This is a genomic window from Pseudomonas viridiflava (assembly GCF_003702045.1).
In the GTDB taxonomy this organism is placed as follows: Bacteria; Pseudomonadota; Gammaproteobacteria; order Pseudomonadales; family Pseudomonadaceae; genus Aquipseudomonas; species Aquipseudomonas viridiflava_C.
In genome coordinates, this window is sequence record NZ_RBTP01000033.1 from 1 (window position 1) to 57444 (window position 57444).

Below are 57444 nucleotides of genomic sequence, written 5' to 3' on the forward strand. Positions count from 1 at the left end.
AGCCGGTGTTCTCGTTCAAGATTCGCGGCGCGTACAACAAGCTGGCGCAACTGACGGCAGAAGAAGCGGCACGGGGCGTGGTGACGGCTTCGGCAGGCAACCATGCGCAAGGGCTGGCGCTGGCGGCGCGGGAGCTGGGCATCAAGGCGACCATCGTGATGCCGCGCACCACGCCTGAAATCAAGGTCGAAGGCGTGCGCTCACGCGGCGCGACGGTGGTGCTGCATGGCGACTCGTTTCCCGAAGCGCTGGCGTACTCGCTGAAGCTGGTCGACGAGCAGGGTTTTGTTTATATCCATCCGTACGACGACCCCGACACCATCGCCGGGCAAGGCACGGTAGCAATGGAGATCCTGCGCCAGCAGCCGGGCCGGCTGGACGCGATCTTCGTGCCGGTGGGCGGCGGCGGGCTGATCGCGGGCATTGCGGCGTATGTGAAGTACCTGCGACCGGACATCAAGGTGATCGGCGTCGAACCCGACGACTCCAACTGCCTGCAAGTCGCGATGGCGGCAGGCGAGCGCGTGGTGCTCAGTCAGGTCGGGTTGTTCGCTGACGGCGTGGCAGTGGCGCAGATCGGCTATCACACGTTCGAGGTCTGTCGGCATTACGTCGATGAGGTGATCACGGTCAGCACCGACGAGATCTGCGCGGCCATTAAGGACATTTACGACGACACCCGCTCCATCACCGAACCCTCGGGCGCGCTGGCCGTGGCGGGCATCAAGAAGTATGTCGAGCAGCGCGGCGTCAGTGGTCAGACGCTGGTGGCCATCGACTCCGGGGCCAACGTCAACTTCGACCGCCTGCGCCACGTGGCCGAACGCGCCGAACTGGGTGAGGGCCGCGAAGCGATCATCGCCGTGACCATCCCTGAGAAGCCGGGCAGCTTCAAGGCGTTCTGCGAGGCCATTGGCAAGAGGCAGATCACCGAATTCAACTACCGCTACCACACCGACCGCGAAGCGCACATCTTCGTCGGCGTGCAGACCCATCCTGACAACGATCCGCGCAGCGCCCTGATCGCCAGCCTGACCGAACAGGGCTTTCCGGTGCTGGACCTGACCGACAACGAACTGGCCAAGCTGCATATCCGCCACATGGTCGGCGGGCACTCCGAGCGGGTCAGTGATGAAGTGGTGCTGCGCTTCGAATTCCCCGAACGCCCCGGTGCGCTCTTCAACTTTCTCAACCGCCTGGGCGGACGCTGGACCATTTCGATGTTCCACTACCGCAACCACGGCGCAGCGGATGGGCGGGTCGTGGCGGGGCTGGTGGTGCCTGAGGATGAGCGGCACCTGGTCAGCCAGGCCCTGACCGAGATTGGCTATCCGTATTGGGATGAGAGCGATAACCCGGCGTACCGATTGTTTCTGGGCTAACGCCCCGGGACGCTCTGCCTCCCATTGGTCTGCTTATGCGTACACCCGCAAGGACGATCAGTACCGAGAAACTACTGTACTGGCGGAGTCTCGACCGGCGCAGGCGCAGTTGTTTCGACCGGCTGATCCTGCGGCGGAGTCACGGGCTCGGCTTTGAATGAAGCCGGCTCGTCCGGTGCAGGCACAGGCTCGCTGGCCGCAGGCGCAATGGACTCGGCCTTGGGTTCAGCAACCGGTTCAGCCTTGGGCGCATCTGCGGCCGCTTTCGGTGCCACTTTTGCAGGCTCAGCAGCTTTAGGCGCAACAGCAGCAGGCGCTGCGTCAGGGACACCCAGATCCGCCTTGGGCTTCTCTACGATATGTGCTGCCTGCTTCACGTCCGGGGGCAGGAAGTTCTCCACCAGCCCGAAGAAGCGCTCATAGAACTTGGCCGAGGCAACCGTCTCGCTGGCGACCTTGACCATAGAATCATCGGTGGAGCCAATCGGCATCGACAACGACCCCAATACCCCTACCCCAAGGCTCGCCGAGTTGTTGGTTTTCTTCAGCGCGTAACGATCCTGCAGAGCGTTGGCGAACATGGTCGAACTGCCCGCCTTCACATCAGCGGCGCAGACCAGGTTGAAGCTGATCTCGATGTGGGTTTCGCCCGTTTGCTGGAAGCTCTTGCGCCCCGCAATCATTTTGGGGTCGCTGCTGGTGATGATGTAGCCCTGACTCAGCAAAGCGCGTCGTCCGGCTTCACAGGACGACAGATCGGTTGCCGGGTAGCTGCGCGAAAACGTCCCGGCATCGTCGAAGTGCTCATGGTCATAGACCGCTTGCTTGGGCGAAGAACAGCCAGCAGCCAGAAGCAACATGGACACACCGCACGCGGTACGAACATTCAATAACTTAAACATCAGAAATCCTGAGGAAGGAAATAACTGCCAGCAAGACTGCAGACTGGAAAGGGCAGTAAGTCTGCAACAAGGCTGCCGCAGGATCAATGTGGCGTTCGAAAGGATTCGATACACGTCACATCACGCTGACTGCTTCAGCCAAATCGCAGACAACAAAAAAGCGACCCTGAGGTCGCTTTTCTGTCGCTTCGAGGAGTTCAAGGGCCTCAAAGCTTTGTATGGCGCAGCGGACGGGACTCGAACCCGCGACCCCCGGCGTGACAGGCCGGTATTCTAACCGACTGAACTACCGCTGCGTATCGCTTGTAAACCTGTTTGAAACAAACTTTCGATAGCTCGTTTCCTGTACTTCGGATTGAACGACTCTAGCCTTTCAACCTCAGACACGGCGAACCGAGTCTGTACAAATATGGCGCAGCGGACGGGACTCGAACCCGCGACCCCCGGCGTGACAGGCCGGTATTCTAACCGACTGAACTACCGCTGCGCAGTGTGGACTTGCGTCCGATTTCAACCTTGAAAGCCCTCGTACTTCAGCTTTCAAACTCAACGATGGTGGGTGATGACGGGATCGAACCGCCGACCCGCTGCTTGTAAGGCAGCTGCTCTCCCAGCTGAGCTAATCACCCTTTGCTTCGTTGAGGCCGCGAAATTTACGCACCTAACGAACCTAAGTCAATAGCCTGATTGAAGTTTTTTTGAAAACGCTCCAATCGCATCCCACGCAACCCACCGCCAAAAAATAACGACTCGCCATGTTGAGCAAGCCGCTACTCGGCGTACACCATCTTGCGGGTCATGCCGCCATCGATCACGAATTCCTGCCCGGTGACAAAACCGGCATTGCGGGAAAGCAGCCACGCGACCATTGCCGCAACGTCCTCCACTGTCCCTACCCTGCCCGCAGGATGTTGCGCATGATCAGCCTCCGACAACGGCTCGGCGCGTCGCAATGCGGGATCACGAGCGTCGATCCAGCCGGGACTGACAGCATTGACGCGTATCTCGGGGCCCATACTGATTGCCAAGGCATGCGTCAGCGCCATCAAGCCCCCCTTGCTGGCCGCATAAGCCTCGGTATCGGGCTCAGACTGACTCGCGCGGGTCGAGGTCAGGTTGACGATGCTGCCGCAATGCGCACGCAGATAAGGCGCGCAGTGCTTGGCCAATAGCATCGGCCCGCCCAGGTTGACGCCCAGCACGCGATTCCAGTGGGACAATTCAAGGCTTTCCAGCGTGGTGTTATGCGGATCGGCAATCGCCGCATTGCATACCAGCGCATCCAGCCGACCGAAGCGCCTGAGCACTTCAGCCACGCCTGCAGCGACCTGCTCTTCGTTCGCCACGTCCATCGTAATGAACAGCGCGTTTTCGCCCAACGCACCGGCCACTTTGGAACCACGCCTGCGATCCAGATCGGTCAGTACCACTTGCCAGCCCTCGGCAATCAGCCAGGCTGCAATGCCCAGGCCGATGCCGCGTGCTGCACCGGTGACCAAGGCCACGCGGCCGTTGTGGGTACTGAACTTCATTGCCCAGTCGTCGCTCATGCTTTCACTCGCGTCGCTGCTCACATCACCCGTCACAACGCCGCCAGCCCGAGCGCCAGATCGGCCTGCAGGTCTGCGACATCTTCAAGCCCCACTGCGACTCGGATCAGGCTGTCGCGAATGCCGGCGGCCTCACGCTCTTGAGGCGCCAGACGCCCATGAGACGTAGTGCCTGGGTGAGTGATGGTGGTTTTGGTGTCGCCCAGATTGGCGGTGATCGAGATCAGTCGCGTTGCATCGATGAAGCGCCATGCGCCTTCTTTGCCACCCTTGACCTCGAAACTCACGACCGCACCGAAGCCCTTCTGCTGACGCTGAGCCAGTTCATGCTGCGGATGGCTCTTGAGACCGGCGTAATGAACCTTCTCGATGCCATCCTGCTGTTCCAGCCACTCGGCCAGCGCCTGAGCGTTGGCGCAATGAGCCCGCATGCGCAGGTTCAGGGTTTCGAGCCCCTTGAGGAAGATCCAGGCATTGAACGGGCTGAGGGTCGGCCCGGCCGTACGCAGGAACCCGACCACTTCTTTCATCTGCTCGCTGCGCCCGGCAACCACACCGCCCATGCAACGACCCTGGCCGTCAATGAACTTGGTCGCCGAATGCACGACAATATCAGCGCCCAGTTTCAGCGGTTGCTGCAACGCTGGCGTGCAGAAGCAGTTATCGACGATCAGCATCGCACCCTTGGCATGGGCGACTTGCGACAGCGCGGCGATATCCACCAACTCGGCCAACGGATTGGAGGGCGACTCGACAAACAGCATTTTGGTGTTGGCCTTGATGGCCGCATCCCACCCACTCAGGTCCGCCAGCGGCACGTAGTCCACTTCGATACCGAAACGCTTGAAGTACTTGTCGAACAGGCTGATGGTCGAACCGAACACACTGCGGGACACCAGAACGTGGTCACCGGCGCTGCACAGACTCATGACGACCGCCAGGGTCGCAGCCATGCCGGTCGCCGTGGCGACCGCCTGTTCTGCACCTTCAAGCGCCGCCATGCGCTCTTCGAAGGAACGCACGGTAGGGTTGGTGTAACGCGAGTACACGTTGCCAGGGACTTCACCGGCAAACCGCGCAGCCGCGTCGGCGGCCGTGCGGAACACGTAGCTGGAGGTGAAGAACATCGGATCGCCATGCTCGCCTTCCGGCGTGCGATGTTGCCCGGCACGTACGGCGAGGGTGTCGAACCCCACACCTTCAAGGTCGCTGTCGAGACGACCTGCATCCCATTCCTGAGTCATGCCGCTACTCCTGAAACCAATTAGTTGTTGTACAGATCGATGATCGCGCTCACTGCTTGGGTCTTGACCTTGGAGGCATCGTTACGCGCCTGTTCGATCTTGTTCAGATAATGCTCGTCGATGTCACCGGTCACGTACTTGCCGTCGAAGACCGAGCAATCGAAGTTATCGATCTTGATCTTCTTACTCCCGCTGACCGCTTCGATCAGGTCAGTCAAGTCCTGATAGACCAGCCAGTCGGCACCGATGAGGTCGGCAACGTCCTGGGTGGAACGGTTATGGGCGATCAGCTCGTGAGCACTCGGCATGTCGATGCCGTAGACGTTGGGGTAACGCACCGCCGGAGCGGCAGAACAGAAATAAACGTTCTTGGCACCGGCTTCGCGGGCCATCTGAATGATCTGCTTGCAGGTCGTGCCACGAACGATGGAATCGTCCACCAGCATGACGTTCTTGCCGCGGAATTCCAGTTCGATGGCGTTGAGCTTCTGGCGCACGGACTTCTTGCGTGCAGCCTGACCCGGCATGATGAACGTGCGGCCGATGTAACGGTTCTTGACGAAGCCTTCGCGAAACTTGACGCCCAGGTGGTTCGCCAGCTCCAGCGCAGCGGTACGGCTGGTGTCCGGAATCGGGATGACCACGTCGATGTCGTGATCCGGACGCTCGCGCAGGATCTTGTCGGCGAGCTTCTCGCCCATGCGCAGGCGCGCCTTGTAGACCGAGATGCCGTCGATGATCGAATCCGGACGCGCCAGGTAGACGTGTTCGAAAATGCACGGCGCGTACTTCGGGTTGGCCGCGCATTGACGAGTGTGCAGCTTGCCGTCTTCGGTGATGTAGACCGCTTCGCCCGGTGCCAGGTCGCGAATCAGCGTAAAGCCCAGTACATCGAGGGAAACGCTTTCGGAAGCGATCATGTACTCGACGCCTTCGTCGGTATGACGCTGGCCGAACACGATAGGACGAATGGCGTCCGGGTCACGGAAACCGACGATGCCGTAGCCGGTAATCATCGCCACCACTGCATAACCGCCACGGCAACGATTATGCACGTCGGTCACGGCCGCGAAGATGTCTTCTTCGGTCGGCTGCAGCTTGCCGCGAACGGCCAGCTCGTGAGCGAACACGTTGAGCAGCACTTCCGAGTCGGAATTGGTGTTGACGTGGCGCAGGTCAGATTCGTAGATCTCCTTGGCCAACTGCTCAACGTTGGTCAGGTTACCGTTATGCGCCAACGTGATGCCATAAGGCGAGTTGACGTAGAACGGCTGTGCCTCGGCCGAGGTCGAACTGCCCGCCGTGGGGTAACGCACATGACCGATGCCCATGTGCCCGACCAGACGCTGCATATGGCGCTGGTGGAACACATCACGCACCAGTCCGTTGTCCTTGCGCAGGAATAACCGGCCGTCGTGGCTGGTCACAATACCGGCAGCATCCTGGCCGCGGTGCTGGAGGACGGTGAGCGCGTCATACAGCGCCTGATTGACGTTCGACTTACCGACGATACCGACGATGCCACACATGCGACACAACCCCTACTTAGTGGAACTGGATTTACCAAGCACATCCTGCGGTATTGTAGACGGCAGGATCTGCTCCTTGAACGGCAGATCAGCAGGTACGCTGATGCCGCTGGCGAGCCACTTGCTGGACATCCCGAGAATCAGGTTTTTCGACCAGTCAGCGACCATGAGAAACTGCGGCACCAGCCTTGACTGCTGCCACCATTGATCCTGTTGCACCGGCCCGAGGCTCAACAGCCCGACCGCCACAACCACAAGCAGGCCTCCGCGCGCAGCGCCGAAGACCATACCCAGAAAACGATCGGTCCCGGAAAGCCCGGTGACGCGAATCAGTTCGCCTATCAGAAAGTTGACCATGGCGCCGACCAGCAAGGTGGCGACAAATAGAATGGTGCAGCTCGCGATCACGCGGGCAGAGGGTGTTTCTATGTAGTTGACCAGATACTGCGACAGCCCTGCGCCGAACATCCAGGCCACTACACCTGCAATGATCCATGTCGTCAACGACAGTGCTTCTTTTACGAAGCCGCGTTTCAGACTGATCAGGGCGGAGATGGCGACAATTCCCAGAATTGCCCAGTCAACCGGAGTAAATGGCACGTTGCAGCCTGCAGACAGATAAGGCGGCGCATTTTAGCAGAGCGCCCGCCCGCCGGTAAGCAGCGATTATCGGCAGGAGGCATTTTCCGTAGAAACAGGGCTAGGAGTGGCCAAACGCATTGGGCATAACGGTAGGAAGATCAGCCTTTTTCAGGCTGAAACCGCACCACGATACCTTTTAGCTTCTGCTGCTTGTCCAGTTGGTCACGCAGACGATCGGCTTCGGCGCGCTCGATCAGCGGTCCGACGAACACGCGATTCACGCCATCGGCTGTGCGGATGTAAGCGTTATAGCCCTGGGTACGCAGGGTTTTTTGCAGATTATCGGCGTTCGCGCGATTGGACATGCTGGCAAGCTGCACCGACCAACTGATTGACAGGCCATTGGCATCCACACCGCTTGGCGCCGCTTTTGCGACCGCAGGGGCTGAAGGCGCAGCAGGCGTCGCGGGTGCTGCTGGCGCCGGCGCCGGCGCAGGCGTCGGCTGCTTGGCGGCAGGCTTGGGTGCAGGTGCAGCGGCAGGGGTATTAGCAGGAGTCTGGACCGTAGGCGCTGGCGCTATCGGCATGGACGGCGGCTGACCGTTCGCGGCGACCTGGTCATCGCCGGGGACCGGTTCCTGTGGAATCACCTGAGGCTCGGGAACGGACACCGGTTCGACCTGCACCTGCTGGCTCGCGGGTGCCTGGGGCGCTGCGGGCGCATCTACCCGGACCGGATGACTCTCGTCCTGACGCGTGAACAACATGGGGAGGAAGATCACCGCGACGGCGATCAGCACCAGCGCGCCCACCATCCGCTGCTTGAATACGTTATCCAGCAAAGCCATTTGCAGCGTCCTCGCGGGTGTGCCCGGCCAACCATTCAAGGGCCTCGGCTACACAATAAAAAGATCCGAACAGCAGAATTTCGTCATCGGTCGTGGCATGCGCGCACTGAGCCTCCAGTGCCAGCGCGATACTCTGATAGGACTTCACGCGGGCCCCAAGGTTCTCCAGCGCCGACTGCAACTCTGCGGCCGGCCGACTACGGGACGTAGGCAGCGGTGCAACGGCCCAGTCCTGAATGCTGGAGGCCAGTTCAGAGACCACGCCCTCAAGATCCTTGTCAGACAGCAAGCCGAACACCGCCAGGCGCTTGCCGGCAATCGGCCGCTGGGCCATGCGTTGGGCCAAAAACTGCGCCGCATGCGGGTTATGGCCCACATCCAGAAGCAGATTGATCGCCCTGCCGTGCCAGTGAACGGTACGGCGATCCAGACGACCGACAAGCCGTGTGAGCGCCAGCGCCTCGCAGACGACCGAGTGCTGCAGCGGATAACCCAGCAACGCGAACGCCTGAAGCGCCAGCGCGGCGTTCTGCATGGGGAGGTCCAGCAGCGGCAGTCCGCGCAGCTCGACCGCCTCACCATGAGCCATACCGCGCCAGTCCCAGCCCTGCTCGGTGAATGAAAGATCGAAGTCGCGCCCCCGCAACAGCAGCGGGCAACCCAATTCCCGAGCCTTGGCCAGCAACGGATCTGGCGGATCAAGATCCCCGCACAGCGCCGGACGACCGGCACGGAAGATACCCGCCTTTTCAAAGGCAACCGATTCGCGCGTATCGCCCAGCCAGTCGGCATGGTCGACACCGATGCTGGTGACCAGGGCGATATCCGCATCGACCAGATTTACGGCATCCAGGCGACCGCCCAGACCGACTTCCAGCACGACGGCGTCGAGCTTTGCCTGCTCGAACAGCCAGAAGGCCGCGAGCGTACCCATTTCAAAATAGGTCAGCGTGATGTCGCCACGTGCCGATTCAACGGCTGCGAAGGCATCGCACAACTCAAGATCGGTCGCTTCGACGCCCTGCACTTTCACCCGTTCGTTGTAATGCAGCAGGTGCGGGGAACTGTAGACCCCGACCTTCAGACCCTGAGCCTGCAACAGCGCCGCGACAAAGGCACAGGTCGAGCCCTTGCCGTTGGTGCCGGTTACCGTAATGACCCGGGGCGCGGGACGTGTAAGTCCCAGTTGCTGCGCCACCTGTCGCGAACGGTCCAGCCCCATGTCGATCGCGGACGGATGCAGTTGCTCCAGGTAGGCGAGCCAGTCGCCCAGGGTCGAAGGGGTCATACCGTGGCCGGAGCCGGCGGTACGACGATAGGCTCAAGTACCGGCGCCACGAACTTCGGCGTCGGCAGGTTCATCATTTGCGCCAGCAGATTGCCCAGGCGCGGACGCAATTCACTGCGGGCGATGATCATATCGATTGCACCGTGATCCAGCAGGAACTCGCTGCGCTGGAAGCCTTCGGGCAGCTTTTCGCGCACGGTCTGCTCGATGACGCGTGGACCGGCGAAACCGATCAGTGCCTTGGGCTCAGCGACGATCACATCGCCCAGCATCGCCAGACTGGCGGAAACACCACCATAGACCGGGTCGGTCAGTACCGAGATGAATGGCAGGCCTTCTTCACGAAGACGTGCCAGAACGGCCGAGGTCTTGGCCATCTGCATCAGGGAAATCAACGCTTCCTGCATACGCGCGCCACCGGAGGCGGCGAAGCAGATCATCGGGCAGCGGTTTTCCAGCGCGTAATCGGCGGCGCGCACGAAACGCTCGCCGACGATGGCGCCCATCGAGCCGCCCATGAAGGAAAATTCGAACGCGCTGGCGACGACCGGCATGCCCAGCAACGTACCGCTCATGGAAATCAGCGCGTCTTTCTCACCGGTCTGCTTCTGCGCTGCGGTGAGGCGATCCTTGTACTTCTTGCCGTCGCGAAACTTCAGACGGTCAACCGGCTCAAGGTCGGCACCCAGTTCGGCACGACCCTCGGCATCGAGAAAGATGTCCAGACGGGCACGGGCACCGATGCGCATGTGGTGATTGCACTTGGGGCAGACGTCGAGGGTCTTTTCCAGCTCAGGCCGATAGAGCACTGCTTCGCAGGACGGGCACTTGTGCCACAGCCCTTCAGGAACCGAGCTCTTCTTGACCTCGGAACGCATGATCGATGGGATCAGTTTGTCTACCAACCAGTTGCTCATGCTTTATATCTCCAATACCGGTGTGGCTCGAACGCATGACGCTTACACGCCAGACGCATGCCCTTAGCTAAATTCGTGAGTTGGCGATGAGAAGGGTGAACGATCGGCTATCGGCCTGACCTGCACACCCTCTACCACGGTTTTTTTCAGCGAGGACGGTGCATACAAGCACCCTCCTCCAATCAATTCGACCCGCAAGACTTGTGGCGGGAACAGGCTTATGGACGGCGCTCGCACCGAAACCGTCACATCAGGCACCGTGGACCGCGCTCATGAACGCGAGAATCTTCTCCCGATCCTTGATGCCTTTGCTCTGTTCGACACCACCACTGACGTCTACCGCGTAAGGTTTGACCTGGGCAATGGCCTGAGCCACATTCGCTGACGTCAGCCCCCCTGCCAGAATGACGGGTTTGCTCAGCTCGTTCGGAATCAGCGCCCAGTCAAACGTCTCACCCGTACCGCCCGGCACGCCTTCCACATAGGTGTCGAGCAGAATACCCCGGGCATTGCGGTAGGCCTGGCACGCCTTTTCGATGTCGTCACCTGCCTTGACGCGCAGCGCCTTGATGTAAGGACGGTGATAGCCGTCGCACTCTTCTGGCGTTTCATCGCCGTGGAACTGCAGCAGATCCAGCGCAACGGCATCCAGCGTCTCATTGAGCTCGCACCGGCTGGCGTTGACGAACAACCCGACCGTGGTAATAAAAGGCGGCAACGCGGCAATGATGGCTCGCGCCTGCTGGACGGTCACGGCACGGGGACTTTTGGCGTAAAACACCAGCCCGATGGCATCCGCGCCTGCCTCGACAGCGGCGAGCGCGTCTTCTATGCGGGTAATCCCGCAGATCTTGCTTCGAACGGCTGACATATGATGAAAACCTCAGACCTTTCGGAAAGTCCCGGATGTTAGCAAATGCTTGCCGGGGCGTCAGCCGTCAAGTTCGGCGAAGCCTGTAAGAAAATGCGGACCGATGTAGCGCTCAGGCAACGGGAACTGCTCCCGGTACTCGACCTGCACCAAGTAAAGCCCATAAGGATGTGCGGTGACGCCTCCGGTACGACGCACCTTGCTTTCCAGCACATCACGCGCCCACTCCACCGGTCGTTCACCCGCACCGATGGTCATCAGCACGCCGGCAATGTTGCGCACCATGTGATGCAGAAAGGCATTCGCCCGCACATCAATGACGATCATCTTGCCATGCTGGGTGACACGCAGGTGATGCAACTGCTTGACCGGGGATTTGGCTTGGCATTGTCCGGCGCGAAACGCACTGAAATCGTGGGTCCCGATCAGATGCTGCGCAGCCTCGGCCATCCGCCTCACGTCCAGCGGACGATGATTCCAGGTGATTTCCTGACCCAGATGCGCCGGACGGATCTGATCGTTGTAGATCACGTACCGGTAGCGTCGAGCGATTGCCTTGAAGCGCGCGTGAAACTCGGCGGGCATGACCCGCGCCCAGGTCACACTGATGTCGTGGGGCAAATTGATATTCGCCCCCATCACCCAGGCTTTCATGGATCGCTCGGCCTGCGTGTCGAAATGCACCACCTGACCACACGCATGCACGCCCGCATCGGTCCGCCCGGCGCACATCAGCGAGACCGGCGAGTCCGCCACTTTCGACAATGCGTTTTCCAGGGTTTCCTGCACCGTCAGCACGCCGGAAGCCTGACGCTGCCAGCCGCAATAGCGCGATCCTTTGTATTCCACGCCCAGCGCGATTCGGGAAAAGCCCTCGGCAGCCATCTCGGCGGCCGGGTTATCTATGTTCGCCAAGGTGTTACAGCCTGTCGGTTTGCGAAAAGTCGGCCATTATACGGCCGCCGAAAAAAGACGCCACATCGAGCACTACATGCAGACGGCCGCAAAAGCGGCCGTCTGTGGTCAAGCGTCGATTGAATCAGGCAAGACGCGAAAGCATGTCACGTGCTTCGCTTTTCTGCCCGTCATCGCCCTCGTTAACGACCTCGTCGAGAATGTCCCGCGCGCCGTCAGCATCGCCCATGTCGATGTAGGCACGCGCCAGATCCAGCTTGGTCGCTGCCTCATCCGTACCGGCCATGAAATCGAAGTCCGGCTCGTCATCTAGCGCCATCGCGTCCTCTGCCGTGAACCGCGGCTCGTCGAGCGGAGGATGCTCAAGGTTCTGCGACAGACGATCCAGTTCGGCATTCACGTCATCGATTTCAGACGCGAAAGCCTGGCTGGCCTGATCGGACTCGATCTCGTCGGCCAGCGACAGATCGAAATCTTCAGGCAATTCCAGGTCATCACTCACCGGTGGGACGACGCCTGTTTCAGGCTCGACAGGGTCATCCTTCAGGCCCAACAGGAAATCATCTTCGTTCTTGAGTGCTGGATCGTCTTCCGAGAGATCAAGATCGAAATCGGCCAGGTCCTCAGGTGTCGCGGCTGCACGAGCAGCTTCCTGTTCCTGCATGATGGCTTCGAAGCTCAACGGCTCCTCGCTGGGCGCTGCCGCAACCATAGGCTCATCCAGCAACAGATCGTCCGGATCGGTGACCGTTGGCAGATCCGCTGGAGACGGCTCGTCGAGTTCATCCAGACTCAGATCGAAGTCGTGATCGAACTCATCCGCGGCGATTGCTGGCTCATCGGCAACGGGAGGCTCAACCTGGGGCTCTGGCTCTGGCTCTGGCTCTGGCTCGACAGCATCATCTGCCAGCAACTCTTCCACATACTTTGCATCCAGTTCGGCAGCCAACGCTGCTGCACTGGCAGCACCGGCCGCCACTGCCACAGGTGCAACCACGGAAGCAGACTCAACAACGGGCGCTGGCTCAACCGGGGCAGGCTTGGCGAGCGACACCGCAGGAGATTGGGTCGAGTATGAATCTTTTAGCTGCTCGCCCTCAGCTTCACGCTTTCCCGAGGCCACCAGCTTGCGCTCATGCGCGGCATAGGCCTTGTTGTTGCCCTGTTCTGCGTAGATTTCCATGAGTTTGAGACGAATGTCGTCACGCTCAGGCGAATCCTTGATGGCCTCTTCAAGCAGCTCGACGGCCTGATTCATACGGCCGTAAGCGATATGGATTTCAGCCTGCACCAGCGGATCGGCCGGTCGCTCGCGTGCGGCGGTCGCCGCGACTGCGGCAGGACCTGCCCCCATGCGGACGTTAGGCGGCGGCACGTCAAGCCCGTCGAAACTGGCAGGCGGTGCATTCATGTCCATGTCAGAGACGAACTGAGACTCCTCAGCCAAGGCGCGGGCCATGCGCCGATGCTTTTCAGCCTCCGCTTTGGCAGCGCGACGACGCGCCAGAAACAACAGGACCAGCGCCAGAAGCAACAGCACCGCACCGCCAATCAGCCCCAACAGCACGGGGTTGTCGAGGACCTTCTGCAATGCGTCCTCGTCTTCCGGAACGGCGACCGGCTCGACCGCCAATGGCTGGTCGGCAACGGGCGTGGCGACCTGTGCAGCACCTGCCGGCAACGCGTCTTCAGGCGCGATCTCACCTGCGGGTTTCACTGGCGTGCCATTGGCGTCGACCAGCGACGCCGGTACGGCCGCGCTGGCTGCGCTGGAAGGTTCGACAGGCGTAGCAGCAGGCGGTACGGCTGCACCGGCTGCCTGCATCTTGGCCAACTGGCCATTCTTGAGCTCGATCAGACGCTGCAACTTGTCCAACTGACTTTGCAGGTCGTTCATACGACTGGTCAGCTCGGCGTTATCACGACGCGAGGTGTCCAGCGCCTCCTGAGCCACTGCCAGCTTATTGCTCAGGTCGCTGTCACCCGCAGCGCCATTGGCGGCAGGCTTGCCACCGGCCGAGACCAGGCTGAGGTTGTCAGACGTATCGACCCTGGATGGCGCAGCACCGGCGCGATCACGGCGAGTGGCGTCGACCTGACGGGCACCCGCTGGCAGACGGCGACCTTCACGCCATGCGCTGTACTGACGGGAAACCTCTGCAACGGCCTGAGGCTGCGGCAAGGCCGTGGTCTGCTGAGGCGTCGGCAGGCGCAGGACCTGGCCTTTCTTCAATCGGTTGATGTTGCCGCCCATGAAGGCATCAGGGTTGAGCGCCTGAATCGCCAGCATCGTCTGCTGTACGGTTCCGCCAGTGCGAACCTTCGCAGCGATCTCCCACAGGGTGTCGTTGTTGGCGGTGACGTACTGGCCCTGCTTATCGGCAGCCGGAGGTGGAAGCGTCGAACCTTGCGCTGCAGGCTGCTGGACAGACGGTGCCGCAGGCGTCGCTTCGGCAGACGGCGCTACGGTCGCCAATTGAGCAGGCGCTCCGGCTTCAGCGGCAGGTGCGGGTGCCGGGGTCGCAGGCGCTGCCGGAGCAGGTGCTGCCGCAGCGGCCGCCGCTTCCGGTGAGAACTTCGGCGGGTCCAGCAACAGGCTGTACTCGCGCAGCAGACGTCCGTTCGGCCAGAGCACCTGAACCAGGAACTTTACATAAGGCTCACGCACCGGTTTGGTAGAGGTGATCCGCAGAACACTCTTGCCGCTGGCGTTGATGACCGGCGTGAAGCTGAGGTCATTGAGAAACGCCTGACGAGTGATGCCCGCTTGGGCGAAGTCCGCCGTTGTTGCAAGACTGGGTACAACCTGCGCGGCGTTGACGCCCTGCGCATCGGTCAACTCGATCTCGGCTACCAGTGGCTGGTTCAGGGTCGACTTGACAGACAATTCCCCGAGCCCCAACGCCTGCGCCATCCCTGATGACAGCGCCGAAGCCGCAGCGATCGCTAATACCAGTTTACGAACCTGAACCATAGCCCATCCCTTGTTTAAAGATTCTCCGGCATCCGGAGAGGTAGTCCTGCGTTGGGTGTAAGGCGTATCGCCGCTCGAACAATTATTCAAAGTGTTGCCAAGTATCTTTTACACATAGTCTTTTATCAACAATTCGCCAACCTGCACAGCATTGAGCGCAGCGCCTTTGCGAACATTGTCAGAGGTTACCCACAGATTGAGTTGTTCGGGATCGTCGATGCCTGTGCGAACGCGGCCGACGTAAACCACATCCTGGCCAACCGCATCGCCGACAGGCGTCGGGTAATCACCGGCATCGACCAACTCGATCCCCTCGGCCGCTTCAAGCGCTGCATTCACAGCAGCCAGATCGATTGCCGCAGCCGACTGCACCGACACAGTAAAGCTGTCGCCAAAGAAAACCGGAACCTGAATGCAACTGGCAGACACCTTGAGCGACGGCAGCGCCAGCAGCTCGCGAAGCTCATTAACCAGACGTCGCTCCAGCGTCAGATGACCCGTTTCGTCCGGCTTGCCGACCTGAGCGAGCACATTAAACGCCATTTGCCGGTCGAAGAACCGCGTTTCCAGTGGGCGAACGTTGAGCAGTTCCGTGGTCTGGCGAGCCAGTTCGCTCACCCCTTCACGACCTTGCGCAGACACTGCCAGACAGGCCGTGATCGCCACATGACGCAGTTCGAGGCATTCACGCAGCGGGTTCAGTACCAACGCCACGGCAGTTGCCGATGCGCTCGGACTTGCCACAATGCGTCCAGCGCCGTGACTCGACGCCAGAAGCGTGGCATTGATCTCCGGCACGATCGCGGGCGCTTGCATGGCCGCAAAAGCGCCGGACAGGTCAATGACCAGGCAACCGGAAGCCGACGCCTTTTCAGCGTGGGCAAGACTGATAGCAGGACCCGCGGCAAAAAACGCCAGCTTGACCTTGCTGAAATCGAAGTCATCGACTTCGCGGACGCGCACGTTTTTACCCCGGAACGGCACTGAATGCCCTGCCGAATCGATGCTGGCCAGCAAGTGCAGGGCACCCACCGGAAAATCGCGCTCTTCCAGAATCTGGACAATGGTTTCGCCGACAGTACCGGTTGCGCCGACAACGGCGATATCAAAGGACTGGCTCATGCAAAAACCTCAGGAAAATCAGGGAGCGGCACTTTAACCGCCGAACTGCCGACAGGCAATTGAGCCTGTCGAATACCGGGCGCCTCAGGGCTCAAGGCCAATCGGGAAGAATATCCCGTGGCTCCACACCCCCAGCCAGCGCTGCCCGTCGATCTCACGACCGACCGCCAGCTCTACCAACTGGTAAAAAACATTGCGATGAATCAGCGCTTCGAGATTGGTGCGCACATGAATATACGGTGCAGGCTCCTGAGTCTGGGGATCCACAACGACGCGCAACGGATGCTCGGCGCTCGCCTCGACCTCATCCTCGACGTTGGTCACAAACCTCAGTATCTGGTCGGATCCCTCACCATCCACCGCAAGCGTGACGGCCACAAAAGGCGCGTCATCGACCTTGATGCCGACTTTTTCGACCGGCGTGACGAGCACGTAATCGTCGCCATCGCGGCGTAGGATGGTGGAGAAAAGCCGCACCATCGGTTTACGTCCGATGGGCGTGCCTTGGTAGTACCAAGTCCCATCACGGGCGATACGCATGTCGATATCGCCGCAGAAATCCGGGTTCCATAGATGTACAGGCGGCAAACCTTTGGTTTTGGGAATCTGCGCGAACAGATCGCCAGCCTTGCCTGAATCGGTCATGCCTTACTCCTAACGCTCAACACCCAACAACGTACGAGCGTAGTCCTCAAGTGGCGGACCTAGCAAATCTTCAGGGCTTTTGTCGTAAAGCGTCAGCAATCCGCCACGGCTACGGATACGGGCGCTGTCGATCAAAAAGCGGGTACTGGTTTCGATCAACATGAGCTGAATGACACCTGTGTCGACACCCAGGCGATCCACGGCCTCTTGATCGGACCACTGATCACCGTTGCCGATGCGATCATCGGCCTTGGCAAAACGGGTATAGAGCAAGTAATGCGCACCGGCGCTGCGGGCCTCGATCATGGCCTCGTCCAGGCCCAGCGGTGCCTGCGCGCGACGAACCATCGGGAAGTACTCGACGAAGCCCTTGAACGCTTCTTCAGCCACTACGTTGGGGCGCGGATACGCTCTGCCAGGCGGCACGAAGGCACCCTGAGCGATGTAGATGAAGGAGTCGGGCTGCACTCGCCAATTGGCGATACGCCGGGTTTCGCTGTGGTCGAGCAGTCCCGCATCGCTGAACTGTTCCCGAACACCTTCACCCATATCACTGACTTTCATGCAGCCACCCAACGCCATAAGCGCCAGCAGCAGAACCAGGCTACGCATCATCCCCTCCCAAATACCGGTGACGGAAAACCGGCGAATGGTCGTCGGATGCAGCTTCCGCGCCATTTCTGACCGAATGCGTGCATTGCCTTGCACAGCGGCACCCAACATGCCGCTTAAGAGGGTTCAGACCGGCGTCGGGTCCTGCTTTGGCTCGGGAGGCGTGTCGCCGTCGCGCTTGCGCTTATTGCCCATGCGCACACCGATGTCCATCAGGAAATGGAAGAAGCCTTCCTGATCTTCCAGCACGTTACTCCAGAACGGCGAGTGATACAGCGCAACCGCGCCATGCACCAGCGCCCAGGCGGCACAGTAGTGATAGTAAGGAGGGACATCTTCGAGCTTGCCTTCAGTGATGCGACCCTTGATCAACAGCGTCAGGTGCTCGAAATTGGAGGCGCGGATCGTGTGCAGCTCTTCGACCAGCTCAGGCACCTGATTGCCCTTGACCACCTTCTCTTCCAGGCGGTCGAACAGGCGATAGCGCTGCGGGTCGCGCATGCGAAACTCAAAATAGGCTCGCGAAAGCGCCTCTTTATCCTTGTCGACATCAGCAGAGTGCAGCAGCTCGTTCAGATCGCGCTCGTAGTCGAGCATCAGGCGCAGATAGATCTCCGCCTTGGATTTGAAGTGCTTGTAGATCGTGCCTTTGCCGATGCCAACGGCGTCCGCGATCATCTCGACCGTGACGCTGTCTTCGCCCCGCTCAAGGAACAGCTTTAGCGCGGTGTCGAGAATTTCCTGCTCACGGCGGCGAAACTCACGGACCTTACGAGGTTCTTTCTGCATAGGAAGGTCTGATTAGGATCGAAATCGAAGCCGCGTATTATGCCCAACTGACGACAAATTGCACGGATCATCCGACCCTATCGCGCTAAATGAGCCAATCGGTGCCGCTTGCAGAGGTTCTTTCAACGATGCGCGCACGGTTTCACTCCCGTACGGCGGGCACTTGGCCGACTTCGCCGAATTCTAGTACGTTTTGAGTACTCAGGAAGCCATTTGCTATTCCAAAACTGTTTAAAAAACGATCAATCCAGGCTGGACGTCGCGCCACATTGGTCAATAATTAAACCGTTGGCGCGTCATCCCCCCAAGTGATGGGCCAGTAAAGGCACCAACGGACAGCGTGCCTTTGTTTTACTCCTAATGGTCTTAACCCGGCTTCACCCCCCCAGAATCCGGGTTTTTTTTGCTCGCGATTTGCCCACACGCTTAGCGAGACAGATGCGCAAGCGGAAAAAGCCGGGCAAAGTTTTCGGTGGTCTGCTCGGCGAAACGCTCGTAGGACTCACCCCGCAGCATGGCCAGAAACTCGGCTACGTCACGTACGTATTGAGGCAGGTTCGGCTTGCCGCGGTGCGGGATGGGTGCCAGATAGGGCGAATCCGTCTCGACCAGCAAACGGTCGGCGGGCACCTGACGGGCAACATCGCGCAGGGCATCGGCGTTGCGGAATGTCACGATGCCGGAAAGCGAGATATAAAAGCCCAGATCCAGAGCCGCCCTGGCCATGTCCCAGTCTTCGGTAAAGCAGTGCAGCACACCCGCTTGAGGCAGCGCAGCTTCGCGCAGCAGGTCGAGTGTATCGGCACGCGCACCTCGGGTGTGAACGATCACTGGCTTGCCGGTGGTCGCGGCCGCTTGAAGGTGCAGCCGAAACGAAGCCTGCTGCAGGTCGGCCGCTTCGGGCTCGTAGTGATAATCCAGACCGGTTTCGCCAATAGCAACCACGCGAGGGTGATCCAGCTCAGCCAACAGCCAGTCCAGCGCAGGCGCCTCACCCGGCTTGAGATCGAGCGGATGAATGCCAACCGAGCAATCGACATCATCGTAACGCTCGGCCAGCGCTTTCACGGCACCTGCGTTGTCGGCGCTGACACCGATGCACAAAAAATGTCCGACCCCCCTTCCCCGCGCAGCTTCAAGGGCTGCATCGAGTGAACCGTCGTGCTGGGTCAGGTCAAGGCGATCGAGGTGACAATGGGAATCTACAAGCATGGGCAAAAGGACAACTACATCGTATGAGTGGGACGGTCGGACTTCAAAGCACCGACCAGGTAGGTTTCGATCAGGTTGCGAGCGGTGTTGTCGCCGTCATTGAATTGCACGCCGACCCCGGCGGTGCGGTTGCCTTGCGCGCCTTTGGGCGTGACCCAGGCGACACGGCCGGTGACCGGAACCTTCTCGGCCTCATCCATCAGATTGAGCAGCATGAACACTTCATCGCCCAGCTTGTAGCTTTTGCTGGTCGGAATGAACAGGCCACCGTTCCTGATGAACGGCATATAAGCGGCGTAAAGAACCGCCTTGTCCTTGATGGTCAGGGACAGGATACCGTTACGCGGGCCTGTGTTAGGCGGCAAGTTCATGACAATACCTCGACGGTTGATACCTGGAGTCTACGCCTGTCCAGGCAGGCCTGCCCACTGCACAAGCAATGCCTCAAGCAACAGCACGCGATTGAGATTGGCCTTGGACATGACCTTCTGCCGCTGTGCCAGCACCCAATCCTGAATATCGAGCACCTTGCCACGCGGCGACTTCTGCGCAAGGTATTGCACCACTTTGCGCATGTCCCCAAGGCCCAGACCATCCTCGTCCTCAGTCAGTTGATAGCGCAGAATCAGGTGCGACCAGTCGCAGAACCAGTCGAACAGCAACAGCAACGGGATGTCTTTCCAGCCTTCGGCCAGTTGAGTGGGCGACTGTTGCTGCTTGAGCAGTTTCTTGACCCCCTCCACCACCTGAGCGCGCTGTTCGCGAACGCCTTGAGCATGAAGCGTCACGGCAGCCAACGGCGAGCCGGCGGCCAGCGTCAGTAATTCGAGACGCTCCTGCTCAGGGCAGTCAGGCAACGCGTTGCTCAGCCAGGCCAGGCTCGTCTGCTCATCAGGCAATGGACAGGCCTGCTGCACGCAACGGCTCTTGACCGTCGGCAACAGGCGACTGGGCTGGTGACTGACCAGCAGCAACACGGTATTGCCGGAAGGCTCTTCAAGGCTTTTTAGCAACGCGTTGGCCGCATTGATGTTCATCGCTTCGACCGGCTCGATGAGCACCACCTTGCGGCCACCCATCTGCGAGGTCTGCACCACGAAACTGACCAGATCACGCACCTGATCGACCTTGATGGGTTTGTCGGCTTCTTCCGGCTCCAGCACGTAGTTATCGGGGTGACTGCCTGCCGCCAGCAGCAAACAGGACTTGCAAGTTGCGCAGGCGTCCAGCCCATCGAGTCGCTGACACAGCAGGCTGGCCATCAAACGCTCGGCGAGCGCCCGTTTACCGATGCCTGCAGGGCCGTGCAGCAGATAGGCATGCGCGTGCTGAGCGCGCCCCGCCATTTGCTGCCACAGCGCCTGCTGCCACGGGTAGGCTTCAGCCACGTTGCAGCTCCAGCAACTGCGGCAACAAGGCGTCCAGCGACACCTGAACCTGCGGCAACGTCTGTGCCGCGTCGACCAACCGATAGCGCGACGGCTCGGCAGCGGCACGCGCCAGATAGGTACTGCGTACGGCATCGAAGAATGCACGGCCTTCCTGCTCGAAGCGATCCAGCCGGCCACGCGCCGCGGCGCGCGACAGACCGACTTCGACCGGCAGATCGAATACCAGCGTCAGGTCAGGGCGTAAATCGCCCTGAACGAACTGTTCCAGCGCCGAGATTCGCTCATGAGAAAGGCCGCGACCACCACCTTGATAGGCATAGGTTGCATCGGTGAACCGATCACACAGAACCACGTCTCCCCTCGCCAGCGCCGGGCGAATCACTTCGGCCATATGCTGCGCACGGGCAGCGAACACCAGCAGCAACTCGGTATCGGCGCACATCGACTCGTCACTGGGCGCAAGCAACAGTTCGCGAATCCGTTCGGCCAACGGTGTGCCACCAGGCTCACGGGTCAACAACACCTGCACGCCTTCAGCGCGCAGTTTTGCCGCCAGGTATTCGCGATTGGTGCTTTTGCCGGCACCTTCCGGGCCTTCGAGGGTGATGAACAGGCCAGTCACAGGCATTCCTTAGTCAAATTCATTGCGAGTCGGACTCGCGTTGCGAAGCATTCGGGACATCCGCAGGCGCAGGCTCGGAAGCGCTTGCATCAGGTTCGGGTGAAGCGTCAGAAGCAGGCGCCGGCACTAACGCTGGCACGGGCGCAGGACTGGATCGGTAGTCCGCACGCCGTTTTATCTGGTACTCCCGGACCGCCGCATTATGGGCATCCAGGTCATTGGAGAAAACGTGGCTGCCATCACCTTTGGCCACGAAGTACAAACTGTTGCCATCCACCGGATTGAGCGCTGCGTGAATAGCCTCACGCCCTACCAGCGAAATGGGGGTTGGCGGCATTCCGGCAATCACGTAGGTATTGTAAGGCGTGGCCTGTTTGAGGTCGGCCCGGGTCAGCTTGCCGTTGTAGCGCTCGCCCATGCCGTAGATCACCGTCGGATCAGTCTGCAACTGCATGCCCAGCTTCAAACGCCGCACGAACACGCCTGCAATCTGACCGCGTTCCTGAGGTACGCCGGTTTCCTTCTCCACCATCGAGGCCATGATCAGCGCCTGATACGGGTCGGCGTAAGGCACATCTGCCGCCCTTGCAGCCCACTCCTCTTCCAGCACCTCCTCCAGACGGGCATAAGCCTGCTTGAGCAGTTCGGCGTCGGTCATGCCGCGCACGTAACGGTAAGTGTCCGGGAAAAACCGGCCTTCGGGAAACACGTCCGGGTGACCGATTTTTTTCATCAAATCAGCATCGCTCAACCCGGCCAACGTCTGATCCAGCTTGGCTTGTTTGGAAAGTGCGGCGCGCACCTGACGGAAATTCCAGCCTTCGACCAGCGTCAGGCTGTATTGCACCACTTCCTTGCGCTTCCAGACACCAAACAGCGCGTCCACGTCCATGCCGGGAACCATACGGTACTCGCCACTGTGAAGCGCCTGATCGGACAGGTTGAATCGCCAGTAAAGGCGCAACCAGAAAGCATCCTTGATAACGCCGTCGGCCTGCAGCCGGTTGAGGACACCGGTGGGTGTCGAACCGGCGGGAACGTCCAGCAGTTGTTCCTGAGCCACTTTGAGCGGCTGATGCAAGGCCTGATATTGCTGCCAGAACGCAAAACCCAGCGCCAACCCTGCCAGCACGATAGCGGTTTCCAGCAACACCAATATTTTTCGGATCACGAATCAGATATCCAGAAGGTCGCGAGCAATGCCTTGCAGTTTACGGGTGAGCGGACCAACCGGCCAGCCAAGGTGTTCAAAGCCGCAAACCGGCCAGATGCCATAAACGCTATTACAGAGAAAGACTTCGTCAGCCTGTTCCAGGTCAGACGGGTACAGGTCACGGATATCGACTGCGACCCCCAGCGTTCGCGCCTGATCCAGCAACTCGGCGCGCATCACCCCTGCCACGCCACAACGACTCAGGTCAGCCGTCAGCAGACGACCGCCAGACACCAGAAACAGATTGCTGTAAACGCCTTCGATCAGACGACCAGACGTGTCACAGACCAGCCCTTCGGCATGCTCGCTGTCCTGCCACTCCGAACGCGCCAGCACCTGCTCCAGACGATTCAGATGCTTGAGGCCTGCCAGTAGCGGCTGTTCGGCCAGACGGGTTTTGCAAGGAAACAGACAAACGCCGTGTTCGGCATGTGCTGCGGGGTATGACGGTGAAGGACCGCCCTGCAGAATTCGGCGGGACTGGGTGTCTGGAGCAGGCCCATACCCACGCTGACTGTCGCCACGGGTCAGGATCAGCTTCATGACACCGTCACCCAGCTGGCTGGCGAAGCGAGCCATTTCAGTACGGACCAGGTCTGGATCGACCGGAATCGCCAGACGCTGACAGGCGGATTCAAGACGTTGCAGGTGACGCTCGAACAACAGCGGCTGCCCTGCCTTTACCGCGACGGTTTCAAAGACCCCGTCGCCGTAGGCCAGACCTCTGTCCTTGAGAGAAACAGAGTCGGCCAGGCAGCCATCGATCCAGCTGAACATTACTCGGCGAACCGGCGGAACACCAGCGAGCCATTGGTGCCACCAAACCCGAAGGAGTTCGACAACACGACATCAATCGGCATGCGACGCGCCTCGTGAGGCACGAAGTCCAGGTCGCAACCTTCGCTCGGCTCATCCAGGTTGATGGTCGGCGGAGCGACCTGATCAACCAGTGCAAGCACACTGAAAATGGCTTCGACCGCACCGGCAGCACCCAAAAGGTGCCCGGTCATCGATTTGGTGGAGCTGACGGCCAGCTTGTAGGCGTGATCGCCAAACACGCTTTTGATCGCCGAAGCCTCTGCCAGATCGCCCGCGGGGGTCGAGGTGCCGTGGGCATTGATGTATTGCACCTGCTCAGGATTGACCTTCGCATCACGCAGCGCATTGACCACACAGCGTGCAGCACCGGCACCGTCGTCAGGTGGCGAGGTCATGTGGAAGGCGTCACCGCTCATTCCGAAGCCAACCAGCTCGGCATAGATCGTCGCGCCACGCGCCTTGGCATGCTCAAGTTCTTCGAGAACCATCGCACCGGCACCGTCGGACAGAACGAAGCCATCGCGGCCCTTGTCCCACGGACGGCTGGCGCGGGCCGGATCGTCGTTGCGGGTCGACAGCGCACGCGCTGCACCGAATCCGCCAAGCCCAAGACCACAGGCGGCCATCTCGGCACCACCGGCAATCATGACGTCAGCTTCGTCGTAGGCAATGTTGCGAGCGGCCATGCCAATGCAATGAGTGGCCGTTGTGCAGGCAGTTGCGATGGCGTAGTTAGGCCCCTGCGCACCCAGGTGGATGGACAGGAAGCCGGAAATCATATTGATGATCGAGCCTGGCACGAAGAACGGAGAAATCCGCCCCGGCCCCTGCTCATGCATCAGACGGCTGCTGTTTTCAATATTGGTCAGACCACCGATACCCGAACCCATAGCAACGCCAATGCGCTCGCGGTTTGCGTCGGTGACTTCAAGACCTGCGTTGCGCACAGCCTGAAAGCTGGCTGCAAGGCCGTATTGAATGAAGAGATCGAGCCGACGCGCTTCTTTGGGCGCCAGGTATTCTTCAACGTTGAATCCCTTGACCGAACCGCCGAAACGGGTAGTGAAGGCCGACAGGTCCGTGTGCTCGATAAGGCCAATGCCACTGCGGCCTGCCAGAATGCCTTGCCAACTGCTGGGCACATCATTGCCCAGTGGCGAAAGCATGCCCATCCCGGTGACCACGACGCGTCTACGTGACACAGGACTCTCCTTCTCTCTTGTTAACGGAACATCACAACGTTTCTTAAAGAAAAAACCGCACGCCGTTTAAAGCAGTGCGGTTTTCCCGTGACAGCAAGCAGCGATTACGAATCTTAAGCCTGATGGCTGGTGACGTAATCGATAGCAGCTTGAACGGTAGTGATCTTTTCCGCTTCTTCGTCAGGGATTTCGGTCTCGAATTCCTCTTCCAGAGCCATTACCAGCTCAACGGTGTCCAGGGAGTCAGCGCCCAGGTCTTCAACGAAAGAAGCAGTGTTAACAACCTCTTCTTCCTTGACGCCAAGTTGCTCGGCAACGATTTTCTTGACGCGCTCTTCGATGGTGCTCATACCTAGTTTTAACTCCTAGTGGAAATATTCAGGCATCTGGCCAGAGGGTAAGTGTATAGAAGAGGTTTTACGTTTTTCAAGCGTAACGCTCTCTGCCTTTGCCCAATCGCCCTTCTGCCCATTAATAGATTGCAGCTTTATAACGGATTTTAGTCAGATCGTATGACATTTTTTTGAAACAGATCGTCACATTCAGCTCATGTACATGCCGCCGTTGACCGGGATTGTTGCCCCTGTCACGTACCCTGCGCCTTCAGAAGCCAGGAAGGAAACCACATTGGCGATTTCCTGCGCCTGCCCCAGACGGCCCAGAGGAATCTGAGTCAGGAGGGCCTCACGCTGCGCTTGCGGCAACTCACGCGTCATGTCGGTATCGATGAAACCCGGTGCCACGGAGTTAACGGTCACTGCACGCGACCCCACTTCACGAGCGAGCGCTCGGCTGAAACCTTCCAGCCCGGCTTTCGCGGAAGCATAGTTTACTTGACCGGCGTTGCCCATGGCACCCACCACGGAGCCGATGCTGATGATACGGCCCCAACGCGCCTTGGTCATACCACGCAACACGCCCTTGGAGAGGCGGAACAGGCTGTTCAGGTTGGTATTGACCACGTCGTACCATTCGTCATCTTTCATGCGCATCATCAGGTTGTCCCTGGTAATACCGGCATTGTTGACGAGGATCAATGGTGCACCGACACGCTCCTGAATGGTCGACAACACCGATTCGACGGATTCGGCACTGCACACGTCCAGCATCAGGCCGAAACCTTCGATGCCGGCTTCCTTGAACGCAGCGCTGATTCGCTCGGCACCAGACTCGGAAGTCGCTGTACCCACGACCACAGCGCCATTGCGCCCCAATTCAAGGGCGATGGCTTGACCAATACCGCGACTGGCACCGGTCACCAATGCAACTTTACCTTGCAGGCTCATGCAGGCCTCTCCTAATCAGACCAGTGCCGCACGGGCGGCGGCAAAGGCGTCTGGGTTATCCAGGTTGTAAGTAGTCACGCCGTCGGCGCAACGCTTGTTCAGACCAGCCAGTACCTTGCCCGGCCCACACTCCACCAACTGGGTCGCACCACGGCTGGCCAGGCACTGGATGGATTCCACCCAGCGCACAGGCTTGTACAGCTGCTCCAGCAAATCGCGCTTGAGCGTCGCCAGATCACTGACCGCACTGGCGCTGACGTTCTGCACCAGGGCAATTTCCGGCGCCTGCCACTCGACAGCCTCGATGAACGGGGCAAAGCGCTCTGCGGCCGGACGCATCAACTCGCAATGCGACGGCACACTCACCGGCAATGGCAATGCGCGCTTGGCACCCCGCGCCTTGCAAATCTCCATCGCACGCTTGACCGCTTCAGCGGAACCGGCAATTACCACTTGGCCTGGCGAATTGAAGTTGACGGCACTCACCACCTCGCCCTGGGCCGCTTCAGCACACGCTGCCATGACATCGGCGTCGTCCAGACCCAGGATCGCCGCCATGCCACCCTGATCGGCCGGAACAGCTTCCTGCATCAATTGCCCGCGACGCTCGACCAGCTTGACCGCATCTTCCAGGCTCAGGCTCTGCGCAGCCACCAGCGCGCTGTACTCGCCCAGACTATGTCCTGCAACAAAGGCAGGAACAGCGCCGCCTTCAGCGAGCCAGACGTGCCACAATGCGACCGATGCAGTCAGGATTGCAGGCTGGGTCTTATCGGTCTGATTGAGCGACTCGACAGGCCCGCTTTGGGTCAATGCCCAAAGATCATAGCCAAGGGCCTCGGAAGCCTGTTCGAAGGTATCGAGGATCAACGGATGCTGTGCAGCCTGCTCGGCGAGCATGCCAAGCGATTGCGATCCTTGACCCGGAAATACGAATGCGAGGGATGCAGACATTTAACAAGCCTCTGAAGTAGGGTGCCTAAAATGGGTGATCGGCCACGCCGAACACCGATATTCAAATTTATATGACTGCCCGTTTGGATGACTGAGCAGTCTAACGCGTCACATTTTCACGCCTGACCGTTCTGCAGTATCGCTTCAAGCCGCCCATGCAGGCGTTGCGGCTGGTTTTCCCGGGTTTCGATCAACGCCCGCTGAATCGCACTCTGGAAGCCTTGCACGCTCGCCGAGCCGTGACTTTTCACGACAATACCCTGCAGCCCCAAAAGGCTCGCACCGTTGTGTCGGGCGGGTGCCAGATCAGCCTGCAGTCGATTCAACAAGGGTAAGGCCAGGATGCCCGCCATCCTGCCCAAAAGATTGCGCTTGAACATACTCTCTATCCGGGCAGCGATCATCGACGCCAACCCTTCGCTGGATTTGAGCAGGACATTGCCGACAAAACCATCGCACACCACCACATCGGCCTCGCCCCGGTACAGACCGTCGCCTTCGACGTAGCCGATGTAATTGAGACCGGACGCGGCCTGCAGCATACCCGCCGCCAGCTTGACCTGCTGATTGCCCTTGATATCTTCGGTGCCGACGTTGAGCAACGCCACTTTTGGCTTCACCACTCCCAGCGTCTCGGCCATCACTGCGCCCATGACCGCGAACTGGTAGAGCGTATCGGCACTGCAATCGACATTGGCGCCAAGGTCCAGCAATTGGCAATAGCCGGTGCGCGTCGGAATGGCCGCAATCATCGCCGGGCGGTCGATGCCCGGCAACGTCTTGAGCACAAACCGCGACAATGCCATGAGCGCTCCGGTATTACCGGCACTGACACACGCTTGCGCCTGCCCACTGGCCACCAGTTCAAGCGCTACACGCATCGAGGAGTCAGGCTTGCTACGCAGAGCTTGAGAGGGACGCTCATCCATCGCGACAACTTCGCTGGCATTGACGATTTGCAGGCGCGAACGATCCACACCTTGATGGCGGGCAACGAGCTCTTCAATAAGGGAGGCTTGGCCGACAAGGGCCAGATGAAGCGAGGGCGTAGCAATCAGGCACGCGAGGCTTGCCTGAACAATGTTGCGGGGACCGAAGTCCCCGCCCATTGCGTCGATCGCAATGATCGGAGCGGACAAGAAATTACTCGTCAGCGCCCTTGTCGATCACTTTACGACCACGGTATACGCCTTCTGGCGATACGTGGTGACGCAGGTGAATTTCACCAGTGGTCTTTTCTACCGACAGAGTGCTTGCCTCAAGCGCGTCGTGCGAACGACGCATGTCACGGGCAGAGCGGGATTTTTTGTTCTGCTGAACAGCCATAATTGATTAACTCCTAAACGTTTGGGTCACGCTTTAACTGCGCCAATACACTGAACGGGTTGGACCGTGTCACCTCGTCCACGCTCGGTTCGGGCTCATCGAGACCCGCCGGTTGCTGGCATTCTTCCGGATGATGAGCAGGCACGATTGGCAAGGCGAGCAAAAGCTCCTCCTCGATCAATGCCAGCAGATCCAATGGATCTTCGCCCAGTTCCAGCACGTCATAACCTTTCGGTAACGACTGGGTATTCGCACCCTCCTTCACCACAGCGTAACTGCACTCGCTGTGAATCGGCAGGGTGACCAGCTCAAGACAACGCTGGCAAACCATCTTGACCGAGACGTCTATCGCACTGTGGATAACCACTGAACGGCGTTCGTCACGCTCAAAAATGAACTTGGCCTGCACCGTACCGACATTGTCGGCAAGCGGGTCGCAGAGTCTCTCCAAATCGGCCAGCAGCACTTCACCCTGAAGGGTAGTGCCGCGATCAGCCAATTTGCGCGGGTCAACGTGAGGTGGAATCGGGTCATTCAACATAGGCGCAGCATTCTAGGGATGCCCCCTTGGCATGTCAAAGGAAATTCAGGCCTGTTCGCAACTCGGGTGGCACATTAGAATCCGCGCTCAGCCTATGGAGAATCGCATGCCATCCCTGCTTCTAGCGTCCAGCTCGATTTATCGCCGCGAACTGCTCACACGACTACGCCTGCCGTTCACCTGCAAATCGCCCGATGTCGACGAAAGCAGACGGCCTGGCGAGCCTGCTTTGGAGCTTGTATTGCGGCTGGCGCAAAAGAAAGCGCAGGCGCTGGCCAGCGAATACTCCGATCATCTAATCATAGGCTCGGATCAAGTGGCCGTACTGGGCGACCGGATACTCGGCAAGCCGCATACGTTCGAGGGCGCCCTCGAGCAACTGTCAGCCGCCAGCGGCAAACGCGTGACCTTCCTGACCGGACTGGCCCTTCTAAATAGCAAGACAGGCTTCTGCCAGGTGGACTGCGTGCCATTCACCGTGCATATGCGCGAACTCGACAAGGCCAGCATAGAGCGCTACCTGCACGCAGAGCAGCCTTTCGACTGCGCGGGCAGCTTCAAGGCCGAAGGCCTGGGTGTCAGCCTGTTTCGCAGCACCGAAGGCACCGACGCTACCAGTCTGGTGGGCCTGCCATTGATACGACTGGTGGACATGCTAATAAAGGAAGGAATCACCCTTCCATAATCCGCCATGAAAAAACCCGACGACTGTCGGGCTCTTTCAGGACCGACCTGCGATCAACGCAACGTCGGCCCATTGAAGCCGGCCAGCATGGCAAGCCGCTCGGCGATGCTGGTGCCCAGCTTCTTGGAGAACCGATCAAAAGGCGACTCCTCAACGGTATAGTCGACCATGTCTTTCTCGCCAATCACTTCACGCGCCACATAGGCGGCACTGCCCAAGCCATCCACCAGACCCAGCGGCACCGCCTGCTCACCGGTCCAGACCAGGCCGGAGAACAGTTCCGGATGATCCTTGTCCTTCAGGCGATCACCGCGCCCCTGCTTCACGCTGGCGATAAACTGACGATGCGTCGTGTCCAGCACGCCCTGCCAGAACTGCGTTTCATCGGCCTTTTGTGGCTGGAACGGATCAAGAAAGGCTTTGTGCTCGCCGGACGTGTAGGTACGCCGATCCACACCCAGCTTCTCCATAACCCCAACGAAGCCGAAGCCGGCCGCAGTCACACCAATGGAGCCCACAAGGCTGGCTTTGTCGGCATAGATCTGATCGGCAGCGCTGGCGATGTAATAGGCACCCGACGCCCCCAGATCGCTGATCACCGCATACACCTTGATATCAGGCTTCTGCGCACGCAGACGACGGATCTCGTCATAGACGTAGCCAGACTGGACCGGACTGCCACCCGGGCTGTTGATATTCAGGATCACACCCTTGGTTTTGGCATCATCGAACGCGGCACGTAGCCCGGCGATGATGTTGTCGGCGCTGGCAGGCTCCTTATCGGCAATCATGCCCTGCACATCCACCACCGCAGTGTGGCTGACTCTGCGGGACGCACCACCACTCAGATCAAGCATCGGAACGATCAGCACCGCAAACAGCACCGCGAAGGTCAAGAGCTTGAAAAAGATCCCCCAACGACGCGCACGCCGCTGCTCCTGGACACTGGCCAGCAGGGTTTTTTCCAGCAATTTCCAGCTCTTCGCCTCTTCCCTGTTATCACCCGCCCCATCCTCTCTCTGAGAGGCAGGCGCTTTCCATTCGTCAGACATGCTCAACTTGCTCCAGAACGATGATTAAACGCCGCGCCCATTCAGCCAGGTGCGCAGCTCTGAAAAATGCTCGATAGCCAGACGTGGCTCGTGTTCACGCAGAGCATCCAGCGACTGCGCACCATAGCCCACCGCGACAGAGTCCATGCCCGCATTGCGCGCCATCTGCAGATCGAACGAGGAATCGCCGATCATCAGCGAGCGCTCGGGGGCAACATCACAATGCGCCATGATCTCGTGCAGCATCAATGGATCGGGCTTGCTCGCGGTTTCATCGGCGGCCCGGGTGATGTCGAAATAATCCGTCCAGCCATTGGACTTCAACACCCGATCCAGCCCACGACGCGCCTTGCCGGTCGCCACAGCGAGACGGTAGCCCTCTTCGCGAAACGCCTCGATGGACTCGCGCACACCCTCGAACAGAGGCGAAGGAACGTTATCCATCGCTATATAGCGATCAGCGTAACGCTGCCGGAAGTCGATCAGTTCATTGGCAGTGATCGATGGATAAAGCGTACGAATCGCCTCGGGAAGCCCGAGCCCGATGATGCCTTTGATCGAGTCATCGTCTCGCGCTTCCATGCCGCCACCGATCGCCGCTGTGCGCATGGATTCGATGATGCGCCCAATGGAGTCTGCCAGCGTGCCGTCCCAGTCGAAAATCAGCAGATCATAGTGGCGCACTCAAACGCTCCACTGTCTTGACCCACATTTCGTCTACAGGTGCCTGCAAGGTCAACTTGCCGCCATCCGGCAGCGGCACGGTCAACATGTAAGCGTGCAGAAAAAGACGCTTGCCACCCAGATCGCGAATCTCGCGGCTGAAATCTTCATCGCCGTACTTGGTGTCCCCCGCAATGGCATGTCCGGCATGCAGGGTGTGGACGCGAATCTGGTGGGTACGACCGGTCACAGGCTTGACTTCGACCATCGTGGCAAAATCACCGAAGCGGCGCAGCACCTTGAAAATCGTCAGCGCCTCCTTGCCCTCCTCGTTGACCTCGACCATGCGCTCGCCTGAGCGTAGATTGCTCTTGAGCAACGGCGCGCGGACCTGCTTGATCGCCGTCGCCCAATTGCCACGCACCAGCGCCATGTAGCGCTTGTCCACACCGTCGCCACGCAGCGCTTCATGCAAGTGGCGCAACATGCTGCGCTTCTTGGCGATCATCAGCAGGCCGGACGTGTCGCGATCAAGACGGTGAACCAGCTCAAGCTCCTTGGCGTCCGGGCGCAACTGGCGAAACGCCTCGATCACACCAAAACTCAAACCGCTGCCGCCATGCACGGCGATGCCGGCAGGCTTGTTGAGCACGATCAACGCCTTGTCTTCGTAAACGATGGCCGCTTCGAGGCGCTGCAACAGGCCCTGCGCGACAGGCGCGGGCTCGTCGCGCTCAGGCACGCGCACAGGGGGAATGCGTACGATATCTCCTGCCTGCAACTTGTACTCGGGCTTGATCCGCCCCTTGTTCACACGCACTTCGCCTTTGCGCAAAATGCGGTAAATCAAGGTCTTGGGCACACCCTTGAGATAAGTGATCAGAAAATTATCGATGCGTTGACCGGCAAGTTCCGGCGCAACCTCTACCAGCTGAACGCCGGGGGTTGGAGGGGCAATATTCGTCATGCCGCAAATCATAACAATTTTTTATGGATTTGAAGCACTTAATGATTGCTGCTATAGTCGCGAACGCCGCCATAAGCGGCCGGACAGCGGACCAACGGTTGACAACCGACCCTGACCAACGCAATTCCAGAGGACGTGAGGCCGTCCTACGGGGCTTTCGGTGACAACGCAGCATGCTGGAAACGTAACAAGCGCGGGTGACATGAGGCCGGAAACACGCCAGATCGCTGAGCAGACAGCTCGCCTTCAGTGCGAATAATTCACGGCCAGTTCACAAGGTGCAGTCGCTTCCAGACGCTACGAGCGAACGCTTCGGGAACAACGCCTAAAGCCATGATGCGCGACCTTCCCTATCGAAGATCGCGGTAAATGCCAACCCGCTGCGGATTCTGCGCGCGGCAGCACCCGAATTATCAGGGATACGTGTAGGGTGGAGACGCACAACCATCGGACTGTGTAGCAAAAGGCTTGTTTTAGACGCTTCATCTCGTCCGCTACCGATGGTCGATTCCTCCTCCTGACAAAGCTTTTGCTGAAAGGGTGTCCTAGGTCACCACAGCAAGCAGGAAACGTCGTCGCGACGCCCCGCCCCTTCTGGGCAGGAAAATCGCTAGACACTGGAGTGTCCAACCACTCTTGACGTGCCCTGACACCGACCGTGAGAAGTCGTGTGTGCCGAACGCCGTTTCCGGCAGCCCGGAAACCGACGGTACTACATGAAAAGAATGCTGATTAACGCAACTCAACCCGAAGAGTTGCGTGTTGCACTGGTAGACGGCCAACGCCTCTACGACCTGGACATCGAGTCAGGCGCACGCGAGCAGAAGAAGGCCAATATCTACAAAGGCCGGATCACTCGCATCGAACCCAGCCTTGAGGCTGCCTTTGTCGATTTCGGCTCTGAGCGCCACGGCTTTCTGCCCCTCAAGGAAATCTCCCGCGAGTACTTCAAGAAAGCCCCTGAAGGCCGCGTCAACATCAAGGACGTCCTGAGCGAAGGCCAGGAAGTCATCGTTCAGGTCGAGAAAGAAGAGCGTGGCAACAAGGGCGCAGCCCTGACCACCTTCATCAGCCTGGCAGGCCGTTATCTGGTCCTGATGCCGAACAACCCACGCGCCGGTGGCATTTCGCGTCGTATCGAAGGCGAAGAGCGCAACGAGCTGCGTGAAGCCCTCAACGGTCTGATCGCCCCTGCCGACATGGGCCTGATCGTTCGCACCGCAGGCCTGGGCCGCAGCAGCGAAGAGATGCAATGGGACCTCGACTACCTGTTGCAGTTGTGGACCGCCATCAAGGAAGCGTCCCTGGATCGCTCCGCGCCGTTCCTGATCTATCAGGAAAGCAACGTCATCATCCGCGCCATCCGCGACTACCTGCGCCAGGACATCGGCGAAGTCCTGATCGACAGCGTCGAAGCTCAGGAAGAAGCCCTGACCTTCATCCGTCAGGTGATGCCGCAGTACGCCAGCAAGATCAAGCTGTACGAAGACAGCGTCCCGCTGTTCAACCGTTTCCAGATCGAAAGCCAGATCGAGACCGCGTTCCAGCGCGTCGTCGAACTGCCTTCCGGTGGCTCCATCGTCATCGATCCGACCGAAGCACTGGTGTCCATCGACATCAACTCGGCGCGCGCCACCAAAGGCAGCGACATCGAAGAAACCGCCCTGCAGACCAACCTTGAAGCCGCCGAAGAAATCGCCCGCCAATTGCGCCTGCGCGACATCGGCGGCCTGATCGTCATCGACTTCATCGACATGACGCCGGCCAAGAACCAGCGCGCCGTGGAAGAAAAGGTCCGTGAAAGCCTTGAAGCCGACCGTGCCCGCGTTCAGGTCGGCCGCATCTCGCGCTTCGGCCTGCTGGAAATGTCCCGTCAGCGCCTGCGTCCATCGCTGGGCGAAAGCAGCGGCATCGTCTGCCCGCGCTGCAACGGCACTGGCATCATCCGTGATGTCGAATCGCTGTCGCTGGCCATCCTGCGCCTGATTGAAGAAGAAGCCCTGAAGGACCGTACTGCCGAAGTACGTGCCCAGGTGCCGATTCCAGTCGCCGCGTTCCTGCTCAACGAGAAACGCAACTCGATCACCAAGATCGAACTGCGCACTCGCGCACGCATCATCATCCTGCCGAACGATCATCTGGAAACGCCGCACTTCGAAGTGCAGCGTCTGCGTGATGACAGCCCGGAAGCCCACAACAATCAGTCCAGCTACGAAATCGCCGCTGCCGCTGCCGAAGTGGAAGAAATCGCCCCGCTGGCTGCCGCGACCCGCACCCTGGTTCGCCAGGAAGCCGCCGTCAAGACCGCACCAGCCCGCGCCAACGCGCCTGTTCCGGTAGAAGCGGTTGCACCGGCTCCCGCACCAAGCCTGCCTGAGCCAAGCCTGTTCAAAGGCCTGGTCAAATCTTTGGTGAGCCTGTTCGCCACCAAGGAAGAGCCTGTCGCACCGGCCGTGGTCGAGAAACCGGCTGCCGTTGAGCGCCCGGCCCGTAACGAAGAGCGTCGCAACGGCCGTCAACAGAGCCGCGGCCGCAATACCCGTCGTGACGAAGAGCGTAAGCCTCGCGAAGAACGCGCCCCTCGTGAGGAGCGTGCAGAACGTGCTCCACGCGAAGAGCGTGCGCCACGTGAGGAACGCGCACCGCGTGAAGAACGTGCACCTCGCGAGACACGTGACGATGCAACACCGACCACCACTCGCGAAGAACGTCCAGCCCGTACTTCCCGTGAGCGCAAGCCGCGTGAAGGTCGCGAAGAGCGTCCGGTCCGCGAACTGCGTGAGCCACTGGACGCGGCACCTGCCGTGAACCTGGCCCGCGAAGAACGCCCTGAGCGCGCACCGCGTGAAGAACGTCAGCCTCGTGCGCCGCGTGAAGAGCGTCAACCACGTGCCGAGCAGGCCATTGCCGAGACCAGCGAAGAAGAAGTACTGCTGAACGAAGAGCAGGCAAACGATGACAACCAGGACAGCAATGACGGCGAACGCCCTCGTCGCCGCTCCCGTGGTCAGCGTCGCCGCAGCAACCGTCGTGAGCGTCAGCGTGATGCAAACGGCAATGTGATCGAAGGCTCGGAAGAAAACGGCAACGAAGAAGAGCAAGGCGCTGATACCGCTGCCGCCCTGGCCGTCACCGCCGCTGCTGCCAGCACCGTGATCAGCGCTCCTGCCGAGGCTCAGGCCAACGAGCAGGCCGAACGCGCCAACATCTATGCTGAAGCGCTTGTGGTTGAGACTGCCGAGTCCGCGACGACCGTCGAAACGCCAGCCGTTGTGACGCCTGAGGTGCAAGCCCCAGCCGAGCAAGCACCGGTTGCCGTTGAACCGACCACTGAAGCGCCTACTGTTGAAGTGCCTGCTGTCGAAGCCCCCGTTGCCGATGAGGCACCCAAGGCGCACCCGGCACCGGAGGTTGAGGTTCAGCCAGCAGTGACCGAAGCGCCGGCTTTTGCCGCGCAGACTGAACTGTTCGATGCCCCTCACGCCGAACGCGTCGTGCCGTTCACCCCAACGCCTGAACCGACGCCTGAGCCACAAGCTCCTGTCGAGGCCAACGCCGAGGAAGAAGTGCCAGCCACTGAATCCTCGGAGCTGCCGACACCTGCTCCAGCCGCAGAGCCTGCGTTCGTGAAGGAGGAGCCCGCTCCTTACTTCGCCCCGCAAGCCCCGGCTGCCGAAGAAGCCCCTGCCGTGCAGGAAGCTCAGGAGCCAGTAGCTGTTGAAGCCCCGGCCTTGCCGGTCAGCAGCACAGGTCGTGCGCCGAACGATCCTCGTGAAGTTCGTCGTCGCAAGCGCGAAGAAGAAGCTCGCCGTCAGAAGGAGGCTGAACAGGCTGCTTCTGCCGCGCCAGTAGCGACTGAGCCTGCACCGGTTGTGGTAGAAGCAGAGTCGGCACAGCCGCAGCTGCACACCGGGCAAGACGCTGAGCAGCAACACACCGAGAAAGAAACCGAGCCTAAACCACTCGTCTAATCCCGGCCCATGAAAAAGCCCTGCCTGTGCAAACAAGCAGGGTTTTTTTATGCCTGCGGTTTAGTGCCTTGATAATTGATAATGCACAGTGCCTGACTGAACCGCGCTATTAACCAGCCGTCTGCTTCTCCAGATAACGCAGAAGCACTGAAGGCCTTTCCAACGCGATAGTGAAAGCAACGCCGATTGCGACGCGGGTGGAGGCTGAGTCGTGGCGCTGATTCGGGGGGCAATCTGCATGGATGCCGATTGAGCCGCACTGGGCCAGGGATGGCCCGTTTGCGGCGCCTCCCCGAATCAGTGTCAGGACGAAGGAACCCCGGCGAAGCCGGGGCCGAAACCAGAGCCAAGGAGTTTGCTTGCTTTGCTCCGTCAAAGCGGGTCGCCGAGGGGCGAAAGGCGACTCAAGCCGAGCGCCAGGTTAACTGAACCCACGGCCTGTAATAAATATGACGCCCAACATCATGGCTGTATACCTATGTGGAGCGACGGGAACGATCAGTGCCAATCTGAAACCTGCCAGCGCTCAAAGGCTCAGTAGAGATTCGGTTCCATCTCAAGCTTGACATTGAACCGCTCTGCAATGTCGGCCTGTATGCGACGTGCCAGATTCAACAATTGCAACCCAGTGGCCTCGCCATAGTTGACCAGCACCAGCGATTGAAGCGCGTGCACACCCGCATCGCCTTCACGAAACCCCTTCCAGCCAGCCCGCTCGATCAACCAGCCAGCGGCCAGCTTCACGCGGGCGTCCGCCTGTGGATAACCGACCACACCCGGATGCTCATGCTTGATAGCAGCAAAGGATTGAGCCGAAACAACCGGATTCTTGAAGAAACTTCCCGCATTGCCCAGCACTGCAGGGTCCGGCAGTTTTTCACTGCGAATGGCGCAGATGGCCGTGCTGACATCGAAAGGCGTAGGCTGCTTGATACCCATCTCATCAAGACGCTGGCGAACCGGGCCGTATTCAAGGTGTAGCTTCGCTTCCCACGTCAGCCTGAATCGAACGCGCAAGATCAGCCAGCGGCCAACCTCATGCTTGAAAACGCTGTCGCGGTAGCCGAAAGCGCAGTCCTCTAACGAGAACTCCCGTAGCTCACCGGTTTCCCGATCCAGCGCCGTCAGGCTGTGGAAGACGTCCTTGATCTCGACTCCGTAAGCACCAATGTTCTGCATCGGCGCAGCGCCGACGGTGCCCGGAATCAAGCTGAGATTTTCGAGCCCGGCAAGACCCATCTTGAGGCAAGCCTGAACGAACGGATGCCACGGCTCCCCTGCCTCGGCCTCCACGATGGCTTCAGAACAGTCTTCTCGCACGATACGAATGCCGCGGCTGGCCATACGCAGCACCAGCGCCGGAATGTCGCCGCTGAGCAGCAGATTGCTGCCGCCGCCCACAACCAAAAGCGCAACGTCCTGCTCGGCCGCATAGGCCAAGGCCTGACGCACATCATCGTCACTGTGCGCTTCAGCAAAAAGCCTGGCCTGCACATCAACGCCAAAGGTATTGAAGGGCTTGAGAGAAACAGCAGGCCGCACGTGCAAGGTCATTGGCCGCATTTCCCAAACGACTGGAGAACCGACATCAAGCCTCCAGGAGGCGTTTGACGCGCTCAAGGTCTTCCGGGGTATCGACACCGGCAGGCGGGGCTTCGAGTGCATCGGCCACATGAATGCGCACGCCGTTCCATAGCGCCCGCAACTGTTCGAGGTTTTCAGTATTCTCCAGCAGGCACGGACCCCAACTGACGAAATCGTGTAGAAAACCGGCACGGTAGGCATAGATCCCGATGTGACGGCGATAAGGCACGCCTGCGGGCAGCTCTTCACGGTTTGCCGCCAACGCATCACGCGCCCACGGCAACGGTGCGCGACTGAAAGTCAGCGCCAGACCATTGATGTCCGAGGAAACCTTGACCACGTTCGGGTTGAACAGCGCCGCCACATCGTCGATGGGCTCGGCCAGGGTCGAAATCCCGGCTTCGGGATGCGCCGCCAGGTTGCTCGCGACCTGATCGATGACCGCAGGCGGGATCATGGGCTCATCGCCCTGCACATTGACCACAATCGCATCGCTCGCCAGGCCCAACTGCGTCGCCACTTCGGCCAGGCGATCGGTGCCGGAGTTATGATCGTCACGCGTCAGCAGGACCTCAGCGCCGAACGCCTGGCACGCTTCGACAATGCGCAGGTCATCGGTCGCCACCACGACGCGCTGAGCGCTGCTCTTGCGAGCCTGTTCCCAGACCAACTGGACCATAGGCTTGCCAGCGATGACCTTGAGCGGCTTGCCCGGAAAACGGCTAGAGCCGTAACGCGCCGGAATCACTACGGTAAAGTCGGTTGTCATTTTTCCAGACGCTCATCGGCCGTCAGGGTGCGCGCTTCGCTTTCCAGCATCACCGGAATGCCCTCCCGAACCGGGTAGGCAAGGCCTGCACCTTTACTGATCAGCTCGGTCTTGTCCGCACTGAGCTTCAACGGACCTTTGCAGATCGGGCAAGCGAGGATATCGAGTAGTTTGGTGTCCATAGGAGATCCTGAAGCAATCATGGAGAAAGACGTGACAGCTGGTCATCGAACCAACTGACAAACGCGTCGGAAGGCACCGCATCCACCGCCAGATACCACCAGTCATCGGCCGCAAAGGCACGACACTTCACGGCATCCTTCTCGGTCATGACCAAAGGCAGCGACGGTGTAAAGGTCAGCGCCTCAACGCTGTAGACAGCATGGTCAGCGAATGCGTGCTGCACAGGCCGCCAGTGTAATCCTTCGAGGGTATTGAAGAAACGTTGCGGGTTACCGATTCCGGCCACCGCGTGCACAGCCTGACCGGGCGGAAAATGGTCGACAAACCGCCGCTCGCCGCTTCGCAGGTTGATCAGGGCGGCGGGCTTGAGGGTAAATGCATAGCCATCGTCACGATCGGCCTGTGCGCCGTTGAACAACACGGCATCAACGCTGGCCAATCGTTCGGCCGGTTCACGCAACGGGCCGGCGGGCAGGCAGCGACGATTGCCCAAGCCTCGGGCGGCATCGATCAGCACCAGCTCAAGGTCCCGGGCCAGCCGGTAATGTTGCAGGCCATCGTCGGACAGGATCAGATCGAGCGGCTCGGCAGCCAGCAAGGCCTGTACCGCGTGGCTGCGGTTCGGATCGATCATCAACGGCACACCGCAGCGCTGCACGATCAACAGCGGCTCGTCACCCGCCTCGCTGGCGCTGTGTTCGGGCAGTACACGCCAGGGCAGGCTTGGCGGTTTTGCGCCGTAGCCACGGCTGACGACACCCACCCGCAAGCCACGACGCTGACAATGCTCGATCATCCACAGGATCAACGGGGTCTTGCCGGTGCCACCCACCGTGATATTGCCGACCACGATGACCGGCACCGGCGCGCGGTAGATATCGCCCTCACCCGCCAGGAATCGGGCACGCTTGCCATCGACGACTCGACGGTAAAGGCTTTCCAGAGGACGCAGCAGCGCCAGCGCAGGGTGGCCGTTGTACCAGGCGTCAAGCAAACGGTCGGTGAATGCCATCAATTAGCCTGTGTGGCCTCGACAGTGGTCATGCGCAGGTGGCTGAAACCAAGCTTGCCCGCAGCATCCATCGCCGTGATGACTGACTGGTGCGGGGTCTTGCCATCGGCGCTGATGGACAACGGCAGACTGGTGTCGCCAGCCGATTCGCGCTGCAACGCCTCGATCAGTGTGTCCAGATCGTTTTTCGGCAGCAACTGGTTGTTCAGGGAAAAGATCCCGTCGGCGTTGATCGCGATGTCCAGGTGCTTGGCGCTCGCATCGACCTCCGGCGTCCCCGTGACCGCTTGGGGCAAGTCGACCCGCAATTGGGTTTCACGGGTAAAGGTCGTGGTCACAATAAAGAACAGCAGCAGGATGAACACCACATCGATCAATGAAACCAGATTGATGTCGATGGTCTCCCGCGGTCTGCGGCGACGAAATTTCACTTCTTCTTGCTCCCGCCTGCCTTGGCCAGGGATTTAAGGTCAACCTTGGCATCGATCAGGTCGACATCACGATCACCCTGCACCACCTCGACCAAACGAATGGCCTGCTGCTCCATGCCGACCACCAGCTCATCGACGCGGCTTTGCAGAAAGCGGTGAAAGAAAATGGCCGGAATCGCCACGATCAGGCCCGATGCCGTGCAAATGAGCGCCTTGGAAATACCGCCAGCCAGTACGCCCGCATTGGCCGTCGCGCCGGAGCTGTTGAACGACCCGAAAATATCGATCATGCCCAGCACCGTGCCCAACAGGCCCAGCAGGGGCGCCATCGCGGCAATCGAACCCAGTGCGCTCAGATAACGTTCCAGTTCATGAATGACCCGCGCGGCTGCTTCCTCGATGCACTCCTTCATGATCTCGCGACCATGCTTGGAGTTGGCCAGGCCCGCAGCAAGAATTTCACCCAAAGGCGAATCGGCGCGCAATTGCTTGAGCTTTTCTTTATCGAGCTTTTGCTCCTGAATCCACTGCCAGACCTGCCCCAGCAAATGAGGTGGCGTAATGCGGCTGGCGCGCAGCGTCCACAGACGCTCGATGATGATGCCGGCAGCGGCGATGGAACTCAAAATGATCGGCAACATCATCCAGCCGCCAGATTTGACCAGTTCCCACACAGTGACCACTCCCTTGAAAAATTGGCGCCACTCTACCATAGCGTCATCGAGTGCCGAACGATCAGATCGATATCTGCGTATTCAGTCACGCCAGAAACGCCGCTGTGCGCGTTGTGCCTCAGGCGCGCCGAATGTCCCCAGTTGCAGCCGGATCGCACCCAGCTCGGCGCTGTCGTAGCTGGCTATCCCGTGCCATTTATAGCGGGCCATGACGCGGGGATGGGGATGACCGAACGCGTTGTTGCGCCCGCGTGAGATCAAAACGCCGGTCGGCATCACCGCACGCAGAAAAGGTTTTGAAGACGAAGAATGGCTGCCGTGATGCGGCGCCTGCATCCAGTGGGCGCGCAGGTCGAATCCGCTGTCGATGGCCACGCGTTCGGCTTGGGCATCGACGTCGCCGGTCAACAGCAACCGCTCACCGCTGGCCTCGACACGCAGCATGCAGGATCCGGCATTGCCTTCAGGTGCCTGCTCCCAGATCCAGGTCGAAAACACCACGCCATCCCATTCCCAACGCTCGCCGTTTGCGCAACGACGGGCACCCAGCGAGGGCGCGAGGCGTTCTATATCGCCGCCCAAAACACGTTTGACCGGCAACGACTTGAGCACCGCCAGCGCGCCTCCGGCATGGTCCGAATCGGCATGACTGAGCAACATCAGGTCCAGATGACGCACCCCGCTCTTACGGATCGCGGGCACGACCACTCGCTGACCGATATCGAATTCGCCAAAGCGCGGCCCGGCGTCATACAACAACGTGTGATGGCGGGTGCGCAGCAAGATGGCCAGACCCTGTCCGACATCCAGTTGCAACACCTCGACCTGACCGACCGGCACGGGCTTGAGCGGTGGAAATATGCACAACAGCAGCAGCGGCCAACCCAGCAGCCGAACAGGCACCCCGTTGGGCAGCAGCACAAGGAAAGCGCCCAACACACCCAACGCCATCACCCAGCCCGGTGCTGCACTGGGCACCCATGCAGGCGCTCGATCGGCCATCCAGGTCAGAAACAGGAACAGCACTTTCAGCGCCCCCCCCGCCAGCCATAACAGGTACTCGCCCAGCACCGGAACAGGCAGTAATAGCGTGCCGATCAATGCGGGCGGCAAGACGATCATGCTGACCCACGGCACCGCCAGCAGATTGGCCAGCGGACCGCTGACACTGATCGGCAGGTTCAGCATCATCAGGATCGGCAACAGTCCGACGGCAATCAGCCACTGCGCGCGCGTCCAGCTTTGCAGCCAAGGCCAGGCACCGAGGCGACCACCGAAGATCAGTATCAGAATTCCTACCGCAGCGAATGACAGCCAGAAGCCTGGCTGAAGGCTCACCAGGGGTTCGAACAGCAGCACGGCGTTGAGCGACAGCAGTAACGGCCAGAGCACGCCCAGATGGCGAAAACGCAGACGCCACAGCAGCACCATGCCCACCATCACGCAGGCCCGCCGCACCGGCACATCGAACCCGGCCAGCAATCCATAACCGAGCGCCGAAGCGAACGCCAGGCCGCACGCCCACGGCAGCCAGGGCAAGGCGCGCGGCCACACTCCCCAACGCACCAGCAGGCTCACCAGCGCATACATCACCCCTGCCAGCAAGCCGATGTGCTGACCGGAAATCACCAGCAGATGCACAGTCCCGGTGTCCTGCAGCACTTGCCAGTCAGTGGTCGACAGGCCTGAGCCGTCGCCCAGCACCAGCGCAGCCAACCCACCTTCACGCCCTTGCGCATCGACGGCCAGCAAACGCTGGCGAAGGGTGTCGCGCCACGCCGCACGCGCAGGGGCCAGCAAGGTGCCGTCCACTACCGTGCCGGTGGCCCCGATTCGCTGGGCGAGCAGCCAGGCTTCGTAATCGAACGCGTCGGGATTGACCAGCCCGCCTGGCCGTTTGAGTTTAACGGCCAGTCGCCAACGCTCACCGCTGCGCACCTCGGGGCCGCCGTACCAGGCGATGCGCATCAGCCGGGGCAATTTCGCCCGACGTGAAACGCTCTCTGCAAGCTCGAAACGCACTACGCCTTCAGCCGTGCTCGGCAGCCCGACCACCTTGCCTTGTAGCCACAGCGTCTGGCCATCGAGCCGCGACAACAGACGATCATTCAGCGCCGACTGCGCCGAGACGCAGGCCCAGGTGAGGCCAAATAGAAAGAAGGCCATTGGATACGTGCGAAACGGCAGCAGCATGAGTGCCACGACCGGCATCAACAACAGCAGCCCGGTAGAGGGCAAGACCGGCAGAAAACGCAGGGCCAACAGGCCCAGAGCAAGCGCGATCATCCCTGTGCGCATGGGTCATCCTCGAAGCGGGAAAGCTTCCAAGGATGGGCGTAAGTGAACGCGTGTGGGCTGAAGGTGTGTTTCAGAATCTGAACAGACAGGCCAAATGCATTGACCCGCCGGGTGGCGGGTCAATGTTCACTGTGTTGCCAATCGTCACCAGGCTATTGGCGCATGCCGCGCCCGCTCACCAGCAACCGCGCGCAGCCCAGATACAGCACGAAGGTGGCGACGATCATGAACGCCAGCGCGATGCTGATCTTGATGTCGGAAACACCGAGGATGCCGTAGCGAAACGCGTTGACCATGTGCAGGACCGGGTTGGCCAGCGACACGGTCTGCCAAAACGGTGGCAGCAGGTTGATCGAATAGAACACCCCGCCCAGATAGGTCAACGGGGTCAGCACGAAGGTCGGGATAATCGAAATATCGTCGAAATTGCGTGCGAAAACGGCGTTGATAAAGCCCAGCAGCGAAAAGATCGTCGCCGTCAGTACGACCACGACAATGGTCACGCCCAGGTGGTGAACCTGCAGGTCGGTGAAAAACATCGACAGCATCGTGACGATAAAGCCGACCATCAGGCCGCGCAGCACACCCCCCAGCGTGTAGCCCACCAGGATGGTGTGCGGGGAAACAGGCGACACCATCAACTCTTCGATCGAATGCTGGAACTTGGCACCGAAGAAACTCGACACCACGTTACCGTAGGAATTGGTGATCACCGACATCATGATCAGCCCCGGCACGATGTACTGCATGTAGGTGAAGCCACCCATGTCACCGATCTGGCGACCGATCAGGTTACCGAAGATGACGAAGTACAAGACCATCGTGATCGCAGGCGGCAGCAGCGTCTGCGGCCAGATCCGCATGAAACGGTGAACCTCACGGAACACGATGGTTTTCAGGGCAACCAGATTGGGGCGCAATTCGCCAGTCTGAGCGGTCATAGCGCCACCTTCGCCAGGTTTTTTTCCACCAGAGACACAAACAACTCCTCAAGGCGATTGGATTTATTGCGCAGGCTCAGCACTTCGATGTTCTGCGCGGCCAACTGGCTGAACAGCGCCGTGATGCCGACGTTCTTGTCCACCTGCACTTCCAGCGTATGGCTGTCGAGCAGACGGCTGGGGAAGCCCGGCAGTTGCGGTGCGGTCTGCCAGGTCGCCTTGAGGTCGAGCAGGAACGTCTCGACGGTCAGGGTACTGAGCAGTTGCTTCATGCTGGTGTTCTGCACGATCGTGCCGTGGTCAATGATGCCGATGTTGCGGCACAGCTGCTCGGCCTCTTCCAGATAGTGCGTGGTCAGAATGATGGTAATGCCCTTGCGATTCAGTTCGGTAAGGAACGTCCACATCGAACGACGCAGTTCGATGTCCACACCCGCAGTCGGCTCATCGAGGATCAGCAGCCGCGGCTCGTGAATCAGTGCGCGGGCGATCATCAGACGACGCTTCATGCCGCCGGACAGCGAACGCGAAGGCACGTCGCGCTTGTCCCACAGCCCCAACTGCGTCAGGTACTGCTCGGCGCGCTCCTTGGCGATCTTCGCTGGAATGCCGTAGTAACCGGCCTGGGTCACCACGATGTCGAAGGTTTTCTCGAACTGGTTGAAGTTGAATTCCTGCGGCACGACGCCAATGGAACGCTTGAGCGCAGCAGGCTCGCGGTCCAGGTCGTGACCGAAGATATTCACCGTCCCGCCGGTTTTGTTGACCAGCGTGGAGATGATGCCAATGGTGGTGGATTTGCCGGCACCGTTAGGGCCGAGCAAGGCGAAGAAATCACCTTCGGCAACGTCCAGGTCGATACCACTCAGGGCCTGGAAACCGTTGCCGTAGGTTTTGGTTAGCTGCCGGATGGACAGGGCTGAAGACATATCGGAAAAAGTACCCAATCGGAATGGAAAAAATGAAGGTGGGGTCAACGCCGCTGTGTGCGTCACTGACACCCGATCATGCAATGGTGCTTGGCCGGGTCATTCAAGTACAGACACATTTGTTAATAGTAAATATCGAAGCGCCGCGAAAAGCAGGCGAGCCCTTCTCGCGTGGGCTTCTGCGCGCTTCGGGCGTTACGTCAACGGACTCATGACGGCCTTGCGGTACGCCGGGCGCGCCTTGAGGCGTTCATACCAGGCTTGGAGGTGAGGCAGTGGCGGACGTTCAATCGGCATTTCAAACCAGGCGTAGGCGAAGCAGCCGAGCGGGATGTCACCCATGCCAAATGAGTCGCCAGACAGGTAAGGCTGGCTGGCAAGCGCCTCATCCGCGACCCGCAGCAGACCGTGCAGGTGGGTGATGCCTTCCTTGATGGCGTCCCAGTCCTGCTTGTCCGCTGGCGTGCGCAACACGCCCCAGAACACCGGGATAAAAGGTGCTGCGATGGTCGACGAGGTCCAGTCCATCCACTTGTCCGCCCGCGCACGGGCCTGCAGGTCGGTCGGATACAACGCCGAATCGGGGGCGTGACGGGCTGCCAGGTAACGCACGATGGCGTTTGACTCCCACAGTACGAAATCGCCCTCTTCGATCATGGGGATACGGCCGTTGGGGTTTTTGGCACGGTAGGCCGCTTCATTGACCAGCCCGAACGCGCCGCCAGCGTCCTGAGTCTCGTAGGGCACACCGACTTCTTCGGCGATCCACAGTGCCTTGCGCACATTGGTCGAGTTCTTCCGTCCCCAGATCTTGAGCATTGCGTTCCCCTCGCAGTGGCTGTGAAAACTGACTGCTCAGTCTACCCGAACCGGGGGCAACTTCCTTGTCCGGACAGGGTCACTATCGATGTCGCCCCACCACTGCCTGGCGACCAGTTCTTGATAGCTGCCGAGGCGGCTGTCATCACGGAGGAATACGTATGCTGCTGTTGTGGATTGTTGTGCTGGTCGTGGGCATTGCCTGGCTGGCTCACCGACGTACCGACCCGCTCCCCGCACTGGGTGTGGTGGCCGTCTACCTGCTGGCGATGGGCATCTTCAGCCACGCGCCGGGTTGGCTGCTGACGATTTTCTGGGTGCTGTGGCTGGTGGTGTTCGTACCGATGGTGCTGCCCGACCTGCGCCGCAAGCACTTCACCGCGCCGATGTTCAGCTGGTTCAAGAAAGTCTTGCCGCCCATGTCCCAAACCGAGCGTGATGCCATCGATGCCGGCACAGTCTGGTGGGACGGCGAGCTGTTCAGCGGGCGCCCCGACTGGGACAAGTTGCTGGCCTATCCGAAAGTCCAACTGACTGAAGAAGAACAAGCCTTCATTGATGGCCCCACCGAAGAGCTGTGCGCGATGGTCAGCGACTGGGAAATCGGTCAGGCGATGGACCTGCCACCGCAAGCCTGGGAGCACATCAAGCAGCACGGTTTCTTCGCCCTGATTATCCCCAAGGAGTTCGGCGGCAAAGGCTTCTCGGCTTACGCTCACTCGCAGATCGCCATGAAGCTGGCAACCCGCAGCGGCGATCTGGCCTCCACCGTCATGGTGCCCAACTCCCTCGGCCCTGCCGAATTGCTGCTGCATTACGGCACCGATGAGCAGCGCAATCACTACTTGCCGCGCCTGGCACGTGGTGACGACATTCCCTGCTTCGCCCTGACCGGTCCGCTGGCAGGCTCCGATGCTGGCGCGATGCCGGACACCGGGATCATCTGCAAGGGTGACTGGCAAGGCGAGGAAGTCATCGGCCTGCGCCTGACCTGGGAAAAGCGCTACATCACCCTCGGCCCGGTCGCGACCCTGCTGGGTCTGGCGTTCAAGGCCTACGACCCTGAGCACCTGCTGGGCGAGGAAGAGGATTTAGGGATCAGCCTGGCGCTGATCCCGACTGACACCCCGGGTGTCGAAATCGGCCGCCGTCATGTGCCGCTGGGTGCCGCGTTCATGAACGGCCCCAACTCCGGCAAGGATGTGTTCATCCCGTTGAGCTACCTGATCGGCGGTCAGCCGATGCTCGGCAAGGGCTGGATGATGCTGATGAACTGCCTGTCGGTGGGCCGTTCGATTTCGCTGCCTGCCGTGGGTACAGGCGCGGCCAAGTACACCAGTCTGGTGACGGGCCAATACGCCAAGGTCCGCGAGCAGTTCAATGTGCCGCTATCGGCCTTTGAAGGTATTCAGGAAGCCCTGGCACGGATCGGCGGCAACGCCTGGCTAATGGACAGTGCGAGGATGCTGACCGCCAACGCAGTGGATCTCGGGGAGAAACCGTCCGTGTTGTCGGCCATCCTCAAGTACCACCTGACCGAGCGCGGTCGCGAATGCATTGGCCATTCGATGGACGTGCATGGTGGCAAAGGCATCATCATGGGCCCCAACAACTACTTGGGTCGCAACTGGCAAGGCGCGCCGATCTTCATCACGGTCGAAGGGGCCAACATCCTGTCGCGCAACCTGATGATCTTCGGTCAGGGCGCGATCCGCTGCCATCCGTTCGTACTCAAGGAAATGGCCCTGGCCGGGCGTGCCGACCATGACAACGCGCTGGCCGAGTTCGACACCCTGCTGCTCAAGCACATCGGCTTTGCCGTAAGTAACGCGGCCAGCACGCTGATCCTGAACCTGGGTTTCGGCCACTTCGAGCGCGCGCCGGGCGACAGCCTGAGCCAAGGTTATTTCAGGTCGCTGAATCGTCAGGCGGCTGCGTTCGCCATGCTGGCGGACTTGAGCATGATGTTGCTGGGTGGCGAGCTGAAACGTCGCGAGCGTCTGTCGGCCCGTCTGGGTGATGTGCTCAGCCATCTGTACCTGGCTTCCGCCTCCCTCAAGCGCTACCACGACCTGGGTTCACCGGATCATATGAGCCCGTTGTTCCGTTGGGCAATGGAAGAAAGCCTGGGGCATTCGGAACGCGCGATGGACGAGATCCTCAGCAACTTCCCGAACCGGCTGCTGGGTGGCCTGCTGCGGGTCATCGTGTTCCCGTTCGGTCGTCGCCACAAAGGGCCGTCGGACAAGCTGGACGCAGAAGTGGCGCAGGTGCTGGGACGCGCCAAGGGTGACCCTACGCTGGAAGAGCTGCTCGCAGGCTGCTACCGCCCGCAATCGGCAGAAGACCCGGTCGGCGCACTGCAACATGCAAGCGACCTGCTGAGCGCCGCATACCCGCTGCACAAGAAACTGCAAACCGCCTTCAAGGGTGGCCAGATTCTGCCGCACGCAGGTGAGCCATTGATCGACGCCGCCTTGCGCGTCGGCGTGTTGCAGGCCGAGGAGGCGCAGACACTGAAAACCGCTGAAGCGGCGCGTCGCAAGGTGATCGACGTGGACGATTTCGACAAGGAAGAGCTGACGCACACACCGGGCAAGATCCGTTGATTGGCCCGGACTGACCCACGCAGGTCAGTTGATCCACAAAACAGGCGCGCAGAGCTTTATACTCTCGCGCCTGTTTTTGCATTTGAGGATTACATCATGGCCGACGCCACTCTCGACCACCATCTCGGTCTGCTTGCGCACCTGCGCAGTATTCTGGTCGCGCTGGGCGAGGCCGAGCAGGTACCCGAAGAAAGCCATGCGCTGTTCATGGAGCGCTTCGATGAACTGGTCGAGCAATTGCCGCAGGACCCTATCGAAAGTCAGTACCTTGGCCAGGACATTATGTGTCAGGTGATCCAGCGCTACCCACAGATCGCGCATCTGGTGCCCCGCGACCTGCTGTGGTTCTTTGCCGGTGACTGCCTGCACTTCATGCCGGACGATGAAATCGACCTGTATCAGGCGCTCGAAGAACGCCGCTACGAGGCCGAGCAGAACGACGAGCCGTTTGACTGGAATCAGGAGAAACAGCTGCTGGCGATGTCGACTCAAGGCAGCAAACACTGAGCGATTCTGAAGTCTGACGCACCCCATTAGGGGCTCGTTCTTTGCCCTGTAACAATGATCGTCATCACTGTCACAGGGCATCTTGCTGCTGATTGAACTGCCGCAAGCCTCACCACGTCTTGGACGTAGCGCTGTCGCGCAGCAACCATCAAGTTTCGTCGTGGGAGCGAACCTGTCCGCGAATTCAGTATTTCAACCACTGCATATGCGTCAAAAGTACCGGCCTTTTCGCTGAAAAACGGACCGCCGCCCGCTCCGCTCTTACGAATTAATTTTCTTCAACGGGTTACAAGTCGTTTGATAAGAGGCGGCGTGCGCATAGCCTTGGCGCGATACTCCGGGGTGCCGTACAGGATCAACCCGTCCAGCATCGCGCACCACACTCAACTGATCCCCGCCAACAACTCACGCGCCAGACGTTGCTGTTCTTCGTCCGACTCGGCGATCACCTGCAGCAGGATTTCCCTGGCCGACTCCAGATCCCCATCGTCGATCAGTACCTGCGCCTGATTGATCTGGCTCAACGGAGGTTCGTCGAGGTCCAGCAAATCGAAGTCCGAATCGTCACTCATGAAACTGTCGAGGAAGTCGTCGCTCAGGTCATCCACACCGGACGGAGGTATGACTTCAAGAGGCTCGACGGAATCGTCGGCGCCGGAGAAGTCGCTTAGAAACTGCTCATCCGACAGCTCGAATACTTCCGGCAACTGGTTCAGATCGGACGAAAAAACCGGATCGATCTCTGGCGCAGCAGCCGGTTTATTTCGCACTGGCGGCGCGTCGAACGGGTCCACGAGGTCCCAGTCGGCGTCCAGGGACAGCTCGTCCAAGTTCAACTGAAACTCGTCGAAAGGCTCAGGGTTCAGCGCCGCAGCCGTGGTTTCATCCAGTTCGGTAATGGCGGGCGGTTCAAGATCAGGCAGGGCGTCGATGGCCGGACTCACAACACTGTCAGGCTGGCTTTTTTCCAAAGACATCGCTCCAGCGGCCACGGCGGCCACCCCCGCGGTAGCAGCCATCGCTTCGCGCGCCTTGAGCTGCGGGTAGCGGTCGCGAACCTCTTGAATAGCGTGCGGCGAAACGCTGTGCTCCAGCGCGGCGCGCTCTTCAAGCGCAAACCCCGCGCTGTCACCCTGCTCTGCCAACAGTTCGAGCAGCCTGATGCGAATGTCTTCACGCTCGGGCTGTTGCTCCAGCGCACTGCGCAAGATGCCAATGGCCTCACTGAACCGACCGTAGGCGATGTAAATGCTCACGCCATCCAGTGCATCGGGCGTGGCGCCCGCCATACGTTTTGATGAGGGCGCTTTTGCAGCACCTGGCTCGACAATCGGCTGCGGTGCGACAACTGGCACCTCGAAAACAGGCACCACGGCAGCCTGGGCCGGCTTGATCAGGGTTTCATCCTGCGCGATCACCGGTGCGACGCTGGGGCTGCGTTGCTGACGGCGGCGGTTATAGACAAACGCCAGGATCAACAAAAAGACCAGCAGCGCGGCCAACAGAACAGGGATGCTCAAAAACGGCTCGGCCGACGCCGGCGTTGCAACGGGCTGGGCGACAGGCATTGCGGGCGGCGGTGCTGCAACCGGTTGCGCTGCTGCAAGCGTAGGTGATTGAGCGACAGGTTGAGCGGCTGGCTGAGCACGCGCCAGGTCCGAGCGCAGAGCAACGATCTGCTTGTCCTTGCCCACCAGTTGATCCTGGAGGTCCAGTGTCTGTGCCCTTAGGTCGTCGACCGCTTTGGCCAACTGTTGAGTTTCAAGGGCCGCAGCCGTCATTTGCTCCGCCGCCTCGCGCACTTGCGCGGGCTGGACCTGAGGCGCAGCAGGGCTGGCGGCCGAAGCGCCTGCGGTGGGCAGTGACGCCGAATCAGGCAACAGCAAGTCCTGCCCTGCCTTCAGCCCGGAACTGGCACCCTGCGTAAAGACCTGCGGGTTGAGCAAGCGGATGCCGTCGGCCATCTGGCTGGTCGACACCTTGCTGCCCGGCCCTTGCAACCTTGCCGCGATGGCATTCAACGTATCGCCGTTGGCGACGGTGTAATGCTTGCCTTGCACGGCAGGCGGCGGCGCGACCGGCATGCGCGACTCGGCCGCTGCCGACGAAGCCGTTGAGCTGGAGCGCTGCGCATTGCGGCTGCGGGTCGCAGCGACGCCCTCGGGCGACGTGGCTGGATCGAGCAACAGCGTGTATTCGTGCAGCAGATCGCCGTTGGGACGCGACACCTGCACAAGGAAACTTAGATAGGGTTCGGTGACCGGCTTGTTCGAAACCACCCGAATCACGCCACGTCCACCCCGCACGACGGGGGTGAAACGCAAGTCATTGAGGAAAAACACACGCTCGACGCCCGCTTTGGCGAAGGCTTCGGGCGAGGCCAGTCTGGCCACGATGTCCTCAGGGCTGAGGCCGTCGGTTTCAAGCAGCGCGATCTCGGCATTCAGTGGCTGATTGAGCGCCGAATGCAGGCTGATTTCCCCCAGTCCCAATGCCGACGCGAAGGTCGAATAAAACAGCGAAGACGCCAGAACCGACGCCGCCAACACGGGGGCGTATAGGCGATTGAGAATGTTGGGCACCGGATGTCCGGTGCGTACGATACCTGCCTGAAAACTCTTCAGCATGCTAACCCTTATGGAAACCACAGCAGGCTTCTCACCTATCCCGATGAACGTCACTTTCCGTAGCGAGAGTATGGGGGAGAACTCGCAAACTCGTCTCAGGATCTTTCAAGATTGGCCAGAATTCGCGAATGCACCCGCATGCACACCCGCATGTCATCCTCGTCCACGCCTTCGAAAAGTTCGATACGCAACTTGCTGGCGATGGCTTCGATCTGCTCGATCAAGGGCAGAGCGGTCTGGCTGAGCAGGATTTTCTTTGCCCGTCGGTCTTCGGCAACCGCCTGACGCTGGACCAGCCCCTGGCCCTCGAGGCTGTCAAGCAAACGGGCCAGGGTCGGACCTTCGACGCCGACGCTTTGCGCCAACTCGCGTTGGGTTGGGGGCTCGCCGAAACGAGCCAGGTGCAGCAAGACCAGCCAGCGGGCTTGAGACAACCCGAGGTCAGCGAGACGACGATCCAGTTCGGCCCTCCAGCCGCGCGAAATTTGCGCAAGTTGCATCCCGAAACGATGTTCATCAGTCAAAGGCATAAACCACTCATGATCAAAACTAACTGTTAGCGAGCTAAGCATGCTCCTTGCAAACAGGCAAGCGGCCGACCGTGGCGTCTCGTTGCCGCTCTTAGATCTCGAATTCGGATTGCAGAGCGGCGCGCACGCAATACAGCACACCTTCAGGAACACGCCCAGTGAATTGTTCGATCACTGCGGAAACCGGAGGCAATTCGCCCTCCCCGTCCAGAAACGCGTCCTGAATCTCGCCCAGCAGGTCCTCCGGCAGATCCAGCGCCTGCTCGACCGACAGTTGCTGCTTGCCGATGGCTTCGGCGAGCAGGGTGTAGACGTTCTTTTCCGAGCATTGCAATTGACCGGCAATCTGCATCGGCGTCATGCCGGCGCGGGCCAGGCTGATCAGTTCGTGGCGAATATCGGCGACCACCCGAGGCGCCTCGGCTTTGCCGCTGAGCACTTCCAGAAAGGCCTCACCGTAGCGTTCCAGCTTGCGCGCACCCACGCCGCCGACCTTGGCCATTTCGGCCATCGAACCAGGCTTGCTGCGCAGCATTTCCAGCAAGGTCGAATCGGGAAAGATGACGTACGGCGGCACCGCATGTTCCTCGGCCAGCTTGCGACGCAGCGCACGCAACGCTTCCCACTGCTCGCGCTCTTCGCTGCGCACCAGTTGACTGGCCTGGCTGCCGGAATGGCTTTTGGCGCTGGTTTGCGGTTTGAGGTCGCGACGCAACTCCAGCGTGACCTCGCCGCGCAGCAACGGACGACAGGTGTCGCTCAACCGCAGGCCGCCATAGCCTTCCAGATCGATATCGGCCAGCCCTCGGGCCACCAATTGCCGGAACAGCGAACGCCACTCACCTTCAGAGCGCCCCTTGCCAACGCCAAAGACGGACAGGTGCTGATGGCCAAAGCTTTCGACCTTGTCATTGGACTTGCCGAGCAGGACATCCACCAGATGACCGACGCCGTAACGCTGGCCAGTACGATAAATCGCCGACAGGGCCTGGCGCGCAGGCTCGGTGGCGTCCCAGGTCTGCACGCCATCGACACAGTTGTCGCAGTGGCCGCAGGGGTTGGGCATGTCTTCGTCGAAATACGCCAGCAGCGTCTGGCGACGGCAGCGGGTTTCTTCGCACAACGCCAGCATGGCGTCGAGTTTGTGGTGTTCCAGCCGCTTGTGTCGCTCGTCGCCTTCGGAGTTCTGCAGCATCTGCTTGAGCATCAGCACATCTTGCAGACCGTAGGCCATCCATGCATCGGCGGGCAGGCCATCACGCCCTGCCCGGCCGGTTTCCTGATAGTAGGCTTCCAGCGATTTGGGCAAATCCATGTGCGCGACGAACCGTACGTTGGGCTTGTCGATGCCCATGCCGAACGCGATGGTCGCGACCATGATCAAGCCTTCCTCATTAAGGAAGCGCTTCTGATTGGCGGCGCGGGTTTCAGACGGCAGGCCTGCATGATAAGGCAACGCGGGGTAGCCGTTTTCACTGAGAAAAACCGCCACTTCGTCGACCTTTTTGCGCGACAGGCAATACACGATGCCTGCGTCGCTGCGACGCTCGGAGAGGAACGCCAGCAACTGCTTGCGCGGCTGTTCCTTGGGCACGATGCGGTAAAAGATATTGGGGCGGTCGAAACTGGACAGAAAGCGTTCGGCGTTCTGCAGGTGCAGCCGCGTGACGATTTCTTCACGTGTCCGCTTGTCGGCGGTGGCCGTCAGGGCGATGCGCGGCACATTGGGAAACAGCTCCGCCAGTTGCCCCAGTTGCAGGTACTCGGGACGGAAGTCGTGCCCCCACTGGGAAACGCAATGCGCTTCATCGATAGCGAACAGCGCAATCTCCAGGTTTTGCAGAAAAGACAGCATGCGCGGCTGAACGAGACGCTCAGGCGCCAGATACAGCATCTTGATTTCACCCTGACGAATCCGGTTGGCCAGGTCGCGCTGCTGCTCGGCATTGAGCGTGGAGTTGAGCGCGGCGGCAGAAACACCCAGTTCGTCCAGGGTCGCCACCTGATCGTCCATCAGCGCGATGAGCGGCGATACCACCACACACAAACCATCGCGCAGCAGGCCGGGAACCTGGAAACACAGGGATTTGCCACCACCGGTCGGCATCAGCACCAGTGCATCGCCGCCGTTGGCTACACGTTCGATAATGGCACCCTGGCGACCACGAAAGCTGTCGTAGCCGAAGATGTCTTTAAGTACGCGTTGTGCCTGTTCGAGCATAAAAACCCCAGATTGTCCTGCTGCACTGCAAAACGGGGGAGTATACCCGAGCACTCACAGGCAAAGGATGACAGGTACATGAGTGGTCGAAATTAACTGCAATGGCCCTCCGCGCTGGCGCCACGGAGGCTGAGGGCCTAGAATTCAGCATCGTTTATTTCCAAGGTAGTGCGTCCATGTCCTTCGCTGAGCAACTAACCCGCCTGCAAGTCTTCCTCGATGCAGATGAACTGCACGAAGAAGCACTGGACTACGTGGCCGCTCATGGCTACCTGACCGCCCTGTCGATCTGCTCCGAACCTGTGCCGGAGCGTGAGTGGATCGATGCCCTGTTCTCCGAGCCGCCACACTACGCAAGCGACGCTCAGCAGGTAGAGATCGAAGCCACTCTAATTGCGCTGCAGGCCCATATCGCCCGCCAGCTGGCGTCGGATGAAGAGTTCGAACTGCCGTGCGATCTGGATCTGGGCGACGACCCGGATGATTCGGACCTGCGCGGCTGGTGCATCGGCTTCATGGAAGGCGTGTTCCTGCGTGAAAATGCCTGGTTCGAAAGCGCCGAAGACGAAGTCAGCGAAATGCTGCTGCCGATCATGGTCGGTTCGGGTCTGTTCGACGAACAACCAGAGTTTTCCGACATCGCCCAGGACGCCAACCTGATGGACGATATGATCGTTCAGATTCCCGAAGCCCTGACTGCGCTGTACCTGCTCTGCCAGGCTCCGGACGAAAAGCCGGCGATCCTCAAGCCTCGTCACCACTGAGTCCGCGCCTATGGCGCAGGAGTCGGCGCGCACCAGCCGTCATCGGTCGGTGCGCTATTTTCTGCTGGCCATTGGCTGGTTGAGCGTGGCACTGGGCGTTATCGGCATTGTGCTGCCGGTGTTGCCCACAACGCCTTTCCTGCTGCTGGCCGCCGCCTGCTTTGCCCGCAGTTCCCCGCGTTTTTACCACTGGCTGGTCAATCACAAACGGCTTGGGCCGTGGATCAAGGACTACCTTGAAGGCCGCGGCATACCGCTCAAAGGCAAGGTCTACGCGATCGGTACGATGTGGGCCAGCATCAGCCTCTCCTGCTACCTGGTTCCCCAGCCGTGGGCACGCGGCTTCATGTTGCTCAGTGCAGTACTGGTGACGGTTTATATCCTCAGGCAGAAAACATTGCGCCGCAGCTGAGAGGCCGGGCCGAAGCCCATTGCGAGCGTTGAAAGGAATCAGGCCTTGGCAAGGCTGTCGAGCGAACCATCCACCAGCATTTTCGCCATTTGCGCCAGATGCACGACGGCTAGCGTCATGTCGCGCATGGCGCTCTGAGAGCATTCGGTGGATTCACCCGCCGTGGCGATGATGCCGCGCAGCAGGTCGGACGCATGATTGAGCGCGTCTTCAGCGCCAAGCTTTTCGTTGATCGAAAACAGGCTGGATGAAGCGCATGGGGTGGTAGGCATAGGGGGCACATCTCCGACGTCACTCAGGTTAATCATTCCTTGGCCGCCACAAGGGTTGCAACGACCGGGCGCAGAGTATGGACCCTGCCCCGGAGGCGCAATACGCCGGAGACGTCTCGGAAATGTCCTTCAATGAAAAGAGACGCGTTGTGTCAGCCTGCCCGAAAAAGCAGCCTTAGAGCGCCTGAAATAGAACGTCCGACCGGCTTCATTTCTTTTTGTCCTTGGCAAACGCCGCTTCAAGCGCTTCGTTGATCGTACGCAACACCTTGACCCTCGCCCAGCGCTTGTCGTTGGCCTCGACCAGGGTCCAGGGCGCAATTTCAGTGCTGGTGCGATCCACCATTTCACTCACGGCCTGGCGATACTGGGGCCACTTTTTACGATTGCGCCAGTCGTCTTCAGTGATCTTGTAGCGCTTGAACGGGATCTGCTCACGTTCCTTGAAACGCTCAAGCTGGGTCTGCTCGTCAATCGCCAGCCAGAATTTGACCACCACAATGCCAAAGTCGGTGAGTTGCTCTTCGAAGTCATTGATTTCCGAATAGGCGCGCATCCAGTCGGACTCGCTGCAAAACCCCTCGACCCGCTCCACCAGCACCCGCCCATACCAGGAACGGTCAAAAATGGTGAATTTGCCGCGTGCCGGGATCTGCCGCCAGAATCGCCACAGGTAGGGCTGGGCGCGTTCGTCCTGGGTCGGGGCGGCAATCGGTACAATGGCGTATTGCCGAGGGTCCAGTGCTGCAGCAACACGGCGAATCGCCCCGCCCTTGCCTGCCGCGTCGTTGCCTTCGAACACAGCCACCAGCGCGTGGCGCTTCATGTGTTTGTCGCGCAGGTTGCCGGACAAACGCGCCTGCTCGGTGATCAGTGCTTCCTTGTAATCGTCCTTCTCCAGACTCCGGCTCAGGTCCAGGCTGTCCAGCAGGGTCAATTCTTCATCATGACTGGCCAGAGGACCTGTGCTCTGCGACTTGACCTCGGGTTCGACCTTGTTCAGCGCCGCCTGCATGCCTTCGAGCAGCAAACGCCCAACCGTCAGACTGCGGTAGTTGGCGTCCACGCCTTCGATGACGTGCCAGGGTGCGTATTCGCGGCTGGTACGGCGCAGCACACGTTCGCCAAAACGCACGAACTTGTCGTAGGTTCTGGATTGTTGCCAGTCCAGCGGGCTGATGCGCCAGCTGTGCAGCGGGTCGTCCTTCAGCGTCTTGAGGCGCAATTTCATCTGTTTCTTGGACAGGTGAAACCAGAACTTGAAGATCACGGCACCTTCATCGCAGAGCATCTTTTCCAGCCGCTCCGCGCCATTGATCGCCTGATCCAGCACCGCATCCTTGAAGCGGCCATGCACCCGACCCTGGAGCATCTGGCTGTACCAGTTGCCAAAAAAGATCCCCATGCGACCCTTCGCAGGCAGTTGCCGCCAGTAGCGCCAGACCGGTGGGTGCGCCAGCTCTTCGTCGGTCTGCTGATCGAAGGTGCGTACTTCGATGTAGCGCGGGTCCATCCACTCGTTGAGCAGCTTGACGGTCTCGCCCTTGCCCGCGCCTTCGATGCCATTGATCAGCACGATGACCTGACGTCCGGCCTGTTCATGCAAGTCGTACTGCGCCTCCAGCAACGCCTCGCGTAGTGCCGGTACGGCGGCCTCGTAGGTGTCGTCGTCGATGGCATGACCGATTTCAGCGGATTCAAACATGCACTGCTCCCTATGTGATACGGCTCGGGAATGATGGCCAGATGAGCCCAGATGAACATAAAGACCACCGATTGGCGTCATGG

At 60.1% G+C, this 57444-nt stretch carries 53 protein-coding genes and 3 tRNA genes; 7 read left to right on the forward strand and 49 right to left on the reverse strand.

What is annotated here, in order from left to right:
- The coding region (ilvA, locus tag ALP40_RS11055; RefSeq protein ID WP_122208322.1) for a threonine ammonia-lyase, biosynthetic at positions 1 to 1382 on the forward strand (1382 nt) is incomplete at its 5' end.
- 71 nt (positions 1383 to 1453) lie between these two features.
- Here the strand turns inward: ilvA and ALP40_RS11060 are convergent.
- The 31 genes from ALP40_RS11060 to ALP40_RS11210 all read right to left on the reverse strand — a co-directional run bounded on the left by ALP40_RS11060 (position 1454) and on the right by ALP40_RS11210 (position 28736).
- The gene (locus tag ALP40_RS11060) at positions 1454 to 2284 is read right to left on the reverse strand and encodes a DUF2242 domain-containing protein (protein ID WP_122208323.1); all 831 of its coding nucleotides are present in this window, start codon (positions 2282 to 2284) and stop codon (positions 1454 to 1456) included.
- A gap of 219 nt (positions 2285 to 2503) precedes the next feature.
- Positions 2504 to 2580: transfer RNA gene (locus ALP40_RS11065), tRNA-Asp, on the reverse strand.
- Positions 2581 to 2694: 114 nt separating this feature from the next.
- Positions 2695 to 2771, reverse strand: a tRNA-Asp gene (locus tag ALP40_RS11070).
- Positions 2772 to 2837: 66 nt separating this feature from the next.
- Positions 2838 to 2913 (reverse strand) — tRNA-Val (locus ALP40_RS11075).
- 141 nt (positions 2914 to 3054) lie between these two features.
- Positions 3055 to 3834, reverse strand: a complete 780-nt coding sequence (locus ALP40_RS11080; protein ID WP_122208455.1) for an SDR family oxidoreductase — start codon at positions 3832 to 3834, stop codon at positions 3055 to 3057.
- A 32-nt stretch (positions 3835 to 3866) separates the two neighbouring features.
- Complete coding sequence (locus ALP40_RS11085; protein WP_122208324.1) at positions 3867 to 5078, reverse strand: O-succinylhomoserine sulfhydrylase; 1212 nt, start codon at positions 5076 to 5078, stop codon at positions 3867 to 3869.
- Between the two features lie 20 nt (positions 5079 to 5098).
- A complete protein-coding gene (gene purF, locus ALP40_RS11090) occupies positions 5099 to 6607 on the reverse strand; it encodes an amidophosphoribosyltransferase (RefSeq protein WP_099230034.1) in 1509 nt (502 codons plus the stop codon).
- 12 nt (positions 6608 to 6619) lie between these two features.
- Positions 6620 to 7207 (reverse strand): CvpA family protein, encoded by a 588-nt coding sequence (locus ALP40_RS11095; RefSeq protein ID WP_004884542.1) that lies wholly within the window; start codon positions 7205 to 7207, stop codon positions 6620 to 6622.
- Between the two features lie 140 nt (positions 7208 to 7347).
- Positions 7348 to 8037, reverse strand: coding sequence for an SPOR domain-containing protein (locus ALP40_RS11100; protein WP_122208325.1), 690 nt, complete (start codon positions 8035 to 8037; stop codon positions 7348 to 7350).
- On the reverse strand, positions 8021 to 9325 hold the full coding sequence (gene folC, locus ALP40_RS11105) for a bifunctional tetrahydrofolate synthase/dihydrofolate synthase (RefSeq protein WP_122208326.1): 1305 nt from the start codon (positions 9323 to 9325) through the stop codon (positions 8021 to 8023). Before folC ends, ALP40_RS11100 begins: the two co-directional genes overlap by 17 nt.
- A complete protein-coding gene (accD, locus tag ALP40_RS11110) occupies positions 9322 to 10242 on the reverse strand; it encodes an acetyl-CoA carboxylase, carboxyltransferase subunit beta (protein ID WP_122208327.1) in 921 nt (306 codons plus the stop codon). Before accD ends, folC begins: the two co-directional genes overlap by 4 nt.
- Positions 10243 to 10492: 250 nt before the next feature.
- Positions 10493 to 11113, reverse strand: a complete 621-nt coding sequence (locus ALP40_RS11115; RefSeq protein ID WP_122208328.1) for a phosphoribosylanthranilate isomerase — start codon at positions 11111 to 11113, stop codon at positions 10493 to 10495.
- Positions 11114 to 11173: 60 nt separating this feature from the next.
- On the reverse strand, positions 11174 to 11998 hold the full coding sequence (gene truA, locus ALP40_RS11120) for a tRNA pseudouridine(38-40) synthase TruA (protein ID WP_122208329.1): 825 nt from the start codon (positions 11996 to 11998) through the stop codon (positions 11174 to 11176).
- A gap of 154 nt (positions 11999 to 12152) precedes the next feature.
- A complete protein-coding gene (locus ALP40_RS11125; RefSeq protein ID WP_122208330.1) occupies positions 12153 to 15002 on the reverse strand; it encodes a FimV/HubP family polar landmark protein in 2850 nt (949 codons plus the stop codon).
- Positions 15003 to 15110: 108 nt separating this feature from the next.
- Positions 15111 to 16124: an aspartate-semialdehyde dehydrogenase gene (locus tag ALP40_RS11130; protein ID WP_122208331.1), complete on the reverse strand. Its 1014-nt coding sequence runs from the start codon at positions 16122 to 16124 to the stop codon at positions 15111 to 15113.
- 84 nt (positions 16125 to 16208) lie between these two features.
- The gene (locus tag ALP40_RS11135; protein ID WP_122208332.1) at positions 16209 to 16769 is read right to left on the reverse strand and encodes a DUF1285 domain-containing protein; all 561 of its coding nucleotides are present in this window, start codon (positions 16767 to 16769) and stop codon (positions 16209 to 16211) included.
- Positions 16770 to 16778: 9 nt separating this feature from the next.
- Positions 16779 to 17381 carry a DUF4823 domain-containing protein gene (locus tag ALP40_RS11140; protein WP_122208456.1) on the reverse strand — a complete coding sequence of 201 codons (603 nt, stop codon included), beginning with the start codon at positions 17379 to 17381 and terminating at the stop codon, positions 16779 to 16781.
- 126 nt (positions 17382 to 17507) lie between these two features.
- Positions 17508 to 18170, reverse strand: coding sequence for a TetR/AcrR family transcriptional regulator (locus ALP40_RS11145; RefSeq protein WP_122208333.1), 663 nt, complete (start codon positions 18168 to 18170; stop codon positions 17508 to 17510).
- A 426-nt stretch (positions 18171 to 18596) separates the two neighbouring features.
- Positions 18597 to 19382, reverse strand: coding sequence for a TatD family hydrolase (locus ALP40_RS11150; protein ID WP_122208334.1), 786 nt, complete (start codon positions 19380 to 19382; stop codon positions 18597 to 18599).
- 14 nt (positions 19383 to 19396) lie between these two features.
- Entirely contained in the window at positions 19397 to 19753 is a 357-nt protein-coding gene (locus ALP40_RS11155) for a PilZ domain-containing protein (protein WP_122208335.1), read from the reverse strand.
- Between the two features lie 30 nt (positions 19754 to 19783).
- A complete protein-coding gene (locus tag ALP40_RS11160) occupies positions 19784 to 20770 on the reverse strand; it encodes a DNA polymerase III subunit delta' (RefSeq protein ID WP_122208336.1) in 987 nt (328 codons plus the stop codon).
- Positions 20763 to 21395, reverse strand: coding sequence for a dTMP kinase (tmk, locus tag ALP40_RS11165; RefSeq protein ID WP_122208457.1), 633 nt, complete (start codon positions 21393 to 21395; stop codon positions 20763 to 20765). Before tmk ends, ALP40_RS11160 begins: the two co-directional genes overlap by 8 nt.
- Before the next feature lie 19 nt (positions 21396 to 21414).
- On the reverse strand, positions 21415 to 22566 hold the full coding sequence (gene mltG / locus ALP40_RS11170; RefSeq protein WP_122208337.1) for an endolytic transglycosylase MltG: 1152 nt from the start codon (positions 22564 to 22566) through the stop codon (positions 21415 to 21417).
- Positions 22567 to 22569: 3 nt separating this feature from the next.
- Entirely contained in the window at positions 22570 to 23385 is an 816-nt protein-coding gene (gene pabC, locus ALP40_RS11175; RefSeq protein WP_122208338.1) for an aminodeoxychorismate lyase, read from the reverse strand.
- Entirely contained in the window at positions 23385 to 24629 is a 1245-nt protein-coding gene (gene fabF, locus ALP40_RS11180; RefSeq protein ID WP_122208339.1) for a beta-ketoacyl-ACP synthase II, read from the reverse strand. The genes pabC and fabF overlap by 1 nt, the downstream gene beginning before the upstream one ends.
- Positions 24630 to 24742: 113 nt before the next feature.
- Positions 24743 to 24979 (reverse strand): acyl carrier protein, encoded by a 237-nt coding sequence (acpP, locus tag ALP40_RS11185; RefSeq protein WP_003175607.1) that lies wholly within the window; start codon positions 24977 to 24979, stop codon positions 24743 to 24745.
- A 192-nt stretch (positions 24980 to 25171) separates the two neighbouring features.
- Entirely contained in the window at positions 25172 to 25915 is a 744-nt protein-coding gene (gene fabG / locus ALP40_RS11190; RefSeq protein ID WP_122208340.1) for a 3-oxoacyl-ACP reductase FabG, read from the reverse strand.
- A gap of 15 nt (positions 25916 to 25930) precedes the next feature.
- Complete coding sequence (gene fabD, locus ALP40_RS11195; RefSeq protein WP_122208341.1) at positions 25931 to 26869, reverse strand: ACP S-malonyltransferase; 939 nt, start codon at positions 26867 to 26869, stop codon at positions 25931 to 25933.
- 116 nt (positions 26870 to 26985) lie between these two features.
- Positions 26986 to 28008: a phosphate acyltransferase PlsX gene (gene plsX, locus ALP40_RS11200; RefSeq protein ID WP_122208342.1), complete on the reverse strand. Its 1023-nt coding sequence runs from the start codon at positions 28006 to 28008 to the stop codon at positions 26986 to 26988.
- A gap of 4 nt (positions 28009 to 28012) precedes the next feature.
- On the reverse strand, positions 28013 to 28195 hold the full coding sequence (gene rpmF / locus ALP40_RS11205) for a 50S ribosomal protein L32 (RefSeq protein WP_002552688.1): 183 nt from the start codon (positions 28193 to 28195) through the stop codon (positions 28013 to 28015).
- A gap of 13 nt (positions 28196 to 28208) precedes the next feature.
- The gene (locus ALP40_RS11210; protein WP_004884585.1) at positions 28209 to 28736 is read right to left on the reverse strand and encodes a YceD family protein; all 528 of its coding nucleotides are present in this window, start codon (positions 28734 to 28736) and stop codon (positions 28209 to 28211) included.
- 106 nt (positions 28737 to 28842) lie between these two features.
- Here ALP40_RS11210 and ALP40_RS11215 point away from each other — a divergent pair, with 106 nt between their 5' ends.
- Positions 28843 to 29421 (forward strand): nucleoside triphosphate pyrophosphatase, encoded by a 579-nt coding sequence (locus tag ALP40_RS11215; protein WP_147478314.1) that lies wholly within the window; start codon positions 28843 to 28845, stop codon positions 29419 to 29421.
- Between the two features lie 53 nt (positions 29422 to 29474).
- Here the strand turns inward: ALP40_RS11215 and ALP40_RS11220 are convergent, their stop codons facing one another.
- Genes ALP40_RS11220 through rluC form a run of 3 tightly spaced genes read right to left on the reverse strand, consistent with a single transcriptional unit; the run spans position 29475 to position 32103 of the window.
- Positions 29475 to 30473, reverse strand: coding sequence for a S49 family peptidase (locus ALP40_RS11220; protein ID WP_122208344.1), 999 nt, complete (start codon positions 30471 to 30473; stop codon positions 29475 to 29477).
- Between the two features lie 24 nt (positions 30474 to 30497).
- Positions 30498 to 31157, reverse strand: a complete 660-nt coding sequence (locus tag ALP40_RS11225) for an HAD-IA family hydrolase (protein WP_122208345.1) — start codon at positions 31155 to 31157, stop codon at positions 30498 to 30500.
- Entirely contained in the window at positions 31144 to 32103 is a 960-nt protein-coding gene (gene rluC / locus ALP40_RS11230; protein WP_122208346.1) for a 23S rRNA pseudouridine(955/2504/2580) synthase RluC, read from the reverse strand. The genes ALP40_RS11225 and rluC overlap by 14 nt, the downstream gene beginning before the upstream one ends.
- Positions 32104 to 32828: 725 nt before the next feature.
- Between rluC and ALP40_RS11240 the strand changes: the two genes are divergently transcribed.
- On the forward strand, positions 32829 to 36074 hold the full coding sequence (locus tag ALP40_RS11240; protein WP_122208348.1) for an Rne/Rng family ribonuclease: 3246 nt from the start codon (positions 32829 to 32831) through the stop codon (positions 36072 to 36074).
- A gap of 534 nt (positions 36075 to 36608) precedes the next feature.
- Here ALP40_RS11240 and murB read toward each other — a convergent pair.
- The 10 genes from murB to ALP40_RS11290 form a co-directional block, all read right to left on the reverse strand.
- Complete coding sequence (gene murB, locus ALP40_RS11245) at positions 36609 to 37628, reverse strand: UDP-N-acetylmuramate dehydrogenase (RefSeq protein ID WP_122208349.1); 1020 nt, start codon at positions 37626 to 37628, stop codon at positions 36609 to 36611.
- A 34-nt stretch (positions 37629 to 37662) separates the two neighbouring features.
- On the reverse strand, positions 37663 to 38427 hold the full coding sequence (gene kdsB, locus ALP40_RS11250) for a 3-deoxy-manno-octulosonate cytidylyltransferase (protein ID WP_122208350.1): 765 nt from the start codon (positions 38425 to 38427) through the stop codon (positions 37663 to 37665).
- Positions 38424 to 38609, reverse strand: coding sequence for a Trm112 family protein (locus ALP40_RS11255; protein ID WP_122208351.1), 186 nt, complete (start codon positions 38607 to 38609; stop codon positions 38424 to 38426). Before ALP40_RS11255 ends, kdsB begins: the two co-directional genes overlap by 4 nt.
- A 17-nt stretch (positions 38610 to 38626) precedes the next feature.
- Positions 38627 to 39622, reverse strand: coding sequence for a tetraacyldisaccharide 4'-kinase (gene lpxK, locus ALP40_RS11260; protein WP_122208352.1), 996 nt, complete (start codon positions 39620 to 39622; stop codon positions 38627 to 38629).
- Positions 39622 to 40053 carry a biopolymer transporter ExbD gene (locus tag ALP40_RS11265; protein ID WP_122208353.1) on the reverse strand — a complete coding sequence of 144 codons (432 nt, stop codon included), beginning with the start codon at positions 40051 to 40053 and terminating at the stop codon, positions 39622 to 39624. Before ALP40_RS11265 ends, lpxK begins: the two co-directional genes overlap by 1 nt.
- The gene (locus ALP40_RS11270; protein ID WP_375139998.1) at positions 40050 to 40727 is read right to left on the reverse strand and encodes a MotA/TolQ/ExbB proton channel family protein; all 678 of its coding nucleotides are present in this window, start codon (positions 40725 to 40727) and stop codon (positions 40050 to 40052) included. The genes ALP40_RS11265 and ALP40_RS11270 overlap by 4 nt, the downstream gene beginning before the upstream one ends.
- 81 nt (positions 40728 to 40808) lie before the next feature.
- Positions 40809 to 43025 (reverse strand): DNA internalization-related competence protein ComEC/Rec2, encoded by a 2217-nt coding sequence (locus tag ALP40_RS11275; RefSeq protein ID WP_122208355.1) that lies wholly within the window; start codon positions 43023 to 43025, stop codon positions 40809 to 40811.
- A 152-nt stretch (positions 43026 to 43177) separates the two neighbouring features.
- On the reverse strand, positions 43178 to 43966 hold the full coding sequence (locus ALP40_RS11280) for an ABC transporter permease (protein ID WP_122208356.1): 789 nt from the start codon (positions 43964 to 43966) through the stop codon (positions 43178 to 43180).
- Complete coding sequence (locus ALP40_RS11285; RefSeq protein ID WP_122208357.1) at positions 43963 to 44895, reverse strand: ABC transporter ATP-binding protein; 933 nt, start codon at positions 44893 to 44895, stop codon at positions 43963 to 43965. The genes ALP40_RS11280 and ALP40_RS11285 overlap by 4 nt, the downstream gene beginning before the upstream one ends.
- 195 nt (positions 44896 to 45090) lie before the next feature.
- Positions 45091 to 45714, reverse strand: a complete 624-nt coding sequence (locus ALP40_RS11290; RefSeq protein ID WP_122208358.1) for a glutathione S-transferase family protein — start codon at positions 45712 to 45714, stop codon at positions 45091 to 45093.
- Between the two features lie 161 nt (positions 45715 to 45875).
- Between ALP40_RS11290 and ALP40_RS11295 the strand changes: the two genes are divergently transcribed.
- A complete protein-coding gene (locus ALP40_RS11295) occupies positions 45876 to 48323 on the forward strand; it encodes an acyl-CoA dehydrogenase (protein WP_122208359.1) in 2448 nt (815 codons plus the stop codon).
- Between the two features lie 96 nt (positions 48324 to 48419).
- A complete protein-coding gene (locus ALP40_RS11300; protein WP_122208360.1) occupies positions 48420 to 48830 on the forward strand; it encodes a PA2817 family protein in 411 nt (136 codons plus the stop codon).
- A gap of 383 nt (positions 48831 to 49213) precedes the next feature.
- Here the strand turns inward: ALP40_RS11300 and ALP40_RS11305 are convergent, their stop codons facing one another.
- The 3 genes from ALP40_RS11305 to recQ all read right to left on the reverse strand — a co-directional run bounded on the left by ALP40_RS11305 (position 49214) and on the right by recQ (position 54208).
- Positions 49214 to 51457 carry a FimV/HubP family polar landmark protein gene (locus tag ALP40_RS11305; RefSeq protein ID WP_122208361.1) on the reverse strand — a complete coding sequence of 748 codons (2244 nt, stop codon included), beginning with the start codon at positions 51455 to 51457 and terminating at the stop codon, positions 49214 to 49216.
- A 95-nt stretch (positions 51458 to 51552) separates the two neighbouring features.
- On the reverse strand, positions 51553 to 51987 hold the full coding sequence (locus ALP40_RS11310; RefSeq protein ID WP_122208362.1) for a MarR family transcriptional regulator: 435 nt from the start codon (positions 51985 to 51987) through the stop codon (positions 51553 to 51555).
- Between the two features lie 91 nt (positions 51988 to 52078).
- Positions 52079 to 54208, reverse strand: coding sequence for a DNA helicase RecQ (recQ, locus tag ALP40_RS11315; protein ID WP_122208363.1), 2130 nt, complete (start codon positions 54206 to 54208; stop codon positions 52079 to 52081).
- Positions 54209 to 54384: 176 nt separating this feature from the next.
- Here recQ and ALP40_RS11320 point away from each other — a divergent pair, with 176 nt between their 5' ends.
- A complete protein-coding gene (locus ALP40_RS11320; protein WP_004879452.1) occupies positions 54385 to 54972 on the forward strand; it encodes a YecA family protein in 588 nt (195 codons plus the stop codon).
- A 10-nt stretch (positions 54973 to 54982) separates the two neighbouring features.
- The gene (locus ALP40_RS11325; RefSeq protein ID WP_122208364.1) at positions 54983 to 55384 is read left to right on the forward strand and encodes a YbaN family protein; all 402 of its coding nucleotides are present in this window, start codon (positions 54983 to 54985) and stop codon (positions 55382 to 55384) included.
- A gap of 38 nt (positions 55385 to 55422) precedes the next feature.
- On the opposite strand, the gene ALP40_RS11330 is transcribed toward ALP40_RS11325, so the two are convergent.
- Both ALP40_RS11330 and pap read right to left on the reverse strand, forming a co-directional pair.
- A complete protein-coding gene (locus tag ALP40_RS11330) occupies positions 55423 to 55656 on the reverse strand; it encodes a DUF6124 family protein (protein WP_122208365.1) in 234 nt (77 codons plus the stop codon).
- Between the two features lie 208 nt (positions 55657 to 55864).
- The gene (gene pap, locus ALP40_RS11335; RefSeq protein ID WP_122208366.1) at positions 55865 to 57361 is read right to left on the reverse strand and encodes a polyphosphate:AMP phosphotransferase; all 1497 of its coding nucleotides are present in this window, start codon (positions 57359 to 57361) and stop codon (positions 55865 to 55867) included.
- Positions 57362 to 57444 lie beyond the last annotated feature (83 nt).

What these genes read in the sequence shown, in the direction of transcription:
- folC (WP_122208326.1), bottom strand. Translation starts at nt 9,325, where the DNA reads ATGACCCCTTCGACCCTGGGCGACTGGCTCGCCTACCTGGAGCAACTG.
- murB (WP_122208349.1), bottom strand. Translation starts at nt 37,628, where the DNA reads ATGACCTTGCACGTGCGGCCTGCTGTTTCTCTCAAGCCCTTCAATACC.
- ALP40_RS11140 (WP_122208456.1), bottom strand. Translation starts at nt 17,381, where the DNA reads ATGCGTAGCCTGGTTCTGCTGCTGGCGCTTATGGCGTTGGGTGGCTGC.
- ALP40_RS11330 (WP_122208365.1), bottom strand. Translation starts at nt 55,656, where the DNA reads ATGCCTACCACCCCATGCGCTTCATCCAGCCTGTTTTCGATCAACGAA.
- ALP40_RS11280 (WP_122208356.1), bottom strand. Translation starts at nt 43,966, where the DNA reads ATGACCGCTCAGACTGGCGAATTGCGCCCCAATCTGGTTGCCCTGAAA.
- ALP40_RS11325 (WP_122208364.1), top strand. Translation starts at nt 54,983, where the DNA reads ATGGCGCAGGAGTCGGCGCGCACCAGCCGTCATCGGTCGGTGCGCTAT.
- lpxK (WP_122208352.1), bottom strand. Translation starts at nt 39,622, where the DNA reads ATGGCATTCACCGACCGTTTGCTTGACGCCTGGTACAACGGCCACCCT.
- ALP40_RS11145 (WP_122208333.1), bottom strand. Translation starts at nt 18,170, where the DNA reads ATGCAGAAAGAACCTCGTAAGGTCCGTGAGTTTCGCCGCCGTGAGCAG.
- ALP40_RS11285 (WP_122208357.1), bottom strand. Translation starts at nt 44,895, where the DNA reads ATGTCTTCAGCCCTGTCCATCCGGCAGCTAACCAAAACCTACGGCAAC.
- pabC (WP_122208338.1), bottom strand. Translation starts at nt 23,385, where the DNA reads ATGTTCAGCTGGATCGATGGCTGCCTGGCCGACTCTGTTTCTCTCAAG.
- rluC (WP_122208346.1), bottom strand. Translation starts at nt 32,103, where the DNA reads ATGACGAATATTGCCCCTCCAACCCCCGGCGTTCAGCTGGTAGAGGTT.
- ALP40_RS11240 (WP_122208348.1), top strand. Translation starts at nt 32,829, where the DNA reads ATGCTGATTAACGCAACTCAACCCGAAGAGTTGCGTGTTGCACTGGTA.
- ALP40_RS11115 (WP_122208328.1), bottom strand. Translation starts at nt 11,113, where the DNA reads ATGTCAGCCGTTCGAAGCAAGATCTGCGGGATTACCCGCATAGAAGAC.
- ALP40_RS11275 (WP_122208355.1), bottom strand. Translation starts at nt 43,025, where the DNA reads ATGCGCACAGGGATGATCGCGCTTGCTCTGGGCCTGTTGGCCCTGCGT.
- ALP40_RS11300 (WP_122208360.1), top strand. Translation starts at nt 48,420, where the DNA reads ATGGCCGACGCCACTCTCGACCACCATCTCGGTCTGCTTGCGCACCTG.
- fabD (WP_122208341.1), bottom strand. Translation starts at nt 26,869, where the DNA reads ATGTCTGCATCCCTCGCATTCGTATTTCCGGGTCAAGGATCGCAATCG.
- fabG (WP_122208340.1), bottom strand. Translation starts at nt 25,915, where the DNA reads ATGAGCCTGCAAGGTAAAGTTGCATTGGTGACCGGTGCCAGTCGCGGT.
- ALP40_RS11080 (WP_122208455.1), bottom strand. Translation starts at nt 3,834, where the DNA reads ATGAGCGACGACTGGGCAATGAAGTTCAGTACCCACAACGGCCGCGTG.
- ALP40_RS11290 (WP_122208358.1), bottom strand. Translation starts at nt 45,714, where the DNA reads ATGCTCAAGATCTGGGGACGGAAGAACTCGACCAATGTGCGCAAGGCA.
- pap (WP_122208366.1), bottom strand. Translation starts at nt 57,361, where the DNA reads ATGTTTGAATCCGCTGAAATCGGTCATGCCATCGACGACGACACCTAC.
- accD (WP_122208327.1), bottom strand. Translation starts at nt 10,242, where the DNA reads ATGAGCAACTGGTTGGTAGACAAACTGATCCCATCGATCATGCGTTCC.
- ALP40_RS11220 (WP_122208344.1), bottom strand. Translation starts at nt 30,473, where the DNA reads ATGTCTGACGAATGGAAAGCGCCTGCCTCTCAGAGAGAGGATGGGGCG.
- purF (WP_099230034.1), bottom strand. Translation starts at nt 6,607, where the DNA reads ATGTGTGGCATCGTCGGTATCGTCGGTAAGTCGAACGTCAATCAGGCG.
- kdsB (WP_122208350.1), bottom strand. Translation starts at nt 38,427, where the DNA reads ATGACAACCGACTTTACCGTAGTGATTCCGGCGCGTTACGGCTCTAGC.
- ALP40_RS11085 (WP_122208324.1), bottom strand. Translation starts at nt 5,078, where the DNA reads ATGACTCAGGAATGGGATGCAGGTCGTCTCGACAGCGACCTTGAAGGT.
- recQ (WP_122208363.1), bottom strand. Translation starts at nt 54,208, where the DNA reads ATGCTCGAACAGGCACAACGCGTACTTAAAGACATCTTCGGCTACGAC.
- ALP40_RS11320 (WP_004879452.1), top strand. Translation starts at nt 54,385, where the DNA reads ATGTCCTTCGCTGAGCAACTAACCCGCCTGCAAGTCTTCCTCGATGCA.
- ALP40_RS11150 (WP_122208334.1), bottom strand. Translation starts at nt 19,382, where the DNA reads ATGCTTGTAGATTCCCATTGTCACCTCGATCGCCTTGACCTGACCCAG.
- ALP40_RS11310 (WP_122208362.1), bottom strand. Translation starts at nt 51,987, where the DNA reads ATGCCTTTGACTGATGAACATCGTTTCGGGATGCAACTTGCGCAAATT.
- ALP40_RS11125 (WP_122208330.1), bottom strand. Translation starts at nt 15,002, where the DNA reads ATGGTTCAGGTTCGTAAACTGGTATTAGCGATCGCTGCGGCTTCGGCG.
- ALP40_RS11295 (WP_122208359.1), top strand. Translation starts at nt 45,876, where the DNA reads ATGCTGCTGTTGTGGATTGTTGTGCTGGTCGTGGGCATTGCCTGGCTG.
- ALP40_RS11130 (WP_122208331.1), bottom strand. Translation starts at nt 16,124, where the DNA reads ATGAGCCAGTCCTTTGATATCGCCGTTGTCGGCGCAACCGGTACTGTC.
- ALP40_RS11255 (WP_122208351.1), bottom strand. Translation starts at nt 38,609, where the DNA reads ATGGACACCAAACTACTCGATATCCTCGCTTGCCCGATCTGCAAAGGT.
- ALP40_RS11210 (WP_004884585.1), bottom strand. Translation starts at nt 28,736, where the DNA reads ATGTTGAATGACCCGATTCCACCTCACGTTGACCCGCGCAAATTGGCT.
- ALP40_RS11060 (WP_122208323.1), bottom strand. Translation starts at nt 2,284, where the DNA reads ATGTTTAAGTTATTGAATGTTCGTACCGCGTGCGGTGTGTCCATGTTG.
- ALP40_RS11155 (WP_122208335.1), bottom strand. Translation starts at nt 19,753, where the DNA reads ATGAACTTGCCGCCTAACACAGGCCCGCGTAACGGTATCCTGTCCCTG.
- ALP40_RS11100 (WP_122208325.1), bottom strand. Translation starts at nt 8,037, where the DNA reads ATGGCTTTGCTGGATAACGTATTCAAGCAGCGGATGGTGGGCGCGCTG.
- acpP (WP_003175607.1), bottom strand. Translation starts at nt 24,979, where the DNA reads ATGAGCACCATCGAAGAGCGCGTCAAGAAAATCGTTGCCGAGCAACTT.
- ALP40_RS11215 (WP_147478314.1), top strand. Translation starts at nt 28,843, where the DNA reads ATGCCATCCCTGCTTCTAGCGTCCAGCTCGATTTATCGCCGCGAACTG.
- truA (WP_122208329.1), bottom strand. Translation starts at nt 11,998, where the DNA reads ATGGCTGCCGAGGGCTTTTCCCGAATCGCGCTGGGCGTGGAATACAAA.
- ALP40_RS11305 (WP_122208361.1), bottom strand. Translation starts at nt 51,457, where the DNA reads ATGCTGAAGAGTTTTCAGGCAGGTATCGTACGCACCGGACATCCGGTG.
- ALP40_RS11135 (WP_122208332.1), bottom strand. Translation starts at nt 16,769, where the DNA reads ATGACCGATTCAGGCAAGGCTGGCGATCTGTTCGCGCAGATTCCCAAA.
- rpmF (WP_002552688.1), bottom strand. Translation starts at nt 28,195, where the DNA reads ATGGCTGTTCAGCAGAACAAAAAATCCCGCTCTGCCCGTGACATGCGT.